The sequence below is a fragment of the Streptomyces sp. NPDC046303 genome, from assembly GCF_055588085.1.
The window spans coordinates 1-55,678 of sequence record NZ_JBVJFA010000038.1; the positions used below are offsets into that span (position 1 = coordinate 1).

Here is a 55,678-nt window from a genome sequence, read left to right on the forward strand (position 1 = left end):
CGGAACCGGATCCTTCTAGCCGAACGCGTACCACACTGGGCAGATCCCGCCCAAACCCCTCCAAGCCCGGCATAACCCGCAAGACACAGCCAAGCTGTATTGATCACGAGCGTTGTTAACGCCGACTGGGTCTTGATCATGGCGAAGACCTCCGGTGTGGTGGAGGTGTCTAGGCTCCACACCACACACGGAGGTCTTCGTGTCCCACCGTAATGCCCGGCTGACCGTTCACGGCAGGCGGATCCTGGTCGAACGCGTCCTGGCCGGACGACCTGTCGCACACGTGGCGGCCGAGATGGGCATATCCCGGCCCACCGCCCACAAGTGGGTCCGCCGCTGGCGGGCCGAGGGCGAGACCGGACTCCACGACCGCTCCAGCCGGCCACACACCACCCCGCACCGCACGCCCGCGGCGGTCGAGGCCCAGGTCTGCCGGCTGCGGACCGGCCGCAAGCTGGGACCTGCCCGGATCGGACCGATCCCGGGCCTGCCCACCTCGACCGTCCACCGCATCCTGGCCCGGCACGGCCTGAACAAGCTGGCCTTCCTCGACCGGCCTACCGGCAGGATCATCCGCCGCTACGAACGTTCCCGGCCCGGCGAGCTGGTCCACGTCGACATCAAGAAGCTCGGCAACATCCCCGACGGCGGCGGCTGGCGGGTGCTGGGCCGGACCGCCGGCGACCGCAACCACCAGGCCACCACCGACCAGCGCAAAAGCAGCACACCGGTGATCGGCTACTCCTACATCCACTCCGCCGTCGACGACCACTCCCGCCTGGCCTACAGCGAGGTCCTCACCGACGAACGCCAGCAGACCGCGATCGCGTTCTGGCACCGGGCGCAAGCCTTCTTCACCGCGCACGACGTCACCGTCGAGCGGGTCCTGACCGACAACGGCTCCTGCTACAAACCCAAACTGTTCACCCGCACCCTGGCCGCGGCCGGAATCGCCCACAAGAAGATCCGGCCCTACCGGCCGCAAACCAACGGCACGGTCGAACGCTTCAACCGCACCCTGCTCGAGGAATGGGCCTACCAGCGGCCGTACACCGCAAACGACGAGCGAACAGCAGCCCTGGCAGACTTCCTCCACACCTACAACCACCACCGCTGCCACACCGCACTCGACGGACACCCACCCATCAGCCGAATCAACAACACTGCGGGTCAATACACCTAGTCTTGGACGGCACATCGTTTAGACGGTTTCGGGGAGCGGGCACTGTGACCGCTCCCCGACCGCGTCCTGAGGCCACCGTCTACGACCAGTCCGGCTCCGAAGTGGACTGTGGACACCAGCGTCCCTCCGGACCTGGACCGAGTCGGCCGCAGCCGCCGCCTGTGAACGTTCTCGTTATTCCCCAGGGGTAAGTTCACGTAATTCCCCAGGCCCTGACCTCGGGCGGGCGTCAGGTTGGCCTGCGTGAACTTGCTGGGGTGGAGCTATCGGTATGTGGGACCGCCTGATCTGCGGGCCCTTGTCCGGCCGGAGGCTGAGGGCCGACGCATCCACTCGGCGGCGGACTTCGCCGACTGGGCTTCGTCTCTGGCGGCGGTGGAGCTGGCCGAGCCTTTCACGTTCGTCATCGACTTGGCGGGTGTGCTGCGGCTCGCGCCGCGCCGGAGCGAGCACGTGGTGTGCGCTGGCGGTGGCCCTGTTCTGGGCGCCGGGGAGATGAGCTTCCGCGAGGAGTCCGGGCAGTGGGTGGTCGCCGAGGTGAGTAACCAGTCGACCGGATTCTGCCCGGATATCAGCTCATGGCCGGCCGTCGCGAAGGCTCTGGACGCAGCCGGGATCGAGCACACTTCCGGCTTCACCCATGAGGTGATGTTCCGGCGCTGTCCCTCCTGCAGTCAGCTGAACATAGTTCGGGAGGAGGACTTCGTCTGCGTCTTCTGTGACGAGGACCTGCCGCGGGAATGGAACGTGGACTGGGCTGGGCGTTAACGGACCGGGGGCTTGTCGGGCTTGTCGGTGGGGTTCTTGGGGCGCTTGTTGGGCCGGTAGCTGGGACCGTTCATGATCACCTGGTGGCTGGTGTTGATCAGCCGGTCCAGCAGCGACTCGGCGACGACCGGGTTCGGGAAGAGGGGATACCAGTCGCTGGGCGCCCGGTTGCTGGTGATGATCAGAGACCGTCCCTGCCGTTCGCTGACCAGTTCATAGAGGTCATCGGCCTGGGACGCTTCGAGCTGGCGCATGGCGAAGTCGTCGAGGATGAGCACGTCGGGCCGTACCAGTTCACGGATCCGCTTGTCCCAGGTGCGGTCCGCGTGGCCGCCGGCGAGGTCCGCAAGGATCCGGCTGGTCTTGGCGAACCGGACGTGGGCGCCCTGGCGGACTGCGAGGTGGCCGAGGGCCTGGACGACGTGTGTCTTTCCGACCCCGACCGGGCCGAAGAGGATGACCGACTCGCCCGAATGAAGCCAGCGCAGGGCTCCGAGGTCGCGGATCTGGGCGGCGGGAAGTTTCGAGGAGGCGGTGAAGTCGAACTCCTCCAGGGTGACCTGCTGCTCGAACTTCGCCCGGGTCAGGCGCCGTTGGAAAGCGACGGTCTCGCGGCGGGTGATCTCGGCCTGGCAGAGGACCTGCAGGAAGTCCAGATGCCCGAGCTCGCCGCCGTGGGCCTGGGCCAGGCGGGCATCGAGGGTTTCCAGCATCCCCGAGAGACGCAGCGACTTCAGCGACTCACGCAGAGCAGAATCCATCACGCTCATCAGATGCTTCCCTCAACTTCGCCGTGGACCTGGTCGTCAAGGAGCTCATCCGCCGTCTCGGACGGGGCGACGGAGGCGAAACGCCGCTGGGGCCCGTGAAGGAATGCCGCGGCGCCCGCGTCCCCGCTGGATTCGGGCTCCGGGTCGGTCTCGGTGCCGGCGATCAGGATGCCCTTGATGGTGCGGTAGGACGGATCTCCGACCGTGATAGCCCTGGCGCAGGCGGCCTCCAGCCTCGCGTCGCCGTACTTCTTCTTCAGGCCGAGGATTCCCTGGGCGGCGCGGAGCCGGCAGAGCGCGTTGACCTCCAGCAGCTGGTCGACGACGGTCCGGCAGGCGTCCCCGACCTCGATGCCTGGGTCCGGCACCAGATCGGCGTGCGCATCTGGAAGGCGATCTTCTCCGGCGGGTAGTCGCTCCTGTCGGTGCGTTTGCCCTGCTCGAGTGCCACGTGGGTCTTGACCAGGACGCCGTCGAGGAAGACCTGCACCATCGTGGCGGTCGAGCGGACATCGACCCGGCGGCCGATCAGTTTCCAGGAAACCGAGTAGAGGGTGCGGCCGACCTTGATGTGGATGTCCGGCCCGACCACCGCCGTCGACCAACGGGCCAACACGAACGGAGTGGGCGGCAGCGGCAGCAGGGTCTCGGCTTCGACGGCCTCGAACACCGTCATCGGGGCGGCTCCATGCAACGGCCGGCACTGCCGGCGGCCGGCCACCTTCTGGCTCCAGGTCACAGCCTCGGCCTGCATGTGCTCGATCGAGGTGAACTCCCGACCCCGCCAGAACGAGTCACGGATGTAGGGCATCGGCCGCTCGACCCGCGGCTTGTCCTTGGGCCGGGCCACGCGGGCCGGATCGACCAGTGCCCCGTAGTGGGAGGCGAGCTCGGTATACGCCTTGTTGATCTTCGGGTCGTAGAGATCGGGATTGTCGACGCCGGTCCGCAGGTTGTCCGGCACCAGCCGGCGCGGGACACCCCCGAAGTAGCGGAAGGCGGCGACGTTTGCTTCGGTCCAGGCGGGCTGGTGCAGGTAGAGGACCGGGCGGACGAACATGAGCCGGGAGCACAGCAGCACCATCACGAAGGCCCAGATCCGGTGCCGCTTGCCGGTCTTCGGATTGGTCCACTGGCCCAGGTGCCCGTAGTCGATCTGAGCCTCCGAGCCCGGCTCGACGTCATCACGCAGGACGGTGACCTGGGACCTTGTCGTCTCGTCGGGCAGCGTGGCATGCACCCAGCGGCGGAACGAGGAGATCGACACGTCCAGCTTGTGCTCGTCCCGGAGCCGCTGGTGGATCGTGGAGACGGTCACCGTCCCCAGCAGGTTCTTGATGTAGTCGCGGTGCTGGTCGATGTCGGGCCAGGTGATCTGCCGCAGCCGCCGGTCGGCGAGTTCGGGAAACCAGCTCTTGATCAGCTTGGCCCAGTCGGCTTCCCGCATCGGCGGCCCGCCGGGCGTGATCCCGGACGCCTCCGCCGGCTCCAGGTACTTCCTGATCGTCTTGCGGTCCACCCCCAGTGACGCTGCCAGCTGGCTCTTCGAGCGGCCCGCGTACCAGTGGACGTAGATCTCGGTGATGTCGACCACGACGAACGTTCTCCTTGCCATCCGGGCTGACCATCGGCCTTCCGAACCACAGGCCCAGGGCCGCCCACGCGCCTCCGCGATGACCCAGGTCCCTCGATCCCGAACTCCGTCGTACCCATGGCCAATTAGGAGAAGTCGGGATGGGGAATTACATGACGCTCAAACCACCCGAGATGGGAAAACGTGAAGCTCACAACTGCTGCTCCCCGCGCACGCGGGGATGGTCCCGCTTGGGGGACGTGGACGGAGATGGTCTGCGTCTGCTCCCCGCGCACGCGGCGTGGCGCTCAGCAGGCATTCCTCGCCGAGTCCATGGCCTCACTAACCTGATCGAGAATCTGGCGGCGGCCGTGCGGGCACCAGCTTGTTTGAAGCTGAAGCCCACGACCGAGCACGCCCTTCCACCAAAGCACACTCGGAACAGACCTCGCGCCCGGGCCCGGCCTGAGCAGACACCGCCCGCCGTTCCGGCCAAACAGTGACCTGTCGCAGTGAAGGTTGAGCGTTTCTCGCCGAAGATTGAGCGGATGGCCATTCGAGGCAGCCCTGCCATGCAGGTCAGCCTTCGGCGGGGATCCCACTTCCCATGCAGTTACGCCCCTCCCCCCCCCGCTACGAGGGGAATGCCGATCCGCCGCGGGGCGGTCGTCTGCGTCCGGGATCGCGCAAACGGGACGGGTGGGCATGCCAGCGCCATAGGTCAAGTCGAACGTTAGGTCTCGGCCATCGATCAGCACTGAAGGCGATGGATGGCTGAAGTATCGAACTGGGTAACCTTTTGAGACCAATCATCTTAGAGTAGGCGATAAGGAATCCAGAAATATCCGGGCGATAGTACGCGAATCGGTCAGGGGGTTTTGAGTCAACGGGTTCAATTTTCCTTTGCTGGCAGGTTCGGACCGGTGAAGGATCTCTCCCGTTCCCAACAGGGGGAATCAGGGGAGGGAATTTCATGAAGATTGCCGGTAGATCCGTCGCTTTCGCCATCGCGGGCGCAGCCGTTGCGGCTGTAGGCCTCGCGACGCCGGCCACCGCGGACGCGTCTGCAACCGCCAGCGCCTCCGGAGCCGCCGTCACCGTCCACCACCGTGGGGACGGTACCCAGCCGCCTGCAGGGCTGGGCAACCCCTCTGAATGGGGTGTGGTGACGTTCAAGATGGACGCTTCGGCGGGCTCTTTTAGCCCGCTGTCGACTACATGCGTCAGCCCGTCCAGCGGTGGCACCTGGTGTTACGGCTGGTACGCAACAGAGGTCAGCCCCGGGGTAATCAATAAGTACTGCTACTCGAATTACTATCACCAGACGAAGGGGCACTCGTCCACGGTGAAGCTCGCGGGCAGTACGCGTCGCGTTTGGGCCGCAGCCGGCAACACCTCTAACGCGAACCTCACTGCGGGTCTCGCCTACACCTGCTCCACCTACTACAGCGTCGATTAGGTTCTGATCGCCCGCACCAAACGGTAACTCCGCGGAAAGTGCGGTAGGTTGGTGAGCCACTCTGGGCCTGCTCGGCCGCCCGCGCAGCCCCAGAGTGGCGCCACCTCTAACTCGGCTCACCCACTGAACGGGGGAAGTACAATCACACGCTTTACACGTGCTCGCGTTGTGCCGATCACTGTGTCTCTCGGAACGGGTTTGCTACTTGGCCTGGTGGGCCCCGTTGCCGGCAAATGGGATAACCCCATTTGCGTCGCCGCGAGTATTGTTTTTTCTAGTGGCTGGCCGTGGGCCTGCTATGCATTGCTGGTGGGCTATTTCCGCCGATCCAAAATCGAGTCGGCATTGCTGGCATCTTTCGGATTGACCATCGGCGTCGTCGCATATTACCTTTTCAAGGACATGAATCCCACCGTTCCGGTCGGAATGGAACCCGCCACCTCTATTCCGGCTGAAATGCAGTTGGAATCTAGCGCCTCCAGCGAGGGGCAAATTCTTGTGTGGGGAATAGCGGCTTTGGTGTTTGGTGCGCCTGTGGGACTTATGGGGAACGTAGCACGAACGCCCGGAGTTGGTGGCCTCCTGTTCCGTCTGCTTGTTCCGTTCATCGCCTTCTTCGAGGCGACCCAGCGATTGAGCGTAGAGGCGGACTTGCAGGGTCCGGTTTTCGCTATAACCTGGACCGTAACTCGCGTAGCAGCATGCGTCGTCGCCGTGGCTCTCATGGGACACACAGTGTGGAGCTGGCGTGTTCGGCGTAGCCGAGCCCACGGACGGCCGGAAGCTGCCGCGCCTGCACGGCGTCTCTGACCCCTGGTCCGCCAGGACAGCTGAACCGCGACAACGCAAAACAGCCCCGCCCCAGTGGGCTCGGCGGGGGGCTCGGCCTTCTCCACGGTCTCGCCGGCCTTCTTGGCCTCGATGAGGGCCGCGACCTTCTCCTGGAACGTGTCGTGGAACTGCTCGGGATCCCATTGCATGCTCATGGCCCCGATGAGCTGCTCGGCCATCTTCAGCTCCTTGTCCGAGGCCTTCGTCTTTCCGGGCAGGGTGTCGATCTCCTTGTTCGGATCCCGGATCTCGTCCGCCCAGTGCAGGGTGTGCAGCGCGAGGAGGCCGTTCTCGGCCTTGAGGGCGACCAGGTACTCGTGCTGGCGCATCACGAAGGTGGCGATGCCTGCCTTTCCGGTCTTGGCCAGGGCCTGCTCCAGCAGGCTGTAGACCTTCCCGTACTCCTTGCCGCGGGGGCCTAGGTAGTAGGTCTTGTCGAAGAAGATCGGGTCCACCTCGGCGAGGTCGACGAACCCGGCGATCTCCAGCGACTGGGATCGGCTTCTGAGAGCCGTCAGCTGTCGATCGACGTCGTTGGCCACCCCCACTGGAAGAGCGTTCCCACCGACATCATGGTGGCGAGCCGCATGCAGCTGAAGCAGCAGGCCCGCCGCACGGAAGCCCCCGAAGCAGCAGAGGCGGCGTAGCCGCCATGCGGGAACCTCTTCTGCCTTTGCCCCCGGGACTGGACCAGCTCCTGGTCATACGCCGCTGGCTGGAGCTCACCCTCTCCCGTGTCGACGAGAAAATCACCGTCGTCCGGGCCGCGGATGCAGAGCAGGCACGCCGGCGGCCGCCGCCGGAGCCTCCCCGCTGGTGGATCGAGTACGGCATCGGTGCCACCCGCCGGCCCGAGCGTGTCCACACTGGCGCCTGCCCCATCACCAGCCGTGGCCGGGCGGCCACCCGGGAGTCGGTACTGGAGCTCCTGCGGACCGTGCCGTCGGTCATCGCTTGCCCGCTGTGCAGGCCCGACAGCGAGCTGGGGCTGCTTGACAGTTAGCTTGAGTTTTAACCTCGTACGTCAACTTGAGGTTGCTCTGCCCTTCCCACCGCTTTGGGAACACAGCCCCACGCACGGTCGCCTCTCCGGTGTTCCCTAACCTCCTCCCATAAGCATCGGCGTACACATCCCGGAGTACCTGCAGGACTGCGAGCTGGTTGCGAGTGAGGACCTCGCGCGAGATCCCGCATTCTGGCTCGCTCATGTCCTGTTGACGATGGGCGATCCCGGCGATCCATCCGAGCCGTACGGTGTGGACTCGTCGGCTTACGACGAAATGGTGGATCGCCTCGGTGACCCCGAGCAGCCCTGGCCTGCCTTGCGGGTCTGCTTCGACGGTGGGCATACGGTCTATGCCGTCTATGCCAACTGGGAGAACGAGAACAACGTCGACTTCTTCATCCGCCATCCCAGGTGGGGGCGCCTCGGCCATCTCGGCCAGTGCGGCGCCGACGAGGCCGGCCCCGGCTTGTCCTGGACGGAGCTCCTCACTCTCGCTACGAGCACACAGGAAGGCGGCGAGGGCTTGACCGATCCATCCGAGCGCCTCCTACTCCTGCTGCCCATGCTCGGCGACGCCGACATGCCCGGCGATGCGCGTGACACCGTTACCCGCGCGCCGTCCCACTGTGGGATCCGCGCGGAAGCTGCCAGCGATCTGGCCGCGATCCTGCTGGGGAAACAAGACCTGGCAACCGGACCCCGGTGGGCCCCGGCCGGCGACAACCCGATCGCCGTGTGTTCCTCCCCGTACAGCCCCCGCCAGGTACCGCTCGCCCTCGGGATCACGCCCGGCCAATCCCAGGCTCTGGCTACCGCCCTCAGCAGGCTGGCACCCGGGCAAGGGGAGGTTGCGGAACACCAGAGAGACGAGCACTCGGCGGGCAGGCTTTCCTGACCTGAGTCCTGCCCACCACCAGTCGATGGCCCAGACGCCGACCTGCACAAAGATGAGCTACCGGGTGACGTGCGGGGTTAAAACTCAAGGTTAGTACCTGTCCCTAAAGCCCATCACCGATTTAAAGGGCCAGGACGTGGGATCTTCTGCATCTGTCAGGGTGAACCAATCGGTATGCGTTGCCGGGCGGCATGTCGCGCACCAAGGCATGGCCTTATGCAGCTAGTTTCCACCTGCTTGTCATGACCGAACGCGATCGGAATCAGGGAGACTTCGTGCACCGTGCAGGACGGTTGATCACAGCTCTGACAGTGGCGGCGGGCGCGCTCGTCATCAATGTGTCACAAGCTCACAACGCCCAAGCCGACGGTCTCCTGGACGGCCTCCTCGGCGGCGGCATCCTCACGCAACAACTGTGCACACCCGTCCAGTCAGGTGTGGGCAACCAGTTCACCGCGCCGCAAAACACCCAGTGCAACCAGGGTGCGTCGTCCTCGACCACGACCCCCGCGCGTGGCGGCATCACCGGCTACGAGGTGGTCCAAGGCGATGATTTCAGTCTCCTTCCGGGCGAGACTGACAGCGATGCTATCTTCTGCCCCGCGGGTAAGCGGCCCCTTAGTGGTGGCGTGCAGGCTGGTGGCGGAGACGTCGACAACCTCCGTCTGGTCTATTCCTACCCACACCAGATTGATCCGACGGAATGGGTTGTCGGGGTGACCCACGAGGGCGGCCTAGGCGCGGCTCAGGGTAACTTCTTCGTCATCTGTGCGAACGTCGCCGAATGACGCCGCCGATGCAGCAACCCCGCGGTCCGGCGGTCGACTAACGTCCGTCAGCTTGCTGACGGACCCCTTCTGCTCGTTCCGAGCGGAGACCGCTGCCTGTTGGCAGGCTGATGGCCCGGCTGTCGCGTGGGTGGGCTCCGGAAGGCGACCAGGTCGTGGTCGCTGTGGGCGTGGGTGCCGTTCCGGCGGGCCGGTGCGCGGGTCGTACAACGCCGCCCCGGGCCCCTCAGAGATCCAGAACCTGAGGAGCGGAGCTCACGCGGACCAATTACCCGGCAATCACCCCCGGGCGGGTACACGATCGGCGCCGTGGCTGCTACCTGCCCGCCGTCTCTGCGGGCGGGCAGCCGGTCTACAGACCGGCAAGTCAGAATCCGGTCCGAGCGGACGGGCCGGCAGGCACAGCGCCGTCAGCCAGCCAGCCAAGAGCCGAGCTGCCCGATCCGATCGGGGTGAGCCCCAACGCCAGATGCCGCCGGTCTCGAGGCGAGAGTCCTTCACCTCTCCCTCGCGTGCCGTCACTTACCGTGACATACATCGCCAAACTCCCCCGAGTACCGGGTCCAGCCCCCGCCTGCCAGCCGCTGCACAGCCGCGCGGTGCGGGACCAGGTAGGGGATCTTGAGACCGCCGGCAACCCATGGCAGGCTCGTGCCGCATGATCGAGGAATTCGCGAAGGGCAACCTGCACGGGAGATTGCGGCGGGACCGCGAGGCGCTGCTCTGGAAGCTCGACGGTGTGTCCGAATACGATGCCCGGCGGCCTTTGACAGTGACCGGGACCAACCTCCTCGGCCTGGTCAAACACGTGGCCACCGTGGAGGCCAGGTACTTGGGCGAGGTCTTCGACCGCCCTTTCCCGGAACCGCTGCCCCGGTGGCAGGAGTACGACGGCAGTGATCTGTGGGCGACCGAGGACGAGACCCGCGATCAGATCATCGGGTTCTACCGGCGCACGTGGGAACACTCGGACGCGACGATCAAGGAGCTTCCCCTCGACGCCCCCGGCCACGTGCCGTGGTGGCCGGAGCCTTATCCCAACACCAATCTGTTCGCCATCATGGTCCATGTTCTCAGCGAGTCCGTCCGGCATGCCGGGCACGCCGACATCCTGCGTGAAGGCCTCGACGGCCGGACCGGGTTGCGCGCCGAACTCGAGCAGCAGCTCGACGAGGAAGCCCGTGCAGCCTATTGCGCGAGGATCGAGCAGGCCGCCAGGTCGGGCGCACCATGCCAGGGGTGACGGCGGGCGGGGGTGGCGAGGATGGCGTCGGCGAGCGCGATCGCGGGGCGCCTCAGTGGAGTACCGGCGACTGTGTTCAAGGGGAGCAGGAGCCCTGGCAGCAGCCCGTCGTCGGCTCCGGAGCGGCAGCTGCCGCCGCGACCGTCACTACGCTCCGGAGAATCTGCGCACACCGATCTTCTGTACGTCGTTACGTTTTGCCTGAGTCAGGGGATGGCGGATGACCTACCGACATGGCCCTGTCAGTCTTTCGGCGCTGCTGCAAGAAGACCCACCGCTCATAGCCGTGCTCAGCGCGGGGTGGCGATCAGGGAGGCCAAGCCGTCGAGGTGGCGGGCGAGGCCGAAGTTGAACAGGGATTCGCCGGACAGGGACAGGCCGGGGTCGGTGCGGGCGGCGGTGAAGGCCGGGAAGGTGCCGTCCGAGAGCAGCTCGGCCATCTTGGCCTCCTGGACCTGCATCCACTGGTCGCCGGTGACACCGCTGGCGTGACGGGCCTCCTGTTCTGCCGCGAGGTCGACCGCGCAGCCCCTGACGAAGGCGAAGAGGGAGACCGCCGCGTGCATGCGGAGGTCAGGGTCGAGGCCGGTGCCTTCCAGGGCTGCCAGGGCCCATTCGATGTGGCGCATGCCGTTCGGTGCGAGCAGGGGGCGGGCGAGGTTCATCGTGGCCGCCAGCCAGGGATGCTTCTGGTAGAGCTGCCATTGGGCGCGGGCGGAAAGCTCCAGGCACGACCGCCAGTCCTGTGGGGGCGGGGTGGGCAGCTGTGCCTGTGCGTAGGCCGCGTCGACCATCAGTGCCAGGAGCTGGTTCCGGTTCTGGACGTGGCGGTACAGCGACATGGCGGAGGTGCCGAGTTCGGCGGCCAGTCGGCGCATGGTGAGTCCGGTGACCCCTTCCGCGTCGGCGATGGCGATTCCTGCCCGTACGAGGCGCCGGCGTGCGGTGGTCTCTTGCGACGGCTCGTCCGCCCGTCGGCCCCCCGGGGGTGTCCGCGGCGCACGGGGGACGGCGCAGACCACGGTCCCCACCCCGGGCACCGGCCGGACCAGACCCTCCTGCCGCAGGACGGCCAGCGCCTTGGTCGCCGTGGCCATGGCGACCCCCCAGCGCTGGGTGACGGCACGTGTGGAGGGCACGTGGTCGCCCGGCCGCAGTTCACCGGCCTCGATGCGTCGCCGCAGGTCGGCGGCGATCCTCGCGTACGGCGGCAACTCGGACATGATGCACTCCTCGGTGTACTAGTGCGCCAAGGTTAGTGCACTAGGGTGGTTGGATCAACATTGCACTTCAGTTGGCGGGGGTGGCGTCGTTACGTTGTACGCATCGAGCTGAGAGAGGACCAAGATGACCGAGAACACCACCGCCGCCCGCACCGTACTGATCTCCGGCGCCAGCGTGGCCGGGCCGGCGCTCGCCTACTGGCTGCGCCGCCACGGTTTCGTCCCCACGGTGGTGGAGCGTGCCGAAGCGGTGCGCGAGGGCGGCTACGCGGTGGACTTCCGGGGTGAAGCCCTGGACGTGCTGGACCGGATGGGTCTGCTGGAGCAGATCCGTGAGCTGGACACCGAGATGGGCGACGCCGCCATGGTGGACGCCGAGGGCCACTCGTACGCGACCCTGCCGGCCGTGATCTTCGCGGGGGATCTGGAGGTCCTCAAGGGCGATCTGACGAAGATGCTGTACGAGGCCACCCGCGGTGACGTCGAGTACGTGTTCGGGGACTCCATCGCGGGCCTGGCCGAGGACGCGCACGGCGTCGAGGTGACCTTCGAACGGGGTGCTCCGCGCCGCTTCGACCTGGTCGTCGGCGCCGACGGCCTGCACTCGCGGACCCGGGCGCTCGCGTTCGGCCCCGAGGAGCAGTTCGTGCGCCACCTCGGCATCTACACCGCCATCTTCAGCCTGGACAACTACCTCGGCCTGAAGAACACCGGCCGCCTCTACACCGCCCCCGGCAGGGCGGCCAACATCTTCACGGCCCGCGGCAACACCGAGGCCCGCGCCGCCTTCCACATCGCCGCCGAGCACCTGGCCTACGACCGCCACGACCGCGCCGTACAGCAAGGCATCATCGCCGAACACTTCGCGGCCGACGGCTGGGAGATCCCGCGCCTGCTCCGGGAAATGGCGGGGGCAGACGACTTCTTCTTCGACGCCAACGCCCAGGTCCGGATGGATACGTGGGCCAAGGGGCGGGTCGTCCTGCTCGGCGACGCCGGCTACTGCGCCGGTCCGACCTCGGGCCGCGGCACCTCGCAGGCCCTGATCGGCGCCTACATCCTGGCCGGTGAACTCGCCGCGGCCGGCGGCGACCACACCACGGCATTCGCGGCGTACGAGCAAGGGATGCGGGGCTACGTGACGGAGCACCAGGCTCTGGGCCGGGAGGGGGCAGAGCGGTTCTTCATGCCCGCCCCCACCCAGGAGGTCTTGGACATGCTGGCTGCCCAGGCGCCCGAGAACACCCGCGCCACCCCCGTCCGGCTGCGCGACTACACCAGCGCATCGCCGTCACCCGAACCGGCCGGGACGGCTGTGGCCGTGGGCACCGTCTGAGGGCAGGGCTCCACGGGGCCTCAGCTCATGTGTGGGGACGGGCTCCGTCGCGTCGCTGTTCGGGGCGGAGGTTGCGCAGGCGGTCGCGGGTGGCGGCGGGCAGGCCGGTCACCACGCAGTCCCAGGCGTGGTGGAGCATGTCGGTGAGGTCTTCGTCGGGCACCGTGCCGTCGTCCAGGCCGACGGTGATCCAGTGCCATCGGCGGCCCTGGTACCACGGGCGTACCGCCGCGTGCTGCTCGCACAGGTGCAGGGCGAGGTGGGGTTCGCACTTGACGGTCACCTGGTTGGGGCGGGTCGGGGTCGCTGCCGCGAGCATGGCGAAGATGCTGCCGCCGACCTTGTAGACGGGGCGGTGGGGGCCGTACGGCTCCTCGTACGTCACCTCGGGCAAGGAGAGGGCGAGCTCCTCGATGTCCTCGGGAGTCATGGCGTCACCCGCGCTTGCGGGCGGCGCTGATGCAGAAGGGCTGGCCGGAGGGGTCGAGCAGTACGGTCCAGTGCTTGCCGCCTGGCTGGTGGGCGGGCTTGGTGGCGCCGCGGCCGAGCAGGCGCCGCTCGGCGGCCTCCATGTCGGTGAAGGTGAGGTCGAGGTGGAAGACGAGCTCGTCCGCGGGCCAGTTCGGCGCTTTGAAGGACTCGGCGGTGTAGAAGACGTAGCTGGTGGTGCCATCGCTGATCATGGCGGCGGTGTCGCCGTACGTCTGGGTGACCTTCCAGCCCAGGGCGGCGGCGTAGAAGTCGGCGAGCGCCTTGCCGTCGTGTCCCCAGAAGGCCGCGCATTTCACGACGGCGCCTGCGGCGGTGGTGTCGGTGGTGTCGGGGTTCTGCGTCACTGTGGTCACCAAGTCTGCTTCTGGGTGACGGCGATGACGTAGCCGTGGGGATCGGTGAAGTAGAAGAGCTTCTGGCCCTGGTGCTCCATGACGTCCTTCTGGACGGTGACCAGGGGGCGGATGCGCTCGACGTACGTGTCGAAGTCGTCCACGGCCAGGTAGAACATGCCGAACGCGCCGACCGGGGTGTCCTTCAGCACGGGCAGCCAGCCACGCAGGTGCTCGTCCCGGTAGACCATCAGCGCGAACTCGCCGCCGAAGAGCAGGATGCGCAGGTCGTCGTCCGGGTCGTTGCCGGCGGGCAGGGCGGTGAAGCCGAGCTTCTCGTAGAAGTCGACGGCCGCCTGGGTGTCGGGCACGCCGAGGCACGGGGAGATGGCGGGAGGCTTCATACGGGGCTCCTGGAAGGAGAGGGCGAACGGAAGGGCGGAGCTCCTCAGGGGCGCGCAGCCTCCCTGGAGAAGTCCTATCGGAAGCATGTCCTCCATGTAGGACAGCCGCCGTCCTACATGGCCGGACCCCGGGGTTTTCACACGGGGGATGGGGTGCTTCCGACGCCGGGGCGAGTGGGGCGACGATGCGCCCCGACTGCCCGCCCGGGCCGGGGCCGCTGGCGCGCCTTGACGAGGCGGCGGACTGGTATCGGGAGCTCATGGCGCTCCGGTGAGGCGGAACGCCATCGGGGCGCCGTCGGGGAGGGACTGAGGGTCGTCGGGCGCTTGCGGGGGCGGAATCGGGGTTCGGTCCCTGTCGTGTTCAGTCCCTGGGGGTGGAGAGGGGCCGGAGGCCCTCCCTCGGTGCTCCCTCCCCCGACAGGGGCTGAAGGACGGCTCGGACCCTTCGGTCCCTGTCGCTTCAGTCACTGCATAAACCTGCAGGTCAGGCGGGTGCGGTCAGGGACTGAGGGACTGAAGGGACTCAACTTCGCAGTTATGAGCCACATATGCACTACCAGGCTTCTTATATGCGCGCGCATACATGCACACGCATGAGGACTGGAAGTAGTGATTCTGAGTCCCTTCAGTCCCTGCTATGAGACTCACACCACCTTTGACCTGCATGTTTGCGGAGGGACTGAACGAGGAGGGACTGAACGAGGGTCTGGGGCTTCAATACCTGGGGGCATATCGGTATATATGGGGCAAGAGGGGTGGGCGGTGACTACCTCTCTCCAGGGGCGGGGGAGAAGGGAGGGCGCGACACGCCCGGCCGTGCACGGGGACGGAAGAGAGACGCTTTGGGGACGGGACCGGGTAGAACCTCAAGGACTGAGGGACTGAAGGGACTCAAGTCTCGATACAGCGGATATCGAGCGCGGGTGGCCGGGGGCTCTGGGGTAGTCTCCGAGATAGTGAATCTTCAGTCCCTCTGGTCCCTGAGATGCAGGGCCAGGGATCGGACGAACCGTCCCTAACCGTGCGTCAAGGAAGAGCCAGTGCCCGTCTATTCCGAGGATCCGCCACGATGTGTCGGCGGCGGGACGGCGCTGGACGTGGCGACCTGGATGGCCTCGCGCGGCTACCCGGTGCACCCTCTGGCCCCGGGGACCAAGACGCCGGCCCCGAACTGCCCCGACTGCCGGGGGCACCGGCACTCCCCGCAGGAGTGCCCGTGCCCCGCGCAAGGCCGTTGGTGCCACGGTTTCCACGCGGCCACCACGGACCTTCGTACGGTGCGCCAGTGGTGGCGGACGGAGCCCGGGTTCGGCATCGGGGTGTCCTGCGGTCCTGCGGGACTGGTGGTGATCGACGTCGACGCCCACCCGGCGGCCCTGCCCGACCGGCAGCGGCTGCTGCCGGGCATCCCCATCGACGACCGCGTCGACCTGACCGGACTGCAGAGCGGATTCGACACCTTGGCGCTCCTGGCCGCGTACCGTTCCCGGCCCAACCCCTGCGAGGACACGTCGACGCTGCGCGTCCGCACGCCGTCCGGAGGCATGCACGTCTGGTACCGGGCGCCCCGCGGCGGCCCGGCGTTCCGGTGTTCCAGCGGCTCGAGTTCCAAGGTGGCGCTCGCCTGGCAGGTCGATGTCCGGGCCGTCGGGGGCTACATCGTGGCGCCGGCGACGCGCACGGACGCGGGCGTGTACGAGGCGCTGCCCGGGGCCCGGGTGCCCGCGGCCCTGCCGTTGTGGCTGACCGCCGAGCTCACCCGTACCGGGCACAGTGTCGGAGCGGGCCCTGTGGCGGCCGTGGGGGCTTCTGTGGGGGCTTCTGTGGCGCGTCCGCGGGGTCACAGGCCCCGCGGGGCCGGGCAGCGCGTGCTCGGGCCCCTGCTGGACGAAGTGCGGGCCTGCGGGGCCAGTCCTGAGGGGACCGCCTTCAGCGAGAAGCTCAATCGGGCTGCCTTCACGGCCGGGGGGCTCGTCGCCGCCGGGCACCTCGCGGCCTCGGAGGGCAGGCAGTTGCTCCTGGAAGCAGCGGACCGCGCACGGCCCCACCAGCCGCGCCGCAACGTCCTCATCGTCGAAGCAGGACTCCGAGCCGGAAGCGATCGACCGATCCACCCCAAGGAACGCCCATGAGCAACGCCGGAAGCACGGGGTTCAACGCCCAGGCCGCGGCCGAACAGCTCGCCGCGTTCACCACCGAGACCGCCGCGCCGCCCGGTCGGCGGCTGCCCGCCCAGCAGAGCGGAGCTCCGGCGGCGGCCGCCACCGGAGCCGGCGACTTCATCGGGTCCGGTCTGCTGCAGAACCTCACCGACCGGGGCAACGCCAAGCTGTTCGCCCACCTCCACCACGACCGGTTCCGGCACGTGGAGGGACTGGGCTGGTACGTGTGGGACGAGTACCGGTGGAAGCGCACCGGCGGGGAGAAGGCCGCGATCTGGGCGGCCGGTGACATGGCGGAGGACCTGCCCACCCACGACCCGCGCGGCCACTTCACCGACCGGGAGCTGGCCAACCACCGCAAACGCGCCATGTCCACCTCGGGCGTGAAGGCCATGCTCACCCAGGCGAAGGCCTCGCCCGAGCTCGCCCTGGACCCGGACACCCTGGACGGCGACAAGTACGCCCTGTGCACCCCGGCCGGAGTCGTGGACCTGCGTACGGGCGACCTGCACAAGCCCGACCCCACGCGGGACCTCCACTCGCGCGCCACGCACCTGGCGCCCGAGGCCATGCCGACGCCCCGGTTCCACCTGTTCCTGAACCAGACGTTCGGCGACGACGACAAGGGCAAGGAGATGATCAACTTTCTTCATCTCCTGCTCGGCTACTCCATCACCGGTGACGTCGGCGGGCAGGTCCTGCCCTTCCTCTACGGCGTCGGCGCCAACGGCAAGTCGGCCCTCCTGGACGTCGTCATCAAGATCCTCGGCGATTACGCGGACGTGGCCCCGCCGGGCTTCCTGATGGAACGCGGCAAGTTCAACGAGCACTCCACCGAGCTCACGGAGCTGCACGGCCGGCGCCTGTTCGTGTGCAGCGAGCTCAAGCCGCACGACAAGTTCGACGAAGCCCGCGTCAAACTCCTGACGGGCGGCGACCGGCTGAAGGCCCGCCGCATGCGGCAGGACTTCTTCAGCTTCGAGCCGACGCACAAGCTGTGGCTGCTGGGCAACCACCGTCCGGAGGTCGGCACCGGCGGCCATGCCTTCTGGCGCCGGATCAGGCTGATCCCCTTCGAGAAGGTCGTCCCCGACCACCGCAAGATCGACAACCTGGCGGAGGCCCTCGTCCAGGAGGAGGGCCCGGGCATCCTCCACTGGATGATCCAGGGAGCGAAGGCCTATCTCGCCACCAAGCCGGCGCTGACCGGGCCGAGCGTGGTGCGGACGGCCACCCAGGCGTACGCCACCACCGAGGACCACATCGGGCGGTTTCTCGCCGAATGCTGCACCACGGGGGTGGATCTGCCCGACCCTCGTGACCTCAAGGTCGAGCAGGGAGCCCTCTACCGCGCTTACAGTGCCTGGTGTCTCGACGGTGAGGGCCTGCGTCCCGCGACCACCCGCGCGTTCGCCACGCGCATCCGGGCCGAGGTCGGCGTCGCCTCGCCCAATGAGATGCTCCGTTCGAACGGGCAGAAGTTCTACCCCGGCCTGGCCCTCCTGGCCGACGAAGAGCAGCCGCCGCGCGAGGCGAACAGGGCAAGCGCGACCTGACTGGCCGACGTGTGCCACCGCCCCGGGGCGGGCACGCCTACGATGGACAAGGACGATGAACAGACCCACCAGCCGGCTGTGGCCCGAAGGGCCCCGCCGCATACCGGATTCGGCGCCGTTCGCGGCGTGGAGGAACCAGGGGCCCGGAAGGGCCGACGTGAACGAGGAAGGACCCAGGCCATGAGCTCGCTACTGACAGCAAGCGATCTCGCCCACGAGGACAAAGTGGTGTGGCTGGAGGATCCCGAAGAGCTCGACTACGTGCGCCAGGCCCTGGACAAGACTCCTCGCCGCCGGGGAAAGCCGCGCTACCACCGTGACGGGCGCATGATCGGCTTCACCGAGCTCGGCGACACGGCGGAGGCCGACCCGGACAGCGGTCTGCAGAAGCGGCGCGTCTTCTACCTCCTGCCGCACGACCGGGACGCCGAGCCGCACGGTCTGTACCGGGAGGGCGCGCCCGGCGAGGCCGTGGACCCGCGCACGATCGGGCCGCGGCAGGTGGGGCGGAAGACCGAGCGGTCGCAGCGGGGGCTGTCCACGCCGACCGTTGCGTGATTCGGTCCCTTTGGTCCCTTCCGTCCCTGCTTCCGTCCCTGCTTCCGTCCCTGTTTCGGTTCCTCTGGCCGTGTGAGGACCTGCGGGTGGGTGCAGGTGTGTGTGGCTTGAAGTGTTCGAAGGTAATGGCGAAATTCGGTCCCTTGAGTCCCTTGGGTCTCTGTTGGGTCTCTGTCAGAAGGCGAAGTCGACGTAGTCGATGTCCGTGAACTCGACCAGGAGGTTCGTCGCGCGGGCGCCGTTGTCCTTGAAGTAGATCTCCTGGAGGCCTTCGGCCGCGATGGCGCGGAGCTGGGACTCGGGGGCGCCCGATTCCTGGGCCGCGAAGAGGCGGCTCGCATACTCCGGGGGCAGGTGCTGGGTGATGCGGCGCATGCGGCCGTCGTCGGTGGTGCCGGGGGCGGCGGTGAAGCCGAAGCGGGCGCGGGTTTCGATGACCAGGCCCGTGGTGGTCGCGGCCCTGGCGCGGGCGCGCTTGCGGACCACGGGCTGCCAGCGCCGCCGTACCTCGGTCTCCAGACGGGCGGCCAGTTCGGGCTTGGGCTGCCTGATCTGGTTCTTGACGTACCGCTCGACCGTGCGCTGGGAGATGCCGAGGGTGGTGGCGACCGCTCGGGTGGTCTTCAGCTGCTTCAGCAGGAAGCGCATCTGGGCGCCCGCCGACTTCGGGATCGGGCGGGTGAAGTGCAGGGTGTCGGCTTTCGTGAGGCTGTCTGAGATGTCGTCTGGCATGGGTTACTCGCCGTCTGCCGCTGCGTCGTGGCCCTTGATGTGGCGGGCGGGGTTGAGGTGTTCGTCGAGCATCCCGACGGCCCAGAGCAGGCTCTGGGTGCCCTCGTGCTTGACCATGCCGGGGCTGACGCCGAGGCGGAAACCGCCGGGGAGGGGCTTCCCCTCGGGGGTGCGCGGGAGGAAGTCGAGGGGGCTGGGGCCGTCGGAGAGGTAGACGGCGCAGTCCGAGAGGACCGCGATGGGGTGCAGGCCCGCCACGGTGGCGAGTTTGTTCATCTTGCGGTGCATGTTGACGCGGGCCGTGGCGATGACCGCGGCGCGGATGTCGGGACGCCAGGTGGGGCGTTCGAGGGCGGGCCAGCGCTCGCCGGGGCGGTAGCCGGCGCCCTGGGGGCGTTCGCGCAGCTTGCCGATGCCGCCCTTGACGGTGGACTTGATCGCCGAGAGGACCGCCGCGGGGACGGGGCTGTGATGCTCCGAGCGCGCTTCCATCGCTTGGAGGAACTCCTCCTCCGTGAGGGCCGGGGTGATGCCGAGGTCCGCCATCGTGGCCATGTACGCGTCACGCAGGCGGGTGTACCAGGCGTCGAGGTAGGGGCCGTGGTCGAGGCGGAGCCAGGCCTCGGCGGGGCGGACCTCGTGGCCGAGCTCCTGCGCGTAGGCGAGGGTCGGGGTGGCGTACCAGGCGGGGCCGGTCGGGGCCTTGCCGTGGGGGGTGAAGGGGCTCGGCAGCCGGGGGTCGAGGGGGAGGGAGGAGAGGTCGGCCAGCCAGCAGCCGGGGGTCTTCGGGTCGAAGCGGGGGTTCGTACGGTGCGTCGCGGGGCCCAGGCCGACGGTGAGGCGGTTCGCGGCCGCGGCGAAGGCCATGTTCACGTCGATGCCGACGGCGTGGGTGCGGGCGCACTCGGCGTCGGTGAGGAGCTCCGGATCGCGGATCCAGTCGTACGCCTCCTCGTCGAGGACCTGGTCCGGGGTGCGCTGGTGGGAGCGGGGGTAGAGGGCGGCGACCACCGGGTGCTCGTCGGGGGCTTCCGGGGGAGCGGGGTCGACGGGGTGGGTGAGGGAACCTGCGACGGGAGCGGATTCCCAGGCGTGGGTCACGGGGTTGCGGGCCGCGCGGGTGGGCGGACGCAGGGCCGTCATGAGTTCGAGGCCGGTGACGGCGGTGGAACCGCGGGGGGTGAGGACGCGGGTGGCGTAGGTGGTGAGGAGCGCGGCGAGCTCGGGGGCCGGGAGTCCGGCGGTGTCCTCGCCCCAGGCGCGGGGGTCGAGGGCGCCCCAGGGGAGGACCGCGAGCTGCACGCACTGGCGGCCGGTGGTGGGGGTGGCGGGGCGGTAGATACGGGCCCAGGGGCCGAAGCCGCGGCGGGTGAGCTGCCACTTGTTCTTGGTGAGCTGCTTGATGACGGGGTGGTTGTCGGGGAGGCGGAGCCCGCGGCGGTCTTCGAGGGTGAGGGGCAGACCGAGTCGTTCCACGGCGGGGGCGGTGAGGACGAGGAGGGGGTCGCCGTCCCTGCCGTTGCGGTGGAGGCGGGGGGAGCGGAGGTTCGCGCCGCTGCCGCTCGGGTCGAGCGCCCAGGTGATGAGGGCGGGGAGGTCCCCGGTGGGGTGGTCGAGGATGAGGCCGCCGGCGGTGTGTGCCTGGCCGGTGCCGTCCAGGACGGCCAGGGGGCCGTGACCTGCCGGGGGTGGGGGAGTGGGAGTGGTCGGGGTGCTGGTGGTCGGGGTGGGCTTTCGGCGGGGGCCCTGGGGGGTGGTGCGGGCCTGGGGGGCCTGGGGGGCCGGCGGGGCCGGGGACTCCGGCGCGGCCGGCGTGGTGGGGGTGGGGGGTTCGGGAGCCGGGTCGTTAACGGCGTTAATGGGGGTGGGGGGTTGGGGGGCGGCGGTATTGGCGGCGTTAACGGCGTTAACACTGTCGACCGGGGTGGGGGCGTGAGGGGGTGCGGCGTTAACGGCGTTAACGCCGTTAACGGGGTGGAGGGTGGAGAGGCCCTCCAGGAGGCGGGCGTATGCCGCGCGCTTCGGGGGGCGGGGGGAGGTGCGGCCCGTTTCCCACGAGGTGACCGTTTCGCGGCGGACGAGCAGGGCCTTGGCGATCTGGTCCTGGCTCAGGCCTGCGGCCTCGCGGAGGCGTTTGCGCTCGTCCGGGTGCGGAAGCGGGTCCTGGGAGGCTTCCTCGAGCAGCGCGTCGACCGCTGCGAAGAGGCTCTCTTGTTCGTTCGGCATGCGTACCTCCAGCGACAGCCTATGCGAATCGCACCACTGAACGCACCCGAAACACACGTGGGGGCGTTAACGGCGTTAATGCCGTCAGCGCCCCCGGCGTGGGTGGTGCCCTCCTCAGATGCGCTGCATGAGGAGCTCCGTGACGGCCTTGAGGTCGTCCGGGGTGAGGTGTGCCGTGAGGGCGTCCGCGATGGTTTCCGGGGAGATCGTGGAGATCGTGATGCGAGGGGAGGGGGAGGGGGAGGGGGAGGTCGGGCTGGGGGGTTGGGGGGAGCTCCCGGCGTTAACGGCGTTAACGGCGTTAACGCCGTTAACGGGCTTGGCGGGGTGAGGAGTGCGTTGGCGGGGCGGGTTGACGGTGTTGATCGTCTCTTCCGCTGCGGCCTCCTGGACCTCCTGGGGGAGGCGGCCGATCCGGCGGGCGGGCTCGACCTTGAGCTCTCCCGTCTCGACCTTCTCCTGGAGGGTGGGGGTCAGGTTCAGGAGGCTCAGGCGCTGGGAGACCCAGGCCGCCGTCTTGCCGAGGCGCTTGGCGACCTGGGCCTGGGAGCCGTGGACGTCGACGAGTTCCTGGAGGGCGCGGGCCTGGTCCATCGGGGCCACGTCCACGCGGTGGACGTTGGCGATCAGCGCCGACTCGAGGATGTCGGCCGCTGATGCGGACAGGGCGTCGTTCACGTGGATGTGCAGCGTCTTGAGGCCGGCCCTCTGGGCCGCCGCCAGGCGGCGGTTGCCGTCGATGACGACGTACGGGGCGCGGCCCAGGCCGTCGGTGGCGCCCGGGTGGGCCTCCATGAAGGCCATGCGGGTGGCGACGGCGAGGGGCTGGAGCTGGCCGCGAGCGATGAGGGACTGGGCCAGCTCGTCGATCTCCGTGAGGTCTTCGCGGAGGTTGAAGGGGTTGTGGGCGAGGGCCTCGATGGGGACCTCGGACGGCGGGACCACACCGGAGGTGGGCGCGCCGGTGGCCTCCGCGATCGCCGCGCGGCGGGAGCTGACACCGACCGGCTGGGCCCGGGCGAAGGACGCCGAGACGCCGAGTTTGTCGGCCTTGCTGCTCATGAGATCTCCCGGGCGAGGGCGCGCAGGGCGACCGCTTGGTCGCCCTTGGGCGCGTAGACGAAGAGGGGTTGCTTCACGCGGACGGCTTCGCGCTGTTCCTTGAGGTCCGGGACGATGGCGACGACCCGCGGATCCTTTATGTCCATCCAGGCCTGGAGCGAGGAGGTCGCGATGTAGCCGCGGCGGCCGTCGTAGAGGTTGACGACGAGGCCGAGGTAGTCGATGTCGAGGCTGAGGTCGTCGCGCAGATCGTTGATCTGGGAGGTGAGGAGGTCGTAGGCGTCCGCCGAGGAGTCCTCCGCCTGGACGACGATCAGCGCGCCGGAGGCGCCCGGCTGTTCGGTGTCGCGGCGGCGCCCGTAGTAGATGGCGGCGTCCATGCTCAGGCCCAGGCTCGGGGGGCAGTCGACGAGGATGACGTCGTAGTCGGACTCGACGGGGGCCAGGGCCCGTTCGAGGGCGGCCTCGCGGGCGCGGACGGTGGAGAGGCGGACGTCGAGGAGGAAGGCGTCCGTGCAGGCGGGCAGGATGTGCAGCCGGTCTCCGAAGCGCTCGTCCGCGATGGGGACGATCAGGTCGGAGAGCGGGCCCTTGGCCTCGCCGGCCATGTGGCAGGTGAGGCTGTCGCCGCCGATGGGGAGCGGCTGCTGGCCGAGCTGCTTGGTGAGGTGTCCCTGCGGGTCGAAGTCGATGAGCAGTACGCGCATGCCCAGGCCCGGGAGGTCCTCCAGGTCCAGGGTGGCGGACGCCGGGTCCGGCTGGTGTTCCTCGTCCGAGGTGAGGCGGGCCAGCTGGCGCGCGATGCGGACCGGGTGGAGGGTCGAGGGGTCCTCGGCGAGGGCCTCGGCCGTCCCGGCCGTGATGGCGGTCTTGCCGACTCCGCCCTTCTGGTTGCACACGATGATGCGGCGTACGACGGAGGGCCGCTTGACCGTGGGGGCCGGGTTCATCTCCAGCCAGAGGCTGACGGCCTGGGCGAGTCCCTGGATGAGGGAGACACCGCGGTGCTTGGAGTCGGTGCGGAAGGACTCCCACTGGCCGGCGGGCAGCCACGTGGAGAACGATTCGGCGCCGGAGGTGTCGACGGGGGAGGGGGCGGAGGCGAGCGCGCTCCAGTGGCTGATCCCCTGATGGACGGCATCCTGGATGTCCACCCGCAGTTGGGCGGTGCGGATTTTCAACTCCTGGCGCAGCCACGGGGGAAGCTTGGAGACAACCTTCTCTCGGTCGCTCTGAGACGAGGGCGAAGTCATGAGAGGGACTTTACTAACGTTCAGGGGTGCGCGTGGGCGCCACGCTTGGGTTTTGCTAACGAAATGGCGTGGTTCTGGTTCCGGACGCGCGACAGGGCGGCCTCGCACACGCCGTAGCGAGCACCCCCGTGGTTCACCACGGCGTGTGCGAGGCCGCCCTGGAAACGCCGTCAGGCGGGCAGAGCGAGTTCGGCCCGGCACGAGGGCGAGCCCGCCGGGTCGAACAGGGGGAGCCGGTCCGCCGGCACGATGCCGGGGAGCAGCAGGTTCCACAGGTCGACGACCCGGGCGTGGAGGTCCTCGCGGCCGGTGCGGACGTGCGAGGTGATCTGGACGCCGGTGAACGCGCCGACCAGGAAGGTGGAGACGTCGTACGGGTTGAGCGACGGCAGGAGGTCACCGCGTTCCTGGGCCGGCGTCAGGCAGCTGTGGCAGGTGTCGATCCAGGTGTTGTACGGGGCGGGGTCGGGGCGGGTGAAGGAACCGAACTCCACGACCAGGCGGATGCCGGCCCGGATGCGGACGTTGGTGCGCAGTCCGAACGCCATCTGGTGGCTGAGGTCGATGACCGTCTGGAGCCCGGGATTCTCGATGGCGGGGACGTCCGCGGAGACCTGGAACTGCTCCTCGATCAGGGTGCGGGCCAGGGCTTCCTTGGACTGGAAGTGGAAGTACAGGGCGCCCTTGGTGACCCCGGCGTGCCGGACGACGTCGCTGAGGCTGGTGCCGTCGAAGCCGGAGCGGTCGAAGGCGGAGGCCGCGCCGTCCAAGATGGCCTGCCGGGTGATCTCGGCCCGTTCCTGCCTGGCCCTCGCCACGTGGGTTCTCCCGATTGCTTGGTGCGGGAGTGGGTCCCCCGAAGCCAATGTAGTGGGATCAAGGCAAAAAAAACCAGTCGACAGGTACTTTTTTGGCGGGGGGAGAGAGGGGGAGGGGGAGGGCAGGCGCCGAGGTGTTAACGGCGTTAACGCCGTTAACGGCGTTCATGGTCAGGCGGTTGTGCCGGCGGTCTTGAGGGGCGTCGGGTAGTCGGGGAGGGCAAGCGTCGTCGCGTCGGCTCCGGCCTTCAGCATCCAGTCGAGGATGCGGCGCCTGCCGAGCAGGCCGTTGCGCAGGCGCAGGCCGAGCCTGGTCGCCGGGGCGAGGAAGGGGCCCGTACGGTCGCCGCTCTTCTGGCAGCCCTGGGCGTACTCGCGGAGCAGGGACTCGTAGCGGGTGAAGGCGGCCCGGTGGTCCTCGGGCGAACGGGCGAGCTCGCCCGCCAGGACGTACGCGGCCACGGTGCCGGTGCCGGTACCCATGCCGCCGATGGTCGCACCGCAGGCGGCGTCGCCGACGAGGGCGATCCGGCCGCTGGACCAGGCGGGGACGTCTGCGCGGCTGATCGAGTCGAAGTAGAGGTCGTCGGCGGTGGTGAGGGAGCCGAGGAGCCGGTCCACCTGCCAGGGCAGGCCGGTGAACGCCCGGCGGAGGAGGGCCTTATGGGCCTCGGGGTCGTTGCGGTCGTACGTGAGCTCCGGCGAGGCGAAGACGAAGAAGGCGCGGGCCCGGGTGGGGTCGGTGTGGTCGGCGCCGACGCTCGCCAGGCGGCCGGGGGCGTTGTAGGCGACGGAGCCGGGGCTGTGGGCCGGGCTTTCGCCGGGGTCTTCGCCGGGGTCTTCGCCGGGGTCTTCGCCGGGGCCGACGCCGGGGTGGAGGCCCGGGTGGTGGTCGTGGGGGAGGCTCCAGGTGGCGGCGTAGTAGCCGAGGTGGGTGACGTGGTCGGCCTCCGGGCCGAAGGCGAGGCGGCGGACGTTGGAGTGCAGGCCGTCGGCGCCGATGACGAGGTCGAAGGTGCGGGGCGGGGACGCGCGGAAGGTGACGTCCACGCCGGTGGGGGTTTCCGTGAGGGAGGTGATGGAGTCCCCGAAGACGTACTCGGTGTAGGGGAGGGAGGCCTCGTAGAGGACGCGGGAGAGGTCGCCGCGCAGGACCTCGATGTCACCGCCCGCGAACTCGGCGGGCAGGTGGAGGAGCTGCTTGCCCTCGGCATCGACGAAGGTCATGGGGCTGCCGCCGGTCTGGACGCGACGGAGCTCTTCGAGGATGCCCATGCCGCGGAGGACCGAGAGGTGGGTTTCGCCGCGGAAGTCGACGGCTTGGCCGCCGGGGCGCAGCGCGGGGGCGAGTTCGACGACGGTGGGGCGGAAGCCGTGGCGGCCGAGCCAGTGGGCGAGGGCGGGGCCGGCGACGCTCGCGCCGGAGATGAGGACGGTGCGGGGTGTCGGCCGCGGGTGGGATTGCGGGGTGTGATGCCGGGTCATGGGTACTCCTTGCATTAACTGTGTCCAGCGGACACTGAATCGATACCGTGTACGGTAGACGCAGTTTTGGCGCGAGCGCAAGGGGATCCGATGACGGACGAGCAGTGGGGCGCGGCGGTGCGGCTGTTGTGGGGGCCGCCGGCCACGCCGGCGCGGGGGCCGAAGCGGGGGCTCACGTTGGAGGGGATCGCCGGGGCGGGGGTCGCCATCGCCGACGCGGAGGGGCTGGGCGGCGTATCGATGCAGCGGGTGGCCGGAGAACTGGCGGTCACGAAGATGGCGCTGTACCGGTATGTACCGGGGAAGGCCGAACTGGTGTCGCTGATGGTGGAGGCTGCCCTCCCGGATCCGCGGGTGGTCGATGCTGCCTGGGCGGAGCCGGCGGAGTCGACGGAGCCGGGTCAGGCGGAGGGGTGGCGGGAGCGGCTCCGGGTGTGGGCGCGGGAGTTGCTCGCCGGGTTCCGCGGGCATCCGTGGCTGCTGGAGGCGACGGTCGGAGCGCGGGTGATGGGGCCGCGGGAGTTGGGGTGGATGGAGCGGGCGCTCACCGCCTTGGACGGATGCGGGTTGACCGGGGCCGAGGCGATGGATGCGGTGGTGTTGCTGGCCGGGCATGTACGGGGGATCGCCGAGCAGGAGCGGGCGGCGGCGGCCGGGGCGGGTGCGGGGGCGTCGGGGGAGGGGCCTGATGCGCAGCTCGTGGCGGTGATGGCGGAGCTGATGCGGACGCACGGGGAGCAGTTCCCGGCGCTGGGGGCCGCGTTGGCCTCGGTGGCGGAGCACGGGGGGCAGGACCAGGCGCTGGAGTTCGGACTGGATCGGATCCTGGACGGGCTGGGGTTGTTGGTGGCGTCGCGGCGGGTGGAGGGCGGGGGCGAGCGTTAACGGCGTTAACGCCGTCGAGGGGCTGGGGGTGAGGGGAGCCGGATGGGCTCGGCGTTAACGGCGTTAACGCCGTTAACGGTTCGGGCATCCGGTCGGGGGTGTCCGTCCGTCCGGCGGGGAGCGTTAACGGCGTTAATGGTCCGGTCCCGGTCCGGGTCCCGGTCCGGGTCCGGGCCGGGCGAGCGGGCGGGCGCCATTAACGGCGTTAACGGCGTTAATGGCGACGGCCGATGCCGGGCCGTCTGGGGCAGGCGTTAACGGCGTTAACGCCGTTAACGGTGTGCGGAGGCGCCGCCTACCATCGGGCCATGGGCGATCTTGGGGAAGGGCTGCGGGAGTTTCGGCTCGATGTGGCGCAGGGCGAGCTGGACGATCTCGGTGAGCGGCTGGGGCGGGTGCGGTGGCCCGATGAGTTGCCCGGGGTGGGGTGGGCGTACGGGATTCCGCTGGGGGAGATGCGCGAGCTCGTCGCGTACTGGCGGGACGGGTACGACTGGCGGGCGGCCGAGGCGCGGCTGAACGAGTGGCCGCAGTTCACCACCCTCATCGACGGGGCCCGGGTGCACTTCGCGCATCTGCGGTCGCCCGAGCCGGATGCCAGGCCCCTGCTGATGACGCACGGCTGGCCGGGGTCCTTCGTGGAATTCCAGCGGGTCGCCGGTCCGCTGACCGATCCGCGGGCCCACGGCGGGGACCCCGCCGACGCCTTCCACCTCGTGCTGCCGAGCATCCCCGGCTTCGGGCTCTCCGGGCCGACGACCGAGACCGGCTGGGAGTTCAAGCGGGTCGCGCGGGCCTTCGGAGTGCTGATGGAGCGGCTCGGGTACGAGGAGTACGGGGTCCAGGGCGGCGACTGGGGGGCCGCGATCTCGCGGGAGCTGGGGCGGATCCGGCCGCGGAACGTGGTCGGGGTGCATCTGAACCTGTTGCCGGGGGGCGGGGCGACCCAGGAGCCGGGCGCGGAGGAGCTCGCCGCGCTGAGCCCGGCCGAGCGGGAGCGGACCCTCGCGTCCTGGGAGCGGTACCGGGTCTGGGCGCGCGAGCGGCAGGGGTACGCCGACATCCAGGCGACCCGGCCGCAGACCCTCGCGTACGGGCTGAACGATTCGCCGGTGGGGCTGCTCGCCTGGATCGGGGAGAAGTTCGCCGAGTGGAGCGACCCCGCCTGCCCGATCGACCGGGACCAGATGCTGACCAACGTGATGCTGTACTGGCTGACCGGGACCGCCGGCTCCGCCGCCCGGATCTACTACGAGCGGGCGCACGCCGACTACTTCGGGCAGCCGCCCGAGGTGTCACGGACGCCGACGGCCCTGGCCGACTTCCCCCGGGACAACTTCGTACCGCTGCGGCACATCGCCGCGCGGACCGACACCATCGTGCGCTGGACCTCGTACGACCGGGGCGGCCACTTCCCCGCCATGGAAGTGCCGGAGCTGTTGGTGGGAGACGTGCGTGCCTTCTTCCGGCAGGTGTGATGATCACCCGATGATCGACGAACAGAGAACGAAGCCGGTCCTGAACGGTGACGAGCGGGCCACCCTGACCAGCCTCCTGCAGCGCCAGCGGGACACCCTGATGATGAAGTGCACGGGCCTGACCGACGAGCAGCTGCGGCGGAAGGCGGTGGCCCCGTCCGGGTTGAGCCTGCTCGGGCTGGTGCGGCACCTGGCGGAGGTGGAGCGCGGATGGTTCCGCAACGTCGTGGGCAGTGAGGACGTGCGCGGCTACTTCCCGAAGAACGAGGCGGGGGAGTGGACGGAGTTCGACGTCGAGGACGCGGATCCGGCGGAGTCGTTCCGGATCTGGGAGGAGACCTGTGAGCGGTCGAGGAGGATCGTGGAGGCCGCCGAATCCCTGGATGTGACGGGGTACTTCGGCGACCAGCCGTACTCGCTGCACTACGTCCTGACCCACATGATCGAGGAGTACGCCCGGCACAACGGGCATGCGGACCTGTTGCGCGAGGCGATCGACGGGGTGACGGGGGAGTAGGGCGCCTTCGGTCCCCGCGGGTCAGGCCTGCGGGGCGGTGGCGGTGCGGGTCACGGCGTCGAGGGCGAGCTGCCACGGGAAGTGGGGCGGGGAGTCCGGGCCGGCCGGGCCGGGGGTGAAGCCGGGCTCGCCGTAGAGGAGTTCGACTCCGGCGGTGCGCAGGACGGCCAGGGACTGGTCGAACTGGGGGTGTGCGGCGAGGGCGGCGTTCGTGCAGGGCATGGCGACGACGGGCGTGCCCTTGCCTATGGCCTCGGCGGCGACCCCGACGGCGAAGCGGTCGGTGAGGCCGAGGGCCCAGGAGTTGAGGGAGTTGAAGGTGACCGGGGCGAAGAGCAGGGCGTCGGCCGGGGGCCATACGTCGTCCTCGCCGGGCAGCTTGTACTGCCAGCGCACCGGGTGGCCGGTCAGGGCGGCCAGCCCGTCGAGGCTCCCGGCCACCCAGTGCGCCGCGGTGGGGGTGAGCCCCAGGCAGACGTCCCAGCCGCGGGCCTGGGCGTCCTCGATCACATGGGCTACGTCGAAGACGGGCGGGGCCGCGGAGCAGAGCAGGTAGAGAGTCTTCGTGGTCATGTCGCCATATGATCATATTATGAAACCTCAACCATGCTTGAGGGTATGGAGTGAAGTCCGAGACCGGGGTGGCCGGCCGGGCCGGCCGGGTGTGAGACGTTCGCGTATGGAGTTGAGTTCTTCGGCTATGTTCCGTCTCGGCCGGCTCGACTTGACTTGCCTCATGACGCAGACGACGAACAACCCCGCGCAGAGCGCCGCCCAGCACACCACCACCCTCGTCGTCGGGGGCACCGGCAAGACCGGGCGGCGCGTCGCCGAGAAGCTCACCGCCCAGGGCCGTCCGGTCCGGATCGGATCCCGTGCCGGAGCCCCGGCCTTCGACTGGAACGAGCCCGCGGGCTGGCCCGCCGCGCTGGAGGGCGCGGACCGGGTGTACGTGACCTACTACCCCGACCTCGGGTTCCCCGGCGCCGCCGAGCAGGTCGGCGCGTTCGCCGAGGCGGCCGTGGCCGCCGGGGCGCGCCGTCTGGTGCTGCTGTCCGGGCGCGGGGAGGAGGCGGCGCAGCGGGCCGAGGAGGCGCTGAAGGCCTCCGGCGCCGACTGGACGGTCGTGCGGGCCAGCTGGTTCAACCAGAACTTCGACGAGAGCTTCTTCCTGGAGCCCGTACTCGCCGGCGAGCTCGCCCTGCCGACCGCGGAGGCCGTCGAGGCCTTCGTCGACGCCGACGACATCGCCGACGTGGTCGTGGCCGCCCTGACCGACGACCGGCACATCGGCAGGACGTACGAGCTGTCGGGCCCGCGCCTGCTCAGCTTCGTCGACGTCGCCGCCGAGCTGTCGAAGGTGACCGGCCGCGAGATCTCCTACGTCCCGGTCTCCGACGGGGCCTACCGCGCCGTGCTGCGCGAGAACGGGCTGCCCGAGGAGTTCGCCGACCTGTTCACCCTGATCCTCGACGGGCGCAACGCCCACCTCGTCCACGGCGTGCGGGAGGTGCTGGGGCGCGCGCCCAAGGACTTCGCCGACTTCGCCCGGGAAGCGGCCGCCACCGGGGTCTGGGACGTACGGTCCTGATATGGACACGCTGACCGGTCTCCTCGAAGGTCCCGGCGCCCGGGGCGCCTTCCTCCAGAAGTCCCTCCTCAACCCGCCGTGGGCCATGCGCATCGAGGACCGCGCCCCCCTGTCGGTGCTGACGATGGTGCGCGGTTCGGCGTGGCTGCTGCCCGACGAGGGGGAGCGGGTGCGGATCAGCCCCGGAGACGTGGCCGTCGTACGGGGACCCGCACCGTACACGGTCGCCGACTCCCCGGACTCCCCGGTGCAGATCAGGGTGGGGCCGGACCAGCGGTGCAGCACGGAGGCGGGCGAGGACGTCAGCGACTCCATGCTGCTGGGGGTACGGACCTGGGGCGAAGGGCACCAGGACGAGGGGTCGGCGGTGATGCTGAGCGGCACCTACCAGGCGCCGAACGAGACCGGCCGCCGGCTGCTGGGCGCGCTGCCCACGATCGTGGTCCGCCCGGCGGGGACCGCGGACGCCACCCTGATCACCCTGCTCGCCTCGGAGATCTCCCGGGACGAACCGGGCCAGGAGATCGTCCTGGACCGGCTGCTCGACCTGCTGCTGATCGGGGTGCTGCGGGCCTGGCTCGCGGCCCCGGGCTCGGGAGCCCCGGCCTGGTACCGGGCGCAGAGCGATCCGGTGGTCGGCCCGGCGCTGCGGCTGCTGCACGAGAACCCGGCGTACGGGTGGACGGTGGAGGAGCTCGCCTTCAAGACCGGTGTCTCCCGGGCCTCTCTGGCCCGGCGGTTCACGGACGTGGTGGGAGAGCCGCCGGTGGCCTATCTGACGGGCTGGCGCCTCGCGCTGGCGGCGGACCTGCTGCGCGAACCGGATGCCACCGTCGCGACGGTGGCCCGCCGGGTCGGGTACGGCAGCGCGTTCGCGTTGTCGGCGGCCTTCAAGCGGGTGCGGGGCGTCAGCCCGCGGGAGTTCCGTTCGGGGGCGGCGGCGGCCGCGGCGGCCGCGGCAGCCGCGGCGGTGGCGGCGGAGGTGGCGGAGGTGTGCGGGCCGCCGCGCACCGTGGTCCTGCCGGACACGGCTTAGGGCAGGTTCCGGGGGAGGCTTTCGGGGAGGAGCAGTTCGCCGACGGGCTGGTCGCCGCTGAGTTCGCCGGTGCGGCGGAATCCCAGGCCCAGGTAGAAGGGTTCGGGGCTGCCGTCGCCCGTGGCCCAGGTGACGTACGCGCGGCCGGCGCCCCGGCGGCGGAGCTCCTCGGTCACCGCGCCGACCGCGAAGCTGCCGTACCCCTTGCCCTGGTGGGCGGCGGAGATGTTCATGCGCCAGATGCCGGAGCGCCGGTCGGCGGGGTCGCCGGCCGGGTCCCACTGGATGTCGAGGAAGGCCATGACGAAGCCGACGACCTCATCGCCGTCGACGACGGCCCGCGGCCAGGCCACGTCCCCGTGGACGTACGCCTCGGCCAGAGACTTCACCACCGGAGAGACGAGGTGCGCCTGATCGGGGCGCACCTGTATCGCACAGACCGCGTCGAAGTTCTCGGCGGTCACGGGCTCCAGGCGGAGGGCTGCGGTAGCGATCACGGCCCCAGCGTAGAACGTCCTCCGCGCGTACGTCGTTCCGATATACGGACGCCCCTAGGTGTTCTGGCCATGCACGGCCAGCGCCCAGGCGAGGAAGGCCAGCGCCGCCGTGGACAGCACCGTCCGCCACACGTTGGCCCGTACCCACGGCTGCTCGAAGGCCCGGCGGACGGCGGCCGGGTCGGCGATCCGGTCGACCGGGCCGGCCTGCTCCAGGGCGTTGTTCAGCGGGATGTTCACCCGGGCCGTGATGCCCATCGCCAGGACGCAGCAGACGAACGCGCCGGTCACCGGGGGCAGTACGTCGCGGGCGCCGGCCGGGAGGGACAGGCCGAGCGCCAGCCCCGTGAACACGAGGGAGCCGACGTAGCCGAGCAGGAACCAGCCGTTGAGGATGGCCGCGTTGATGCGCTGCATCACCTCGATGACCGCCCGGTCGCCGGTACGCCGCAGGCCCGGCATCACGGCCACCGAGAACCCGTAGAACAGGCCGCTGACGAGGCCCGTCGTGAGCGTTGCGACGATCAGGGACGCGAACCGTGCCGTTTCCACTCCGGTCTCCCCGCAGTCGTCGAAAACGCTCGTGGAAGCACTTGTCGAGCAGTCGTCGAACGGTCAAGTCCCGCCGATCATAAGGGCATCGGCGGCCGTAGGCTGGGCACGGCGTGCAGGCCGTGCAGGCCAGGTGCGAAGGGAAGTAGCCGACCATGCCCACCATGCTGACCGCGCTCGACGGGGTGTACGGGGACCGGCCGGACGCCGTGACCGTCGCCGGCCGCTCCGCCTCCTACGAGGACCTGCTCGGCGCCGCCCGCGCGGTCGCGGCCGACGTCGCCGGAGCCCCCGCGTTCGCGGTCACCGCGACGGCCTCCCTGGAGACCGTCGCGGCCGCGGTCGGCGCACTGCTCGCCGGGGTGCCGCTCGTCCCGCTGCCGCCCGACGCCGGGCCCGCCGAACGCGAGCACATCCTGCGCGACTCCGGGGCGGCCCTCGTCGACGTGGACTTCGCCCGGCGCTCCTCCGGCTGGTCGGGCAAAGAGCCGGCGCCCGAGGACCCCGCGCTGATCCTCTACACCTCCGGGACCACCGGCGCGCCCAAGGGCGTCGTGCTCAGCGGGGCGGCCCTCGCCGCCGACCTGGACGCGCTGGCCGGGGCCTGGCAGTGGACCGCCGAGGACACCCTGGTGCACGGGCTGCCGCTGTTCCACGTGCACGGGCTGGTGCTCGGCGTGCTCGGCGCCCTGCGCACCGGCAGCCGCCTCGTCCACACCGGGCGGCCCACGCCCGAGGCCTACGCGGAGGCGGGCGGCAGCCTGTACTTCGGGGTGCCGACCGTGTGGTCCCGTATCGCCGGGGCGCCGCAGGCCGCCGCCGCGCTGTCCGGGGCCCGGCTGCTGGTCTCGGGCAGCGCGGCCCTGCCCGCTCCCGTCTTCCGGGACCTGGAGCGGCTGACCGGGCTGCGGCCCGTGGAGCGCTACGGGATGACCGAGACGCTGATCACCCTCAGCGGCCGGGCGGGCGGGGAGGTGCGCCCCGGCACGGTCGGCACCCCGCTGCCCGGGATCCGGACCCGGATCGCGGCCGAGCCGGGCGCCGAGATCGGGGAACTCCAGCTCACGGGGCCGACGTTGTTCGCCGGCTACCTGGGGCGCCCGGAGGCCACGGCCGCCGCGTACACCGAGGACGGCTGGTTCCGTACGGGCGACATCGCGGCCGTCGACGAGGCCGACGGCGTGCACCGGATCGTGGGCCGGGCCTCCATCGACCTGATCAAGTCGGGCGGGTACCGGATCGGCGCGGGCGAGATCGAGAACGCGCTGCTGGACCACCCCAAGGTGACCGAGGCGGCGGTGGTCGGCGTCCCGGACCCGGACCTCGGCCAGCGCATCGTCGCGTTCGTCGTCGCCGAGGGGGTGACCGGCGAGGAGCTCATCGAGTTCGTGGCCGCGCACCTGTCCGTGCACAAGCGCCCGCGGGAGGTGCGGTTCGTCGCGGCGCTGCCGCGCAATGCCATGGGCAAGCCGCAGAAGAAGCTGCTGCTGGCGGGGGAGTCGGGCCCGCAGGCGGGGTGAGGCCGGTCCGCGGACGGGGTGAGGCGGTCCGCGGGCGGGCTGGAAAGGGCTGGGCAGGGGCTGAGGAGGGGCGGGTCGGCTGGTGCGGCTCGCTCTTCGCTCGAGGCCCGGCCCAGGAGGGGTCGGGGGCGCCCGGAAGGGCGCTACGGGCCGGCAGCTACTGGAAGCGAGCTACTCAAGGCCCTCTGAGTCGCTCCGGGAAGATTGAAGAAACCGCAGGTCAGAGGGGTTTGATGGGGTATTCAGCGACTGAAGCGACCCAAGGTCCGGGTATATGAAGACATTCCTGCGCGTGCGCGTGTGCGCGTGTGTGCGTCATATATACGGACCTTGAGTCGCTTCAGTCGCTGTTCTTGCTTGCGTACGCCTGTGACCTGGTGTTCTGTGAGGAGCCCGACGAGCGACCGAAGGAGAAACGGTCGCTGGGAGGTGGGTCGGCCGGTCGCTGCCCCACCCGGGGGAGGCGTACATCTGTTCTGGCTCATATGCCCCGCGCCTCCCAGGGGTTTCGCTAAACTGATTTTGGGCGTTGAGTCGCTTCAGTCGCTGATGGGGGATGTGAATGGCAGCTGAGCTGCGGGATTCGCGCAGCGACCCGGCGCAGTGCACGAGAACTGCGCCCGTCGCCGCGCTCCCTGTGACGACTGCCATGTGGTGTGCCCGGCAGGGGTGGCCGGTTCACCCCCTCGCCGCGGGCCGCAAGACGCCCGTGGGCAACTGCGATGCCTGCCGCGCGCCGGGACACGACCGCACGGGATGCGCATGCCTCCGGGCGGGCCGCTGGTGCCACGGCTTCCACGCGGCCACGCTCGACGCGGCCCGGATCGGGCAGTGGTGGGGTTCCCGGCCGGATCTGGGCGTCGGCGTGGCCACCGGTCCAGCGGACCTGGTGGTCGTCGACGTCGACGCGCACGAGCGGGAACTGCCCGGCCGAGACCGGCTGCTGCCCGGCATCGGGATCGCCGACGGGATCGACCTGACCGGACTGGCCAACGGCTTTCACACCCTGGGCGTGCTGGCCGCTCTGCGCGGGGCCACCAGCCCGGCGGACGACGCCTCGACGCTGCGCGTGCGCACGCCGTCGGGCGGGCTGCACGTCTGGTACCGGGGCGGCGGGCGGCGGTGGCAGTGCTCCACCGGTTCGGGCACCGGCCGGGCGCTGGCCTGGCAGGTGGACGTACGCGCCCACGGCGGCTACATCGTGGCTCCGGGGACCGTGACCCGCGCGGGCGTCTACCGCGCCGTGGGACCCGTACGCGAACCCGCGCCGCTGCCGGACTGGCTGGCCTGGGAACTGGAGCGCACCGGGCACCTGGCGCCGGAGACCTCGGCCTCCGGGACGGCGGCTGGCGGGACCGCGGCTGGCGGGACGGCGGCTGGCGGGACGGCGGCTGCGGCCGCGCCCGCGGTCGCCGGGCCCCGGCCCGTGCCGCCGCGCGCCCGGCAGGCGGTCCTCGCGGCCGGTGGGGGCGGGGGCGTCGCGCAGCGGGTCCTGGCGGGAGTGCTCGCCGAGGTCGCCGCGTGCGCGGCCGTACCCGAAGGGGCGGCGTTCTCCGAGAAGTTGAACCGCGCCGCCTACACGGCCGGCGGGCTGGTCGCCTCCGGGCACCTCACCGAGGCCGCCGCCACGCGGGCCCTGCGGGAAGCGGCCGAGGGCGCCCGGCCCGGGCAGGAGGGCCGCTGCGGGGCCATCATCCGCGGGGGCCTGCGCGCGGGGCTGGCGCGCCCGCTGGCCCCCGGAGGCCGGGTATGAGCCCGGACCAGGAGAGCGTGCTCTCCGGCTTCGACGTCCAGGCGGTCGCGGCGCAGATCCTCGCGCAGCCCGTCCCGGCTCCCCGGGAGCCGGGTGGTGTGTCGGGTGTGTCGGGTGGGCCGGGTGTGCCGCCTGCGTCAGGTGCGTCGGATGAGGCTGGCCAGTCGGGTCAGTTGGGTCAGTTGGGTACGCCCGGTGCGTCCGCTGTGGTGTCCGGCGCGGAGTCCGGTGTTCCGGTTTCCGGCGGCGAGGCGACGGCGGACGGACTGCTGCCCGACACGCTCACCGACCGCGGCAACGCCAAGCTGTTCGTCAAGCTCTACTCCAACGACTACCGGCACGTCCCCGGGATCGGCTGGTTCCGCTGGGACTGCACCCGCTGGCAGATCGACGAGGACGACACCGCGGTGTGGGCCGCGGGCGACCTGGCGGAGTCCATCGCCACCACCGATCCCCGCGGCGTGTACACCCCGGCCGCGCTCCAGCAGCACCGCCGCCGCGCGCTCAGCACCAGCGGGATGAACGCCATGCTCGCGCAGGCGAAGTCCGCCCCGGGCATGGTGCTCAACGCGGCGCGGCTGGACGCCGACCCGTACGCGCTGTGCACACCGGCCGGTGTCGTGGACCTGCGCACCGGTCACATCCGCCCCTCCGACCCCGCGCTCGATTTCCACTCCCGCTCCACGTCGGCGGCCCCGCAGCCGATGCCCACGCCGCGCTGGAACCGCTTCCTGACCGACACCTTCGGTGAGGGGCCGGAGGGCGCGCAGATGATCGACTTCCTGCAGCTGCTGCTCGGCTACTCCGTCACCGGGGACGTCGGCGCGCAGGTGATGCCGTTCCTGTTCGGGTCCGGGAAGAACGGCAAGTCCGTCCTGCTGGACGTGCTGATGAAGCTGCTCGGCGACTACGCGGACGCGGCGCCGCCCGGGTTCCTGATGGCCCGCCCGTACGAGGGGCACCCGACCGACCTCGCCGAACTGCACGGCCGGCGGGTGATCGTGTGCAGCGAGGTCAAGCCGGGCGACCGCTTCGACGAGGCCCGGGTCAAGCTGCTCACCGGCGGCGACCGGATCAAGGCCCGCCGGATGCGGCAGGACTTCTTCAGCTTCGAGCCGACGCACAAGCTGTGGCTGCTGGGCAACCACCGCCCCGAAGTGGGCACGGGCGGCTTCGCGTTCTGGCGGCGCATGCGGCTGATCCCGTTCGAGCGGGTCGTCTCCGACGACCGCAAGATCGACAACCTGGCGGACGTCCTCGTCACCCAGGAGGGCCCCGGCATCCTCAACTGGCTCATCGAGGGCGCCCGCCGCTACCTCGGCGGCGACAAGGACCTCACGGGTCCCGAGCGGGTGCGCATCGCGACGACGGCGTACGCCGAGACCGAGGACCACACCGGGCGTTTCATCGGGGAGGCCTGCCGGCTCGATCCCGATCTGCGGGCGGAACAGGCCACGCTCTACGCGGCCTACAGGGCCTGGTGTCACAATGAGGGCGCCCCGGCGATCTCGTCCCGGGCCTTCGCGGCACGGGTCCGCGAGGTGGTGGGACTGGCCTCGCCCAAGGAAATGATCCTGTCCAACCAGCGCAAGTACTACCCGGGCATCGGCCTGCTCGCGGACGAGGAGACAGCATGAGCGCCCTCATCGCCGAGGACGAGATCGTCCACGAAGTGGACCTCGTCTGGCTCGAGGACATCAGCAGGCTCGACTACGTCCGGCAGAGCCTGGACCGGCTGCCGACCCGGCGCGGCAGGCCCGCGTACCACCGCGACGGGCGGATGGTCGGGTACGCGCTGCTGGGACCCGGCGCCAAGCCGTCCCGCTCCTCCGGCACGTTCCGGCGGCGGGTGTTCTGGCTCCTGCCGCACGACCGGGACACCGACCCGGACGGCCTGTACGCGACGGGGGCGCCGGCGGAGGCCGTGGACGCGCGGACCCTGGCCCCGGGCAGCAAGGGGCGCAAGACGGAACGCTCGGAGGGCGGCCCGATGTCGTCGGCGATGCGGGGGCTGCTGCCGTAGACCGGTGAACGGGGAAGGCGTGCGGTACGCACTCGTTCGCGTTCGTCCCGAGGGGGAGGGCATGGACGCGCTCACCCCAGGAGGTGGGAAACCAGGGCGCCTTCCGGCTCCGGGCTGCTGACCGGGCCGGAGATCAGAGCGGTGAAGACGGTCTCGTCGTTCTGCCAGCCGGTGATCTGCGCGCTCAGTACATCGGCGGCGCACGTACGGACGGGCCTCGCCTCGATCCAGACAGGGGTGTCGAACTCCGCGTACCGCTGGAAGTCGGTGTAGATGGAGGTCGGAGTCAGGGACGCCGGGTAACACAGAGCCGCGGCAGCCTGGCGGGCAGCTTCGAGCAGCACCATGCCCGGGAAGTGGTCCCCGTCGTGTTCGAACAGGATGGGATGCCGCGGATCCGGGTCGAGCAGCCAGCGGTCCGTCTCATCGGTGGGGGAGAGCACCACATCTCCGGGCAGTGCCCTGCCCACCGTGGCCGGCAGGACTTTGACGTGCGGTTGGAGGCGCGAGCGCCGGGTGGTGCTCCCCAACGCACCCCGCAGCCGCCGGTAGGTCGTGTCGGAGATGCAGGCGAACCGCCCGCCGCCTACGGCACACAGCCGGCCGTCGCGCTCGATGCTGATCTCCATGCGGAACTCGGAGAGCCGCTTGCCTTTGCGAACCACGTCGGTGCACCTCGCCCGCAGGCGCAGGTCACTGGGACCGTGCCCGATGCCCATGTTCTCCGGGTGGGTGGTGACGTTCATGTCCCAGATCAGAAAGTGGTGTCCCAGCGGGACCCCCAGCTCGGCGTGGGCGAGAAACAGTCCCACCTGGCGAAGCGTTTCCGCGGCCTGCATCGAGTCGTGGTGGAAACCATCCATGCTGATGAAGAAGGTATGGGCGCGGGGCCACTGGCCGGTGAGGGCGAAGGTGTGTTCGTCGAGCCTCTCGCAGCCGGTCAGGAAGACCTCGGCGTGGCTCGCGCGGTGGACGTACTCGCGCGGGACCGTCGTGGTCAGGCGCGGCATGGCATGAGCGCTGGTACGGATCGCGGGTCTGCGCGCCTGCCAAGGTATCCCGAAGTCCGCCTCTTGGATCGAGAGGAGGCTCATGATCGCACCGCCTATCTCCACCGTCGTGTGATGGGTTGTCGGATGGCTCAGGAGTTCCGCGCCATAAGATACAGACGCACCGGTTTTTTTTCCATCCTCCACGGCTGGAAAGTGCGGTAGCTTCCCGGTCGTGGGCAGGGGCAAGTGGTAGAAGCCCTTCCGCTTATGGGTTTTCCGGGCCTCCCGACTCCCGGCAGGGGTCGGTGCGGAACCTTGAAAAACCGGCGAGCCGGTTTTATTCTTACACGGTCCTCAAGCCCAGGCCCAGCCTTTCTGGAGACTCCGATGCCTCGTCAGCAGCAGTGCCCCTACGCGATCGACCCCATGGGCACGGACCTCCACGGGGAGGCCGCACGCTTGCGTGCGCAGGGCCCCGTGGCCCGGGTGACCCTGCCCGGGGATGTCGAGGCGTGGGCGGTGACGGACCGCGCAGTGATCAAGGAACTGCTGACCGACCCGCGTGTCTCGAGGGACGCCCACCAGCACTGGCCCGCCTGGATCGACGGCGAGATCGAGAAGACCTGGCCCCTGGCCATCTGGGTCTCGGTCCAGAACATGGTCACGGCCTACGGACCGGACCACGCCCGGCTGCGCAAGCTCGTGGCCGCGGCTTTCACGGCCCGGCGCACCGCTCTGTTGCGTCCGCGAATCGAGCGGATCGCACAGGATCTGCTCGACGCGCTCGCGCAGCTTCCGTCCGACAGCCCGGTCGATCTGCGGAAGGAGTACGCCCAGCAGCTGCCCGCCCAGGTGCTCAACGAACTGTTCGGCATTCCCGAGGAGTTCCGCGCCTCGCTGCGCAAGATCATCAACTGCTTCTTCGACACGGCCATATCGCTGGAGGAGGCGCAGCAGAACGGGATGGACCTCTACATGACGATGAGCGGCCTCATCGCCCTCAAGCGCAGCCAGCCGGGCGACGACCTGACCAGTGCCCTGATCGCGGTGCGGGACGAGGACGGCACCCAGCTGACGGAGAAGGAGCTGGCGGACAACCTGATCCTGCTCTACACCGCGGGTTACGAGCCCATGGTGAACCTGCTCGACAACGCGGTCGCCCTGCTGCTGGCCAACCCGGGGGAGCTCGCCCTGGTCCGGTCCGGCGATGCTGCCTGGGAGGACGTGGTGGAGGAGACCGCGCGGGTGGAGACGCCGGGGGCGAACGTACTCCTGCGCTACGCCGTCGAGGACCTGGAGATCGGCGATACCGTGATCCGCAAGGGGGAGCCGATCGTCATCTCCTTCATCGCCGCCGGCCGCGACGCCGCCGTGCACGGGGACGGCGCGGACCGCTTCGAGGTGACCCGGTCCACCCGCCGCGACCACCTCGCGTTCGGCCACGGAACGCACTACTGCCTCGGTGCCCCTCTCGCCAGGCTGGAAGCGCAGATCGCCCTGAGTGCGCTGTTCGCGCGCTTCCCGGACCTCTCCCTCGCCGTCCCGGCACAGCAGCTGCGCCCGCTCGAGTCGTTCCTCGTCAACGGACACCGTGAACTGCCCGTGCTGCTCGGGCCGGACGCAGGGGCTGCGTTCACCGGCGCGGAGCAGGATCAGGCCGCAGCAGTGCCCGGTACCAGGGAAGATGTGCCGGCAGGCCTTCTGTAGGCGCGGGGCCCGGGTCGCAGTCCAGCAGGCGCCAGATGTCGGTGCTCGCGAACCAGTGGTCCACCAGCAGCATGTCGAGGTGGTGGAGGGCCTGGGGTGCCTGGGCCGCACGGGCCCTGGCCTGGTCGGCGTTCAGTGTCCCGGCCGAAGGCAGGTCCAGGTGTTCACGCACCAGGTCCATCAGCGTCGCGGCCGGGATGGGCACCGGGTGGTTCGCATGGTGCACACCGGCGATGTCCCGGTCGGTGAGCGCGGCCGCGACCGCTGCCGACGCCAGGACGCCGGCGTCCACCGCGGAATGCACCGACGTGCAGTCCACTCCCGCGCGCAGGTACCGCAGCAGGCCGGCGAGGCCGGGGATCACCCAGTGGTCGCCGGTGCCGTAGACGAGGTGGGGGCGCAGCACCGTGCCGCCTGCCCGCAGGACGTGCTGTTCGGCGGCTGCGCGGGTGTGGCTGGTCGGTGAGCCGGGTCGGACCGGCAGGGCGTGGGGCTGGGCCTCCCGGAACGGGCCCCGCCCGTAAACGGAGGCAGTGCTCACATAGACTACGCGGCGCACGCCCTGCTGGAGCGCAGCGCCGACGAGGGCACGCGTGCCCTCGTCGTTCACCGTGTGCAGGGTCTGCGGGTCCCCGCTCACGGCCGAGGCGCAGTGGATGACCACGTCGATGCCCTGGCACAGCGCTCTGAGGGAGGCGGGTTCCCGCAGGTCTCCGGACACGGAGTGGATCCGGTCGTCTGAGGGCGCATCAACGCCGGCTCGGTGCCGCATCACGCGAATCCGGGCATCCGTTTGTGAATGTGCTGCTCGCAGCACATGGCCTCCGATGAACCCGCTGGCACCGGAAATAAGGATGTTCTGGGGCATTTTTCAGGACTCTCGTGGTGGGTAGGTGCAGTTCGAGATGACCGAAAACGGCACGCGTGTGCCGCTCAGCTTGTGAAAATACGGACTACCTGGTTTTGTTTCTATTGGGGGAGGTCGACATCTTGTAAAAATCAGCCCTGCTAAACCAACTGGAGGCCTCGTGGCGCGACAGGAGCGCGCGATCCGCACCAAACTCGCGATCTTGAATGCGGCGGCAGCCGTGTTCGACGAGCGCGGCTACGAAGCTGCCACCATTGGCGAGGTTCTGACCAGGGCGGGCGTCACGAAGGGCGCCTTGTACTTCCACTTCCCCTCCAAGCAGGCGCTTGCGGAGGGGGTGCTCCAGCAGCAGTTCGCGGGTGTCACCATCCCTCCGAGCTCGTGCAAGCTGCAGTCGCTCGTGGATACCGGCTTGGTGCTCGCTTACCAGATGCGGCGCGACCCGATGGTCAGTGCCGTGGCCCGGCTGTCCCTGGAACAGGACATGCGCGCGGAGTTCGGGACGAAAGCGCTCACCGAGTGGATCCAGGCGACCGAGTGGATGTTCACCGAGGCCGCCAATCAGGGCGAGTTGCTGCCGCACGTGGTGCCGGCCGAGACCGCCTGGCTCTTTTCCGGGGCCTGGACCGGGGTGCAGATCTACTCCTCGATGCTCTCGGGACGAGATGACCTGGAAGCCCGGGTGGTCTCGCTCTTCGAGCACCTGCTGCCCAGCGTCGCCGTGCCCGCTGTGCTGAACAGCCTGGTCATCTCCGTCGAACGGGCCTTGGAGCTCGGAGCCGAGAGTGAGCGCCTCGCCGCTGAAGCCGCCCAGGAAGAGGTCTGACCGCAGCCGTTTCCCCGACATTCCAGAGCACCGTGACCCCTGGGTCGCGGTGCTCTCGTGCGTTTGGCCACCTCCAGCACCGCTCGAGTGAAACCCGAGCGGTGCTCCCTTAGCTGGGGGTGGTGCGCGCACAGGCCTGCGGGGGCCGCCAGGCATTCCTCCGGGGCTGAACCTCATGGTTGCTCCGCCCAAACTTGCAAAAACCGCACAAGCGGTTTGTTACAGTGAAGGTATGGAGTCGGCCGCGTCGTGGGGGGAGCGGCCTGGTGTGACTGTGAGGGTGGTGCCGGGGTGCCATCGCGATCAGCTCCCCCGCCCCGCTCCGTGAACCACCCTCCCCGGCCTGCCTGCCTTCGCAGGTGTGGCAACCCTCGCACTACGGAGCAGTTGATGGTCAAACAGGAACGCGCGGTGCGTACGCGGGACACCCTGATCCGATCCGCGGCCGAGATCTTCGACCGGGAGGGGTTCGCGGTGGCGTCACTCACGTCGATCAGTTCGCTGGCCGGGGTGAGCAACGGGGCGCTGCACCACCACTTCATCAGCAAGGCCGCGCTGACCGACGCGGTCGAGGAGGCGGCGCTGGCCCGGCTGCTGGCCGTCACCGAGGCCGTGCTCCCGCTCGGGGCCAGCCGGATGCAGCTCCTGGTCGACGTGACCCACCAGCTGGCCGAGGCGCTGCGCGGGGACGTGGTGCTGCGGGCCGGGTTCGAGCTGAGCGGTGAGGCGTCCCGCCCGCCCCACGCCGATCTGCGCGAGTGGTGGCGGCGATGGGTCGAGGAGACGCTCAAACAGGCCGACGCCGAGGGCGAGTTGCGTCCGGACGTGACGGCCTCCGATGTGGGGAGCGCCGTGGTGGCCGCCACTGTGGGGTTCGAGGTGCTCGGGAGCCGGGAGGCGGAGTGGCTCTCGGCCGCCACCGTCAGCCGGTTCTGGCGGCTGCTGCTGCCGACGGTCGTGCCGACGGCCCTGCTCGCGGACCTCGACGTCGAGGGGACCCGCCTGCTGTAGGTGCCGCTGAGCCCCGGTTTTCCGTGATGCGAACGGAGGCCGGGGCTTTCGCATGCGCCTAAGACCGGGTGGTCTGTTTTGATCCGTATCGGTCCGCTCTGGAGGGGATGAAGAGCGGGCCTAGAGGATCCGACCTTCTCTGGTGACAGTACGTTCATGCAGGTCAGAGGCCGGTTCGTAGGTTCGTTAGCTGCGGTAACAAATAAAAACAGCGCGGTCGGTTTTGTATTGACAAACCGCCAGTCCTGTTTTTTACTGAGGGAGCCTTAGCCACGGACAGGGGAGTACGGCGTGGACATCGAAGTACTGGGCACACTGGCGGTGCGGGAGCAGGGAGTCTCCGTAACGCCCACCGCCCCCAAGCCGCGACAGGTGCTGGCACTGCTGGCCCTGCACGCAGACCAGGTCGTCCCGGTGTCGGCCCTGATCGAGGAGTTGTGGGCGGGGACGCCGCCGCGCAGCGCCCGCACCACGCTGCAGACCTACGTGCTGCAGCTGCGGACCCTCATCGCGACGGCCCTGGAGCAGGGTCAGGGCGGCGAAGGCGGCGAGGGTGGGGAAGGGCGGCGTACGGCCAAGGACGTGCTCGTCACGCTGCCCGGCGGCTACCTGCTCAACAGCGGCGGCGGTACCAGCGACGTCCGCGAGTTCGACCGGCTCGCCGGCATGGGCTACCGGGCCATGGACGCGGGCGACTTCCCGGGCGCGGCCCGGCTGCTGCGCGAGGCGCTGGCCCTGTGGTCGGGGCCGGCCTTCGCCGACGTGCAGGGCGGCATCCAGCTCGACATGGAGACCCGTCGGCTGGAGGAGACCCGGCTGTGCGCGCTCGATCAGCGCATCGAGGCCGACCTGCGGATCGGACGCCACCGCGAGCTGCTCGCCGAGCTGACCGTACTGGCCAGCCGGTACCGCACGCACGAGAACCTGCACGGCCAGTTCATGCTGGCCCTGCACCGGTCCGGCCGCCGGGGCGAGGCGCTCGACGTCTACCAGCGGCTGCGCGGAGTCCTCGTGCGCGAGCTCGGGCTCGAGCCGTCGGCCGCCCTGCGCAGGCTGCAGCGCTCCATCCTCATGGCGGGCCCCGAAAGCCCCGCGGGGGTGGCGGAGAGCGGCAACGAACGACTCGTACGCGTGGGCTGAGATGCCCGCACACCCCATCCGGCACGCCGCGGACGGCCCGGAGGTGCGGCCGCGCGACCGGACAGACACAGGTCGCCGAGGAGGAACCGCGGTGCAGGAGAGGTCGGAGCGGACCCGCAGGAAGCTGGTGCACGCGGGGGCCGAGATGTTCCACCGCAACGGTTACGCGAACGCCACCCTCGGAGGGATCGCCGCGTTCGCCGGAGTGACCAAGGGGGCGCTGTACTTCCACTTCGCCTCCAAGGACGAACTGGCCGAGGCGGTCCAGCAGCGCGGATGCGCCCTGCTGGACGAGTCGGTGCGCGAACGGCTCGACGCAGGGCTCTCCCCGCTCCGGACACTGGTCGACACCACGCACTGGATGGCCCGCACCCTGCGGGAGGAGCCGGCGATCCCGGCGAGCTTCCGCCTCACCAGGGAGTGCGCGGGGCTTCCCCAGGCGGTCGCCGACTTCCACCAGGTCTGGCTCGCGGCGGTCTGCGGGCTGCTGAGGCAGGCCCGCGACGCGGGCGAACTGCGCGCCGAGGGCTCCTGGGAGAGCGTCGAATCGCTGGTCGCCGCGGCGGCCTGCGGGATCGAGGCGATGGCCTGCACCGCGATGCCCTACGCCGAGCTGCAGCGCAGGGTCTCCGGGCTGTGGTCGCTGCTGCTGCCGCTGCTGCTCCCCGAGGGCGCGGTGCAGGAGTTCCGCCCCGACGCGGCGGCGCCCGAACTCCCGGCCTGCCCCGTGGGCGGCGCGCCGGACCACCGATACCGGACCGTGTGCCACTGAAGGCTTGGAGGAGCAATCGATGACGAACGACCATCCTGCTGACGTGCTGAGCGACCTCGTCGGAGTGCTCGGCGACGTCCTGCGGATCAAAGCGGAGAAGATCGACCCCGAGCAGACCTTCCGGACCCTGGGGCTCGACTCCCTGCTGGTCGTGGAGTTCGTGGCCGTCGTCAACAGCCGGTACGGACTGCGGGTGCGGGCGACCGACCTGTACGACTACCCCACTCCGGCGTCCTTCGCACGGGAGGTCAAGCGGGCGATGAACAGCGGAGAGGCCCGGCCGGCCGCAACCCCCGCGTTCCCCGTGGGCGTTGGCGGCGCCGAGAGCGATGCTCCCGCCGCTCCGATGGCGCCCGTCGCTGCGATCGCTCCCGCCGTTCCCGCGGCTCCGGTCGCTCCCGCCGCGGAACCCGCCGCGGAACCCGTGGCGGCGGCCACCGCCGGGTCCGCCGCGCAGCAGATCGCGGAGGTGCTGCGCGAGCAGCTCGCGGCGATCCTGTGCTGCGACGCCTGGGACATCGACACCACGGCCCCGTTCAACGTGCTGGGCGTCGACTCCGTCGTGGGCGCCGAGTTCATCGCCACCGTCAACCGCACCTTCGGCATGAAGGAGCGGTCCGTCCTGCTCTACGAACACCCCAATCTCGCAGCCATGGCCGCCTACGTCGCCGTGCGCACCGGAGCCTCCGGCCACGAGGCGCCCCCGGCCCGGGCGCCCGAACTCGCGTTCCGCCCGGCGGGCCGGGGCGACCTCGACGTCCTGCTGGACGCCGTCCGCGAGGACCGGCTCAGCGTGGACGAGGCGCTCGTGCTGCTCGCCCGACGCGGCTGAAGCCGTCTCTCTCCCCAGAAGGAGCGCGTCCAGATGGACGAGAAGGAAGTCCTGACCCGGTTCAAGAACGGTCATCTGGACCGGGCCCAGGCGGCCGCGCTGCTGACCGGCGCCGGCGCGCCCGGCCCGCGTACCCGAGGCGGTACGGGCAATGGGATCGGGACCGGGATCGGGACCGGCACCGGGGCCGGCGTGGGGACCGGAACGGGCCTCGGCGCCGGCGGCACGGTTCCGCTGCCCGTGGCCTTCCCGCGGCCGGACACCGCGCGGGAGCGGGCGCCGCGAGGGCCGTCCCCCACCGAGCGGATCGCCGTGGTCGGGATGGCCGGACGCTACCCGGGCGCGCCCGACCTCGCCTCGTTCTGGCGGCAGGCGCGCGAGGGGCACGGCAGCGCCGGAGCGCCGCCGTCCGGCCGGCCCGGCGACGAGCGGGGCCACTACCTCGAGCGCGTCCAGGACTTCGACGCCGAGTTCTTCGGGATCGAGCCGTCCGAGGCGGCCCTGATGGACCCTCAGGAACGGCTGTTCCTGGAGACGGCATGGGAAGCCCTCGAGGACGCCGGATGCACCGGCGGCCGCCTGGACGCGCTCACGGCCGCGGACGGGACCCCGCGCAGCGTCGGCGTGTTCACCTGCGCCGGGACCGCGGACTACGCACTGCTCGCGGCCCGGACCTGGACGCGCGAGCGGCCCGTGCGACTGCCCCGCGGCGGTCACTGGAGCCTGCCCAACCGGTTCTCGGCCCTGGCCGGCCTCACCGGCCCCAGCCAGTCGGTCGACTCCGCGGAGTCCTCCGTGCTCGTCGCCCTCCACCTGGCGGCGGCCGCCCTGCGCGCCGGAGAGTGCGCCGCGGCGCTCGTGGGCGGCGTCCAACTGCTGCTGCACCCCTCCAGCCGCCGTCCCGGCGCGGGCGAAGGCGTCGGCGCGCTGCTGCTCAAGCCCCTGGAGCGGGCCCTGGCCGACGGGGACACCGTCCACTGCGTGATCCGCGGGAGCGCCGTCGGCCACACCGCGCCGGGCCCGTCGGCCGCCGGACCCGGCCGCGGGTCCCGGACCGCCGCCGACGGCGACGGCCGTGATAGCGGTGACGGGAGTGACGACCGGGCTGACGGCCGGCGGGTGGTCCGTGCCGCGCTGCGGGCGGCCGGGGTCGACGCCTCCACCGTCGCCGTCCACGAGGACACCGACTCCGTACGGGCGTTCGTGGGCGCGGCCGGGGCCGTGACCGGGGCGGCCGCGCTGACCCGGGCCGTGCTCCAGCTCAGCCACCGGGTGCTGGTGCCCGGTCCGGGCAGGGCCGAGGCGCAGACCTGGGAGGGCGGGGAGCCGGCGCCGCGCAGGGCCTCCGTCGGGGCGCACGGGGCCGGCGGCTCCGCCGCGCACGTGATCCTGGAGGAGTACCTCCCCACGGCCGGTGCCGACGCGCCCGCCGGTGGCGAGGCGTCCGCCGACACCGCGGCGGCCGCCGGGGGAGCCGAGCTGTTCGTGCTCTCCGCGCCCACCCCGGCCCATCTCGCCGCCACCGTACGCCGGTTCGCGGAGCTGCTGGGCGGCGCGGGCCCGGTGCCGGCGCTGGGCGTGCTCGCCCGCGCCCTGCGCACCGGCCGCGCCGCGATGGACTGCCGGTTCGCGGCCGTCGTCGGCGACCGCGCGGAGCTCGCGGCGGCCCTGGAGCGGTTCGGGGCCGAAGGCGGTCCGTACGCCGACCTGCGGGACGGCGGCGCCGACATGCTGGACATGGGCGCCGTGCCCGAGACGGCCGACTACCTCGCCGCGCTGTGGCGGGCCGGGCGCCTGCACCAGGTCAGGAGCCTGTGGCTGGCCGGTCTGGACGTCGACTGGGCCGGGCTGGAGCGGGCCCACGGGGCGGGCGCCGTGGCCGTGCCGCTGCCCGCGTCCGCGTTCCTGCGCACCCCGGCGTGGCTGGGCGGCGAGGAGGAACGGGCATGACCACGCTGACTTCGGGGCCTGCCGGGTCCGCCGGGCCGTCCGCCGGGCCCCCCGCGCCGGACGAGAGCAGACCGGGCCCGGTCAACCTGTGGTTCTGTCCCAACGAGGACCTCGCCCCCGGGATCGCGGCCACCCTGGCCTCGTACTGGCTGGACGAGCACGAACAGGAGATCGCCGGGCGCTTCCTCTTCGAACGCGACCGCCGCCAGTACCTCGTCGCCCACGCCCTGGTGCGCCGGGTGCTGGCGCTGGAGACCGGCATCCCCGAGGCCGAGGCGATCATCTGGCGCTCCTCGCGCGGGCGGCCGTTCCTCCAGCTGCCCGCCGGAGGACTGCCGCGCGGCGCCGACACGCTGGACTTCAACCTCTCGCACGCCCACGCGTACAACCTGATGGGCGTGTCCCGGGAGCACCGCATCGGCGTGGACGTCGAGCGGCTGGACCGGGGCGAGCGCGGCCTGGAGAACATCATCGCGACGTTCTCCCCCCAGGAGCAGGAGTGGATCGCCCGCGCCGCCCCGGGGCGGCCCCGCGACCGGCGCGCCCTGCGCCTGTGGACGCTGAAGGAGGCCTACTCCAAGGCCCGCGGCCTGGGACTCGCCCTGCCCTTCGACTCCTTCGCCTTCACCCTGGCCGAGGACCAGGGCGTGCTCGCCTTCCGGCCGCCCGCCGACGACTCGGCGAGGCGCTGGCGTTTCCTCGAGGTCGAGCCGGTGCCCGAGGTGCTGGCGGCGGTGGCGGTGGAGGTCGACGCCGCCCGGCCACCGGCGGTCCACCTGCACCACGGATTTCCGTGGGGGCGCGCCGCACCGCGCCGCCTGGTGCTGCCGGAACTCGCCGGAGTGTGATGCGTGCGCGAATTCGTCCGTCCCGTTCACGAAATATCTCCGGCCCCGCGGATATCCGCTGCCGCTGGAATGGTGCTGGAGAATGTCTCGAGCCGGATCCCCGGTTATGCGGCTGCCGCTCCGATGCGGTCAGGTGACGGGCGACGCCTCCCGGACGCCTTCGGACAGGAGGGTGAAACGGCGTACGAGTTCTTCCTGTTCGCGGCCGATGGCGTCGATGCGGGCCCGGAGGCGGGCGATTTCCCCGCCCAGGTCCAGTACCGCCGAATCCGGGAGCGCCGAATCCGGGAGCGCCGAATCCGGGAGCGCCGCGGCCGGGAGCGCCGCGGCCGGGAGCGGGCCGGCCGGGGGCGGTCCGGTGCGGTCCAGGCCCGGCTCCCGCAGCAGGATCGACTCCATCCGGTCCCGCAGGGCCGGCCCGGGCCCGACGCCGATCTCGCCGAGCAGCCGCTGCCGGGCCCGCTCGTACACGCCCAGGGCCTCGGACCGGCGGCCGCACCGGTACAGGGCGAGCATCAGCAGGTCGTAGAAGCGCTCCCGGGTGGGGTGGGCCGCCGTGAGCCGCTCCAGCTCCCCGGTGACCTCCTCGTGCCGTCCGCCGCGCAGCTTCGCCTCGTGGTACGTCTCCAGGGCGGTCAGCCGGCTCTCCTCGAGCCGCTCCGCCTCCCGTGCGCAGATCTGGCCCCGTCCGCTGCCCTCCAGGGCGGGTCCGCGCCACAGCTCCAGGGCCCGGTGCAGCAGTTCGGCGGCGTGCGCGGGATCGGCCACGACCGCCGCCCGGCCCTGGGCGGAGAGCCGGTGGAAGCGCTGGGCGTCCGTACGGGCCGAGCCGAGCCGCAGCAGGTAGCCGAGCGGGTGCGTGGTGATCAGGGCCCGGTCGGGATCACCAGGGCCGGGACCGGGCGGGGCGGCGGGCGCCAGCAGCCGGCGCAGCCGGGCCACATGGGCCTGGAGCGCGTTGGCCGCGCCCGCGGGCGGGCGGTCCCCCCACAGCTCGTCGATGAGCCGGTCGGTGGAGAGCACCTCCCCGGCCCGGACGACCAGGGCGGAGAGGAGGGCGCGCTGCTTGGCGCCGGACGGCGCGATCGAGGTGCCCGACCGGGGGTCGTGCACCTCCACGGGACCCAGGACGCGGAAGTCCAGGCCGTCGCTCTGATGTACGTCCCATTCCATCGGTCACTCCTCCCGGCGATCCGTGGGAATCGCGGAAAAGACCTGTACGGACGGTCGTTGAATTACGTTCCGGCAGTCATCCCGCAAGGGAATCTAACAGTTTGACTGAAGTGCGCAAACGCCGAAGTTGGAGGTGTGGTCGACAGACGCTCAAGAAATTGGGGGGTGTTGCCCTGGGTCCCGCTACTGTGCCTCAGTCGAAGGCTTGAAATCGATGGGAACTCGACGACGTGCGGAGGAAACCGTGAAGATTCAGGTTCTGGGTCCGTTGAGTGCCGAAGTCAACGGGGGCTCGATTGTTCCGACGGCCGGCAAGCCGCGCCAGATTCTGGCGCTGCTCGCGCTCTACCCGGGGCGGGTGATGCCCGTACCGACCCTGATGGAGGAGGTGTGGGGCACCGACCTGCCGCAGAGCGCGCTCACCACCCTGCAGACCTACATACTCCAGCTGCGCAGGCGGCTCGGTACGGCCATGGGACCGGGCGACCCGGGCGGCGCCAAGGAGGTGCTGGCCACGCGGCACGGCGGATACCTGCTCCAGATCGCCCCGGAGAGCGTGGACGTCCACGAGTACGAGCGGCTGGTGGCCGACGGGCAGAGCGCCTTCGAGGAGGGCGACGACGAGCGCACCGCCGCCAAGCTGCGGCAGGCGCTGGCCCTGTGGCAGGGACCGGCGCTGGTCGACGTACGCGTCGGGCCGATCCTCGAGATCGAGGTCATGCGCCTGGAGGAGAGCCGGCTGGTGACCGTCGAGCGGCGCATCGACGTGGACCTGCGGCTCGGCCGGCACACCGAACTCATCGCCGAACTCTCCGAGCTGATCGCCCGCCACCCGCAGCACGAGGGCCTGCACTCGCAGGCGATGGTGGCGCTCTACCGCTCGGGCCGGCAGGCCACCGCGCTCGACGTCTACCGCAAGCTGCGGATGCGCCTCATCGAGGACCTCGGCGTGGAACCCTCGCCGCAGCTGCAGCGCCTGCACCAGGCGATGCTGACGGTGGATCCGGCGCTCGACGTGCCGGCCGGACCGCGCCGCGGTTCCACGTTCGACCTGTACGCGGCCTGACAGGCGGCACGGGGACGGCTGGTGCGGTGCCGGGGCCGCGCCCCGGCAGGACCTTCCGGTCACGGCAGTGGACCGCGGACGGTGGCCGAAGGCCGCGGTCCGCGGGGGCGTGACCCGGATCCGGGAGGTGCTCGAGCCTCCCTCGAGCGGGGCTGGTCAGGGTGGGGTGGATACGGTGGGCGAGGAAGGACGGGGCATGGCACGGGAACAGGACGTGCGGCTGGTGTGCTTCGCGCACGCGGGAGCCGGGACCTCGGCCTTCCACCGCTGGAGCGAACTGCTCGGCCCCGGAGTGACCCCCGAGCCCCAGCTGCTTCCGGGCCGCGACGGGCGCCGCCGCGAGGCGCGGGTGACCACCCGCGAGGCGCTCCTGGAGGACCTGCGCGAACTGTTCAAGGAGCAGCCGCCCGGCCCGTACGTCCTGTACGGGCACAGCCTCGGCGGGCTGATCGCCTACACGCTCACGCGCGCGCTGGACGACGCGGGACTGCCGCTGCCCGAACTGCTGGTGATAGGCGCCGTCCCGCCGCCCGACGTGTTCGCGGGGGCGGCCTTCGCCGCCGACGCCCCCGACGACGAACTGATGCGCATCCTGGAGAGCTTCGACGGCGTGCCCGCCGGCATCGAACCCGGCGTGTGGCACCGCTTCGTCTTCCCCGTGCTCCGCGACGACCTGCGGCTGGCCGCCTCGCTGCGCGCCGCCGCCCTGGACCCCGTCGCCGGCGGCCCGGTGCCCGTCCCGCTGCTGGCCGTCGCCGGCAGCGAGGACCCGGTGGGCCCGCCCGAAGTGCTCCAGGGCTGGAGCACGTGGACGACCGCGGGCTTCGAGGCGCGCACCGTGCCCGGCGGACACTTCTTCGTACGCGACGGTGAACTGCCGAGACTGCTCGGGCAGGTCTGCCGGACGGTGGGGCGGTCCGGGCGTTGAAACGCGTGGTCATCACCGGTATCGGGGTGGTCGCCCCGGGCGGTGGCGGCACCAAGGGCTTCTGGTCGATGCTGACCGCCGGGCGCTCCGCCACCCGCGCGGTCACCTCCTTCGACGCGCGGCCGTTGCGCTCGCGCGTCGCCGCAGAGATCGACTTCGACCCCCGGGAGCACGGGCTGAGCGCGGCGCAGGCCGCCGACCTCGCCCGCGTGACGCAGTTCGCGCTGGCCGGCGCCCGCGAGGCGCTCGCCGACAGCGGGGCGGCTGCGACCCTCGACCCGCTGCGCACCGGGGTCGCGCTGGGCAGCGCCCTGGGCTGCGCCTCCGAGCTGAGCCTGGAGTACGCCGTGGCCAGCCACGTCGGCGCCCGCTGGCTGGTCGACCACACCCGGGCGGTGCCCCAGCTGTACGACTACTTCGTACCCGGTTCGCTGGCCGCCGAAGTGGCAAGGGACGCGGGGGCGCAGGGACCCGTCTCGTTCGTCGCCGGAGGCTGCACGGCAGGCCTGGACTCGCTGGGCCACGCGGCCGAGCTGATCCGCGAGGGCAGCGCCGACGTGGTGCTCGCCGGAGCGGCCGAGGCTCCGGTCTCGCCCGTCGTCATGGCCTGCTGCGACACCGTCCGCATCACCTCGCGGCGCAACGCCGAGCCCTCGAGCGCAGCCCGGCCCTTCGACCGGACCCGGGACGGGTTCGTGCTCGGCGAGGGCGCCGCCGTCCTGGTCCTGGAGGAGCGGGAGCGGGCCCGCCGGCGCGGCGCCCGGGTGTACGCGGAGCTCTCCGGCTACGCGAGCCGGGCCGCCGCCCAGCACATGACGGGGCTCAGCCCCGACGGTGCGGAGCTGGCCGCGGCCATCGGCGCCGCGCTCGACGAGGCCCGCCTGGACCCGTCCGCCGTGGAGTACGTCAGCGCGCACGGCTCGGGCACCCGGCAGAGCGACCGGCACGAGACCGCGGCCGTCAAGCGCGCGCTCGGCCGGCACGCCCGCCACGTGCCCGTCAGCGCGATCGCCTCGATGACCGGATATCCCCTCGGCGCGATCGGTGCCTTCCAGGCCGCCGCCGGGGCCCTCGCGATCGAGTACGGAACGGTGCCGCCCACCGCACACCTGCGGGTGCCCGACCCGGAATGCGACCTCGACTACGTGCCCGGGACCGCCCGTCACCAGCACACGAGCGCGGTGCTGGCCCTCGGCAGCGGATTCGGCGGGTTCCAGAGCGCGCTCGTGCTGACCCGGCCGGAGACCGCCTGACCGGACCGCCCGGAGCGACCGGACCGACCCACGACGGAGGGACACCCCATGGACCACCCCGATCCGTGCCCCGCGGCCACCGCCGCCGAGACCGGGACCGACGTGTGCGTCGTCGGCGCCGGGCCCGCCGGGCTGGCACTGACCCTCATGCTGCTGCGCTCCGGCGTCCGCGTGACGCTGATCGAGCGTTCCACGGCCCTGCGCCGGGAGTTCCACGGAGAGGTCCTTCAGCCGGGCGGCCAGCGGATCCTCGACGCGCTGGGCGTCCTGGGGGCGGCGCGGGCCCGCGGCTCGCTCGCCCTGACCGGCTTCCAGGTACTGGACCAGGGCCGGGTGCTGCTCGACATCGACTACGGGCGGCTGCCCGCCCCGTACGACCACCTGCTGGCCCTTCCCCAGCCGCACCTGCTGGCCGAACTCCTGGACGCCTGCCGGGAGCTGCCCGGCTTCACGCACCTGGAGGGCCACCGGGTGTCGGCCCTGCTGGAGACGCGGCCCGGCAGCCCGTGCACCGGGGTCGTCGCGCGGGGCCCCGACCGGGAGCCCGTCACCGTGCGCGCCCTGGCCGTGGTCGGCGCGGACGGCCGGTTCTCCAAGACCCGGGCGCTGGCCGGGATCGGGGCCGGCCGGTCCGACTCCTTCGCCCACGACGTGGTGTGGTTCTCGCTGCACGCGCCCGGCCGGGCCACCGGGAAGGTCCGCGTGCACCGGGCCGCCGGAAGCGCCGTCCTGGTCCAGGACAGCCACCCCGACCGGCTGCGGATCGGCTGGACCCTGCCGCACGGCGGATGGAGCCGGCCGGGCCGCGGCATCGAGGAGATCCGCGGCGAACTGGCGCGGGCGCTCCCGCAGTTCGCGGACCTGCTGCACGAGCAGCTGACCTCGCTGAACCAGCTCACCCTGCTCGACGTCTTCGCCTCGCACGCCGAGGAGTGGACCCGCGACGGCCTCGTCCTGATCGGGGACAGCGCGCACACGCACGGCCCGATCGGCGCCCAGGGCATCAACCTCGCCCTTCAGGACGCCGCCGCCCTGCACCCGGTGCTCGTGGAGGCGCTGGGCCGGGGCGCGGTCACGGCGGCGGACCTGCAGCCGTACGCCCGCCGCCGGGCGGCGGCGGCCGCGGCCGTCCACCGGATGCAGCGGATGCAGGCGCGCGCGATGTTCGGGGCGGACGGGGCGTTCGCCCGGTTCGCGCTGGCCCGCGCCGCCGGGCTGGTCACGCGCACCCCCATCGGGGGGAAGATCACGCGCAAGGTCGCGTTCGGGACCGATCCGGTGGCGGTGCGCACCGATCTGTTCACCGCGTCGGCGGCGCACCGGCCGGGCTGACGGCACAGCGGCCCCGGCCGCCCGGGCTCAGCGGAAGCGGGCCTTGGGGTGGTCGGCGACATCGCCGAGCAGCCCGAAGTAGTCGGCGCGCAGCTGGCGGATGCGGGCCTCGGAGAACACGGACGGGTCGTACGTGAACACGCAGTGCGCGGCGCGCTCGTCGTGCCGCAGCAGCAGGGTCAGGGGACGGGCCGCCGGGGCGGGAGCGGACGTGAACGGCTCGGCGCGCAGCCGGCCGCCCCAGGAGGCGGAGCCCCACCGGGGCCCGCCGGCGGCCGGTCCGGCGCCGAACTGCACCTCGCCCAGCTGCTCCACCAGCCGCGGCCGGCGCAACTGCGCGGCGACCGGCTCCAGCGGCACCTCGTGGTGCGCGAAGTCCCATGCGCTGGCGAGCCGTACCTGGTCGACGACCTCGCCGAAGGAGGGCGCGCCCGTCAGATCGGCCCGCAGCGCCACCGCGTGGGACAGTGGGCCCAGCATGCGCTGCTCCCCGCCCCGCCCGCGTTCGGGGACCGGCCCGCGGACGGTGATGTCCCGCTGGCCCGACCAGCAGGCCAGCAGCAGCTGGAACGCGGCCAGGCCCACCACCTGCACGCCGGTCCGGTGCCGGCGCGCGGCCTCCGAGATCTTCGCGGACAGCTCCTGCGGCAGCGGGAAGGACAGGGCCCGCCCGGGGCCCGGGGTGCGCCCGGGCGCACCGGGCGCGCTCAGGTCCCAGGGCAGGACGGCCGGTTCCGCGCCGTTGAGCCGGCGCAGCCAGTACTCGGTGCTCTCGTCGACGCGTCCTTGCGCCGCGCGCTGCTGCTGCCAGGCGGCGAGGTCGGCGTACTGGGCGGCCGGGCGGTCCGCCGGCACACCGCGGTAGGCGGCCGCGAGGTCCGCGACGAGCACGCCGAGCGCGGGGGAGTCGGCGATCAGCTCGTGCAGGACGAAGACGGCCACGTGGTCGCCCGGGCCCTGGCGCAGCAGC

51 protein-coding genes and 1 pseudogene (1 of these 52 cut by a window edge) are annotated in these 55,678 nt (G+C 70.9%); 32 read left to right on the plus strand and 20 right to left on the minus strand.

Translation table 11 applies throughout. The features are described from left to right. Positions 1-199: 199 nt before the first annotated feature. Together ACZ6I1_RS29645 and ACZ6I1_RS29650 are read left to right on the plus strand one after the other, a co-directional pair. Positions 200-1,183 carry an IS481 family transposase gene (locus ACZ6I1_RS29645; protein WP_469291971.1) on the plus strand — a complete coding sequence of 328 codons (984 nt, stop codon included), beginning with the start codon at positions 200-202 and terminating at the stop codon, positions 1,181-1,183. A 243-nt stretch (positions 1,184-1,426) separates the two neighbouring features. Next, the gene (locus ACZ6I1_RS29650) at positions 1,427-1,951 is read left to right on the plus strand and encodes a hypothetical protein (RefSeq protein WP_469291972.1); all 525 of its coding nucleotides are present in this window, start codon (positions 1,427-1,429) and stop codon (positions 1,949-1,951) included. On the opposite strand, the gene istB is transcribed toward ACZ6I1_RS29650, so the two are convergent. Together istB and istA are read right to left on the minus strand one after the other, a co-directional pair. Continuing rightward, positions 1,948-2,721, minus strand: a complete 774-nt coding sequence (gene istB / locus ACZ6I1_RS29655; RefSeq protein WP_469291973.1) for an IS21-like element helper ATPase IstB — start codon at positions 2,719-2,721, stop codon at positions 1,948-1,950. The genes ACZ6I1_RS29650 and istB overlap by 4 nt on opposite strands. Beyond that, positions 2,721-4,315 (minus strand): annotated as a pseudogene (gene istA, locus ACZ6I1_RS29660) (IS21 family transposase). The gene istB and the pseudogene istA overlap by 1 nt, the downstream one beginning before the upstream one ends. Positions 4,316-5,267: 952 nt before the next feature. Here istA and ACZ6I1_RS29665 point away from each other — a divergent pair. Beyond that, positions 5,268-5,753, plus strand: a complete 486-nt coding sequence (locus ACZ6I1_RS29665; protein ID WP_469291974.1) for a lactococcin 972 family bacteriocin — start codon at positions 5,268-5,270, stop codon at positions 5,751-5,753. Between the two features lie 386 nt (positions 5,754-6,139). Here the strand turns inward: ACZ6I1_RS29665 and ku are convergent, their stop codons facing one another. After that, positions 6,140-7,126 (minus strand): non-homologous end joining protein Ku, encoded by a 987-nt coding sequence (ku, locus tag ACZ6I1_RS29670; protein WP_469291975.1) that lies wholly within the window; start codon positions 7,124-7,126, stop codon positions 6,140-6,142. Positions 7,127-7,236: 110 nt separating this feature from the next. Here ku and ACZ6I1_RS29675 point away from each other — a divergent pair, with 110 nt between their 5' ends. The 4 genes from ACZ6I1_RS29675 to ACZ6I1_RS29690 all read left to right on the plus strand — a co-directional run bounded on the left by ACZ6I1_RS29675 (position 7,237) and on the right by ACZ6I1_RS29690 (position 10,516). Then, complete coding sequence (locus ACZ6I1_RS29675) at positions 7,237-7,587, plus strand: DUF6233 domain-containing protein (RefSeq protein ID WP_469291976.1); 351 nt, start codon at positions 7,237-7,239, stop codon at positions 7,585-7,587. A 217-nt stretch (positions 7,588-7,804) separates the two neighbouring features. Then, a complete protein-coding gene (locus ACZ6I1_RS29680) occupies positions 7,805-8,485 on the plus strand; it encodes a hypothetical protein (protein WP_469291977.1) in 681 nt (226 codons plus the stop codon). 242 nt (positions 8,486-8,727) lie between these two features. Then, a complete protein-coding gene (locus tag ACZ6I1_RS29685) occupies positions 8,728-9,273 on the plus strand; it encodes a hypothetical protein (protein ID WP_469291978.1) in 546 nt (181 codons plus the stop codon). A 658-nt stretch (positions 9,274-9,931) separates the two neighbouring features. Next, on the plus strand, positions 9,932-10,516 hold the full coding sequence (locus ACZ6I1_RS29690; RefSeq protein ID WP_469291979.1) for a DinB family protein: 585 nt from the start codon (positions 9,932-9,934) through the stop codon (positions 10,514-10,516). 290 nt (positions 10,517-10,806) lie between these two features. On the opposite strand, the gene ACZ6I1_RS29695 is transcribed toward ACZ6I1_RS29690, so the two are convergent. Then, positions 10,807-11,739: a TetR/AcrR family transcriptional regulator C-terminal domain-containing protein gene (locus ACZ6I1_RS29695; protein ID WP_469291980.1), complete on the minus strand. Its 933-nt coding sequence runs from the start codon at positions 11,737-11,739 to the stop codon at positions 10,807-10,809. Positions 11,740-11,863: 124 nt separating this feature from the next. Between ACZ6I1_RS29695 and ACZ6I1_RS29700 the strand changes: the two genes are divergently transcribed. Beyond that, positions 11,864-13,075 (plus strand): FAD-dependent monooxygenase, encoded by a 1,212-nt coding sequence (locus ACZ6I1_RS29700; protein ID WP_469291981.1) that lies wholly within the window; start codon positions 11,864-11,866, stop codon positions 13,073-13,075. 25 nt (positions 13,076-13,100) lie between these two features. Here the strand turns inward: ACZ6I1_RS29700 and ACZ6I1_RS29705 are convergent, their stop codons facing one another. Genes ACZ6I1_RS29705 through ACZ6I1_RS29715 form a run of 3 tightly spaced genes read right to left on the minus strand, consistent with a single transcriptional unit; the run spans position 13,101 to position 14,303 of the window. Beyond that, a complete protein-coding gene (locus tag ACZ6I1_RS29705; RefSeq protein WP_469291982.1) occupies positions 13,101-13,505 on the minus strand; it encodes an MmcQ/YjbR family DNA-binding protein in 405 nt (134 codons plus the stop codon). 4 nt (positions 13,506-13,509) lie between these two features. Beyond that, the gene (locus ACZ6I1_RS29710) at positions 13,510-13,920 is read right to left on the minus strand and encodes a VOC family protein (protein ID WP_469291983.1); all 411 of its coding nucleotides are present in this window, start codon (positions 13,918-13,920) and stop codon (positions 13,510-13,512) included. Beyond that, positions 13,917-14,303: a VOC family protein gene (locus ACZ6I1_RS29715; RefSeq protein WP_469291984.1), complete on the minus strand. Its 387-nt coding sequence runs from the start codon at positions 14,301-14,303 to the stop codon at positions 13,917-13,919. The genes ACZ6I1_RS29710 and ACZ6I1_RS29715 overlap by 4 nt, the downstream gene beginning before the upstream one ends. A gap of 1,043 nt (positions 14,304-15,346) precedes the next feature. Here ACZ6I1_RS29715 and ACZ6I1_RS29720 point away from each other — a divergent pair. The 3 genes from ACZ6I1_RS29720 to ACZ6I1_RS29730 all read left to right on the plus strand — a co-directional run bounded on the left by ACZ6I1_RS29720 (position 15,347) and on the right by ACZ6I1_RS29730 (position 18,582). Next, a complete protein-coding gene (locus ACZ6I1_RS29720; RefSeq protein ID WP_469291985.1) occupies positions 15,347-16,438 on the plus strand; it encodes a bifunctional DNA primase/polymerase in 1,092 nt (363 codons plus the stop codon). Continuing rightward, the gene (locus tag ACZ6I1_RS29725; RefSeq protein WP_469291986.1) at positions 16,435-18,024 is read left to right on the plus strand and encodes a DNA primase family protein; all 1,590 of its coding nucleotides are present in this window, start codon (positions 16,435-16,437) and stop codon (positions 18,022-18,024) included. Before ACZ6I1_RS29720 ends, ACZ6I1_RS29725 begins: the two co-directional genes overlap by 4 nt. 180 nt (positions 18,025-18,204) lie before the next feature. Continuing rightward, a complete protein-coding gene (locus tag ACZ6I1_RS29730) occupies positions 18,205-18,582 on the plus strand; it encodes a DUF6009 family protein (protein ID WP_469291987.1) in 378 nt (125 codons plus the stop codon). Positions 18,583-18,756: 174 nt separating this feature from the next. Here ACZ6I1_RS29730 and tpg read toward each other — a convergent pair whose 3' ends face one another. From tpg to ACZ6I1_RS29760, 6 genes are all read right to left on the minus strand, one after another. Continuing rightward, a complete protein-coding gene (gene tpg, locus ACZ6I1_RS29735; RefSeq protein WP_469291988.1) occupies positions 18,757-19,314 on the minus strand; it encodes a telomere-protecting terminal protein Tpg in 558 nt (185 codons plus the stop codon). A 3-nt stretch (positions 19,315-19,317) separates the two neighbouring features. Continuing rightward, positions 19,318-21,540: a telomere-associated protein Tap gene (gene tap, locus ACZ6I1_RS29740; protein ID WP_469291989.1), complete on the minus strand. Its 2,223-nt coding sequence runs from the start codon at positions 21,538-21,540 to the stop codon at positions 19,318-19,320. Positions 21,541-21,654: 114 nt separating this feature from the next. Next, positions 21,655-22,602, minus strand: coding sequence for a ParB/RepB/Spo0J family partition protein (locus ACZ6I1_RS29745; RefSeq protein WP_469291990.1), 948 nt, complete (start codon positions 22,600-22,602; stop codon positions 21,655-21,657). Then, entirely contained in the window at positions 22,599-23,855 is a 1,257-nt protein-coding gene (locus ACZ6I1_RS29750; RefSeq protein WP_469291991.1) for a ParA family protein, read from the minus strand. Before ACZ6I1_RS29750 ends, ACZ6I1_RS29745 begins: the two co-directional genes overlap by 4 nt. A 170-nt stretch (positions 23,856-24,025) precedes the next feature. Next, positions 24,026-24,673, minus strand: coding sequence for a ScbR family autoregulator-binding transcription factor (locus ACZ6I1_RS29755; RefSeq protein WP_469291992.1), 648 nt, complete (start codon positions 24,671-24,673; stop codon positions 24,026-24,028). A gap of 171 nt (positions 24,674-24,844) precedes the next feature. After that, the gene (locus tag ACZ6I1_RS29760) at positions 24,845-26,158 is read right to left on the minus strand and encodes an FAD-dependent monooxygenase (protein ID WP_469291993.1); all 1,314 of its coding nucleotides are present in this window, start codon (positions 26,156-26,158) and stop codon (positions 24,845-24,847) included. Between the two features lie 90 nt (positions 26,159-26,248). Between ACZ6I1_RS29760 and ACZ6I1_RS29765 the strand changes: the two genes are divergently transcribed. The 3 genes from ACZ6I1_RS29765 (at position 26,249) to ACZ6I1_RS29775 (ending at position 29,038) form a co-directional block, all read left to right on the plus strand. Then, a complete protein-coding gene (locus tag ACZ6I1_RS29765) occupies positions 26,249-27,043 on the plus strand; it encodes a TetR/AcrR family transcriptional regulator (protein WP_469291994.1) in 795 nt (264 codons plus the stop codon). Between the two features lie 308 nt (positions 27,044-27,351). After that, positions 27,352-28,521, plus strand: a complete 1,170-nt coding sequence (locus ACZ6I1_RS29770; protein WP_469291995.1) for an epoxide hydrolase family protein — start codon at positions 27,352-27,354, stop codon at positions 28,519-28,521. Between the two features lie 10 nt (positions 28,522-28,531). Next, complete coding sequence (locus tag ACZ6I1_RS29775; RefSeq protein WP_469291996.1) at positions 28,532-29,038, plus strand: DinB family protein; 507 nt, start codon at positions 28,532-28,534, stop codon at positions 29,036-29,038. Positions 29,039-29,059: 21 nt separating this feature from the next. Here ACZ6I1_RS29775 and ACZ6I1_RS29780 read toward each other — a convergent pair whose 3' ends face one another. After that, complete coding sequence (locus ACZ6I1_RS29780; protein ID WP_469291997.1) at positions 29,060-29,611, minus strand: flavoprotein; 552 nt, start codon at positions 29,609-29,611, stop codon at positions 29,060-29,062. 163 nt (positions 29,612-29,774) lie between these two features. Between ACZ6I1_RS29780 and ACZ6I1_RS29785 the strand changes: the two genes are divergently transcribed. Beyond that, positions 29,775-30,629 (plus strand): NAD(P)H-binding protein, encoded by an 855-nt coding sequence (locus ACZ6I1_RS29785; protein WP_469291998.1) that lies wholly within the window; start codon positions 29,775-29,777, stop codon positions 30,627-30,629. A gap of 1 nt (position 30,630) precedes the next feature. Next, positions 30,631-31,665 (plus strand): AraC family transcriptional regulator, encoded by a 1,035-nt coding sequence (locus ACZ6I1_RS29790; RefSeq protein ID WP_469291999.1) that lies wholly within the window; start codon positions 30,631-30,633, stop codon positions 31,663-31,665. Here ACZ6I1_RS29790 and ACZ6I1_RS29795 read toward each other — a convergent pair. Together ACZ6I1_RS29795 and ACZ6I1_RS29800 are read right to left on the minus strand one after the other, a co-directional pair. Continuing rightward, the gene (locus ACZ6I1_RS29795) at positions 31,662-32,159 is read right to left on the minus strand and encodes a GNAT family N-acetyltransferase (protein ID WP_469292029.1); all 498 of its coding nucleotides are present in this window, start codon (positions 32,157-32,159) and stop codon (positions 31,662-31,664) included. The two genes, ACZ6I1_RS29790 and ACZ6I1_RS29795, sit on opposite strands and share 4 nt — an antisense overlap. A gap of 57 nt (positions 32,160-32,216) precedes the next feature. Beyond that, positions 32,217-32,714, minus strand: coding sequence for an anthrone oxygenase family protein (locus tag ACZ6I1_RS29800; RefSeq protein WP_469292000.1), 498 nt, complete (start codon positions 32,712-32,714; stop codon positions 32,217-32,219). 164 nt (positions 32,715-32,878) lie between these two features. Here ACZ6I1_RS29800 and ACZ6I1_RS29805 point away from each other — a divergent pair, with 164 nt between their 5' ends. The 4 genes from ACZ6I1_RS29805 (at position 32,879) to ACZ6I1_RS29820 (ending at position 38,010) form a co-directional block, all read left to right on the plus strand. Beyond that, positions 32,879-34,234 (plus strand): AMP-binding protein, encoded by a 1,356-nt coding sequence (locus tag ACZ6I1_RS29805; RefSeq protein ID WP_469292030.1) that lies wholly within the window; start codon positions 32,879-32,881, stop codon positions 34,232-34,234. Positions 34,235-34,883: 649 nt separating this feature from the next. Continuing rightward, positions 34,884-35,987, plus strand: a complete 1,104-nt coding sequence (locus ACZ6I1_RS29810) for a bifunctional DNA primase/polymerase (RefSeq protein WP_469292031.1) — start codon at positions 34,884-34,886, stop codon at positions 35,985-35,987. Beyond that, a complete protein-coding gene (locus ACZ6I1_RS29815; RefSeq protein ID WP_469292001.1) occupies positions 35,984-37,624 on the plus strand; it encodes a DNA primase family protein in 1,641 nt (546 codons plus the stop codon). Before ACZ6I1_RS29810 ends, ACZ6I1_RS29815 begins: the two co-directional genes overlap by 4 nt. Then, positions 37,621-38,010: a DUF6009 family protein gene (locus ACZ6I1_RS29820; RefSeq protein WP_446594693.1), complete on the plus strand. Its 390-nt coding sequence runs from the start codon at positions 37,621-37,623 to the stop codon at positions 38,008-38,010. Before ACZ6I1_RS29815 ends, ACZ6I1_RS29820 begins: the two co-directional genes overlap by 4 nt. Before the next feature lie 71 nt (positions 38,011-38,081). Here the strand turns inward: ACZ6I1_RS29820 and ACZ6I1_RS29825 are convergent, their stop codons facing one another. Next, positions 38,082-39,206 carry a ScbA/BarX family gamma-butyrolactone biosynthesis protein gene (locus ACZ6I1_RS29825; protein WP_469292002.1) on the minus strand — a complete coding sequence of 375 codons (1,125 nt, stop codon included), beginning with the start codon at positions 39,204-39,206 and terminating at the stop codon, positions 38,082-38,084. Between the two features lie 183 nt (positions 39,207-39,389). Here ACZ6I1_RS29825 and ACZ6I1_RS29830 point away from each other — a divergent pair, with 183 nt between their 5' ends. Next, on the plus strand, positions 39,390-40,709 hold the full coding sequence (locus tag ACZ6I1_RS29830; RefSeq protein ID WP_469292003.1) for a cytochrome P450 family protein: 1,320 nt from the start codon (positions 39,390-39,392) through the stop codon (positions 40,707-40,709). Here the strand turns inward: ACZ6I1_RS29830 and ACZ6I1_RS29835 are convergent. Next, positions 40,636-41,577: an NAD-dependent epimerase/dehydratase family protein gene (locus ACZ6I1_RS29835; RefSeq protein ID WP_469292004.1), complete on the minus strand. Its 942-nt coding sequence runs from the start codon at positions 41,575-41,577 to the stop codon at positions 40,636-40,638. The two genes, ACZ6I1_RS29830 and ACZ6I1_RS29835, sit on opposite strands and share 74 nt — an antisense overlap. A 160-nt stretch (positions 41,578-41,737) precedes the next feature. On the opposite strand from ACZ6I1_RS29835, the gene ACZ6I1_RS29840 reads away from it, so the two are divergent. The 7 genes from ACZ6I1_RS29840 to ACZ6I1_RS29870 all read left to right on the plus strand — a co-directional run bounded on the left by ACZ6I1_RS29840 (position 41,738) and on the right by ACZ6I1_RS29870 (position 48,956). Beyond that, on the plus strand, positions 41,738-42,403 hold the full coding sequence (locus tag ACZ6I1_RS29840; RefSeq protein WP_469292005.1) for a ScbR family autoregulator-binding transcription factor: 666 nt from the start codon (positions 41,738-41,740) through the stop codon (positions 42,401-42,403). Between the two features lie 390 nt (positions 42,404-42,793). Then, entirely contained in the window at positions 42,794-43,414 is a 621-nt protein-coding gene (locus ACZ6I1_RS29845; RefSeq protein ID WP_469292006.1) for a ScbR family autoregulator-binding transcription factor, read from the plus strand. A 291-nt stretch (positions 43,415-43,705) separates the two neighbouring features. Then, a complete protein-coding gene (locus ACZ6I1_RS29850; protein ID WP_469292007.1) occupies positions 43,706-44,554 on the plus strand; it encodes an AfsR/SARP family transcriptional regulator in 849 nt (282 codons plus the stop codon). Positions 44,555-44,645: 91 nt separating this feature from the next. Next, on the plus strand, positions 44,646-45,326 hold the full coding sequence (locus ACZ6I1_RS29855) for a ScbR family autoregulator-binding transcription factor (protein ID WP_469292008.1): 681 nt from the start codon (positions 44,646-44,648) through the stop codon (positions 45,324-45,326). 19 nt (positions 45,327-45,345) lie between these two features. Next, the gene (locus ACZ6I1_RS29860) at positions 45,346-46,158 is read left to right on the plus strand and encodes a phosphopantetheine-binding protein (RefSeq protein ID WP_469292009.1); all 813 of its coding nucleotides are present in this window, start codon (positions 45,346-45,348) and stop codon (positions 46,156-46,158) included. A gap of 33 nt (positions 46,159-46,191) precedes the next feature. After that, positions 46,192-48,108: a beta-ketoacyl [acyl carrier protein] synthase domain-containing protein gene (locus tag ACZ6I1_RS29865; RefSeq protein WP_469292010.1), complete on the plus strand. Its 1,917-nt coding sequence runs from the start codon at positions 46,192-46,194 to the stop codon at positions 48,106-48,108. Beyond that, positions 48,105-48,956, plus strand: coding sequence for a 4'-phosphopantetheinyl transferase family protein (locus tag ACZ6I1_RS29870; protein ID WP_469292011.1), 852 nt, complete (start codon positions 48,105-48,107; stop codon positions 48,954-48,956). Before ACZ6I1_RS29865 ends, ACZ6I1_RS29870 begins: the two co-directional genes overlap by 4 nt. Before the next feature lie 129 nt (positions 48,957-49,085). Here the strand turns inward: ACZ6I1_RS29870 and ACZ6I1_RS29875 are convergent, their stop codons facing one another. Next, positions 49,086-50,129, minus strand: coding sequence for an AfsR/SARP family transcriptional regulator (locus tag ACZ6I1_RS29875; protein WP_469292012.1), 1,044 nt, complete (start codon positions 50,127-50,129; stop codon positions 49,086-49,088). A 244-nt stretch (positions 50,130-50,373) separates the two neighbouring features. Between ACZ6I1_RS29875 and ACZ6I1_RS29880 the strand changes: the two genes are divergently transcribed. The 4 genes from ACZ6I1_RS29880 to ACZ6I1_RS29895 all read left to right on the plus strand — a co-directional run bounded on the left by ACZ6I1_RS29880 (position 50,374) and on the right by ACZ6I1_RS29895 (position 54,708). Next, positions 50,374-51,195: an AfsR/SARP family transcriptional regulator gene (locus ACZ6I1_RS29880; protein ID WP_469292013.1), complete on the plus strand. Its 822-nt coding sequence runs from the start codon at positions 50,374-50,376 to the stop codon at positions 51,193-51,195. Between the two features lie 196 nt (positions 51,196-51,391). Next, positions 51,392-52,123, plus strand: a complete 732-nt coding sequence (locus ACZ6I1_RS29885; protein WP_469292014.1) for a thioesterase II family protein — start codon at positions 51,392-51,394, stop codon at positions 52,121-52,123. After that, complete coding sequence (locus ACZ6I1_RS29890) at positions 52,120-53,376, plus strand: beta-ketoacyl-[acyl-carrier-protein] synthase family protein (protein WP_469292015.1); 1,257 nt, start codon at positions 52,120-52,122, stop codon at positions 53,374-53,376. The genes ACZ6I1_RS29885 and ACZ6I1_RS29890 overlap by 4 nt, the downstream gene beginning before the upstream one ends. A gap of 48 nt (positions 53,377-53,424) precedes the next feature. Beyond that, positions 53,425-54,708 (plus strand): FAD-dependent monooxygenase, encoded by a 1,284-nt coding sequence (locus tag ACZ6I1_RS29895; RefSeq protein WP_469292016.1) that lies wholly within the window; start codon positions 53,425-53,427, stop codon positions 54,706-54,708. A gap of 27 nt (positions 54,709-54,735) precedes the next feature. Here the strand turns inward: ACZ6I1_RS29895 and ACZ6I1_RS29900 are convergent, their stop codons facing one another. Continuing rightward, positions 54,736-55,678, minus strand: the 3' portion of a protein-coding gene (locus ACZ6I1_RS29900; RefSeq protein WP_469292017.1) for a condensation domain-containing protein. It continues 473 nt past the right edge of the window; 943 of the gene's 1,416 nt are visible here — the last part of the coding sequence; the start codon falls outside the window, past its right edge — the gene reads right to left on this strand; it ends in the stop codon at positions 54,736-54,738.

Excerpts from the sequence above, each read along its gene's own strand:
- ACZ6I1_RS29875 (WP_469292012.1), bottom strand. The coding sequence starts at position 50,129 with ATGGAATGGGACGTACATCAGAGCGACGGCCTGGACTTCCGCGTCCTG.
- ACZ6I1_RS29820 (WP_446594693.1), top strand. The coding sequence starts at position 37,621 with ATGAGCGCCCTCATCGCCGAGGACGAGATCGTCCACGAAGTGGACCTC.
- ACZ6I1_RS29730 (WP_469291987.1), top strand. The coding sequence starts at position 18,205 with ATGAGCTCGCTACTGACAGCAAGCGATCTCGCCCACGAGGACAAAGTG.
- ACZ6I1_RS29715 (WP_469291984.1), bottom strand. The coding sequence starts at position 14,303 with ATGAAGCCTCCCGCCATCTCCCCGTGCCTCGGCGTGCCCGACACCCAG.
- ACZ6I1_RS29865 (WP_469292010.1), top strand. The coding sequence starts at position 46,192 with ATGGACGAGAAGGAAGTCCTGACCCGGTTCAAGAACGGTCATCTGGAC.
- ACZ6I1_RS29805 (WP_469292030.1), top strand. The coding sequence starts at position 32,879 with ATGCTGACCGCGCTCGACGGGGTGTACGGGGACCGGCCGGACGCCGTG.
- ACZ6I1_RS29830 (WP_469292003.1), top strand. The coding sequence starts at position 39,390 with ATGCCTCGTCAGCAGCAGTGCCCCTACGCGATCGACCCCATGGGCACG.
- ACZ6I1_RS29695 (WP_469291980.1), bottom strand. The coding sequence starts at position 11,739 with ATGTCCGAGTTGCCGCCGTACGCGAGGATCGCCGCCGACCTGCGGCGA.
- ACZ6I1_RS29845 (WP_469292006.1), top strand. The coding sequence starts at position 42,794 with ATGGTCAAACAGGAACGCGCGGTGCGTACGCGGGACACCCTGATCCGA.
- ACZ6I1_RS29680 (WP_469291977.1), top strand. The coding sequence starts at position 7,805 with ATGGGCGATCCCGGCGATCCATCCGAGCCGTACGGTGTGGACTCGTCG.
- ACZ6I1_RS29690 (WP_469291979.1), top strand. The coding sequence starts at position 9,932 with ATGATCGAGGAATTCGCGAAGGGCAACCTGCACGGGAGATTGCGGCGG.
- ACZ6I1_RS29860 (WP_469292009.1), top strand. The coding sequence starts at position 45,346 with ATGACGAACGACCATCCTGCTGACGTGCTGAGCGACCTCGTCGGAGTG.
- ACZ6I1_RS29675 (WP_469291976.1), top strand. The coding sequence starts at position 7,237 with ATGCGGGAACCTCTTCTGCCTTTGCCCCCGGGACTGGACCAGCTCCTG.
- tap (WP_469291989.1), bottom strand. The coding sequence starts at position 21,540 with ATGCCGAACGAACAAGAGAGCCTCTTCGCAGCGGTCGACGCGCTGCTC.
- ACZ6I1_RS29895 (WP_469292016.1), top strand. The coding sequence starts at position 53,425 with ATGGACCACCCCGATCCGTGCCCCGCGGCCACCGCCGCCGAGACCGGG.
- ACZ6I1_RS29780 (WP_469291997.1), bottom strand. The coding sequence starts at position 29,611 with ATGACCACGAAGACTCTCTACCTGCTCTGCTCCGCGGCCCCGCCCGTC.
- ACZ6I1_RS29700 (WP_469291981.1), top strand. The coding sequence starts at position 11,864 with ATGACCGAGAACACCACCGCCGCCCGCACCGTACTGATCTCCGGCGCC.
- ACZ6I1_RS29765 (WP_469291994.1), top strand. The coding sequence starts at position 26,249 with ATGACGGACGAGCAGTGGGGCGCGGCGGTGCGGCTGTTGTGGGGGCCG.
- ACZ6I1_RS29705 (WP_469291982.1), bottom strand. The coding sequence starts at position 13,505 with ATGACTCCCGAGGACATCGAGGAGCTCGCCCTCTCCTTGCCCGAGGTG.
- ACZ6I1_RS29665 (WP_469291974.1), top strand. The coding sequence starts at position 5,268 with ATGAAGATTGCCGGTAGATCCGTCGCTTTCGCCATCGCGGGCGCAGCC.
- tpg (WP_469291988.1), bottom strand. The coding sequence starts at position 19,314 with ATGCCAGACGACATCTCAGACAGCCTCACGAAAGCCGACACCCTGCAC.
- ACZ6I1_RS29810 (WP_469292031.1), top strand. The coding sequence starts at position 34,884 with ATGTGGTGTGCCCGGCAGGGGTGGCCGGTTCACCCCCTCGCCGCGGGC.
- ACZ6I1_RS29760 (WP_469291993.1), bottom strand. The coding sequence starts at position 26,158 with ATGACCCGGCATCACACCCCGCAATCCCACCCGCGGCCGACACCCCGC.
- ACZ6I1_RS29835 (WP_469292004.1), bottom strand. The coding sequence starts at position 41,577 with ATGCCCCAGAACATCCTTATTTCCGGTGCCAGCGGGTTCATCGGAGGC.
- ACZ6I1_RS29685 (WP_469291978.1), top strand. The coding sequence starts at position 8,728 with ATGACCGAACGCGATCGGAATCAGGGAGACTTCGTGCACCGTGCAGGA.
- ACZ6I1_RS29785 (WP_469291998.1), top strand. The coding sequence starts at position 29,775 with ATGACGCAGACGACGAACAACCCCGCGCAGAGCGCCGCCCAGCACACC.
- ACZ6I1_RS29790 (WP_469291999.1), top strand. The coding sequence starts at position 30,631 with ATGGACACGCTGACCGGTCTCCTCGAAGGTCCCGGCGCCCGGGGCGCC.
- ACZ6I1_RS29745 (WP_469291990.1), bottom strand. The coding sequence starts at position 22,602 with ATGAGCAGCAAGGCCGACAAACTCGGCGTCTCGGCGTCCTTCGCCCGG.
- ACZ6I1_RS29750 (WP_469291991.1), bottom strand. The coding sequence starts at position 23,855 with ATGACTTCGCCCTCGTCTCAGAGCGACCGAGAGAAGGTTGTCTCCAAG.
- ACZ6I1_RS29770 (WP_469291995.1), top strand. The coding sequence starts at position 27,352 with ATGGGCGATCTTGGGGAAGGGCTGCGGGAGTTTCGGCTCGATGTGGCG.
- ACZ6I1_RS29725 (WP_469291986.1), top strand. The coding sequence starts at position 16,435 with ATGAGCAACGCCGGAAGCACGGGGTTCAACGCCCAGGCCGCGGCCGAA.
- ACZ6I1_RS29815 (WP_469292001.1), top strand. The coding sequence starts at position 35,984 with ATGAGCCCGGACCAGGAGAGCGTGCTCTCCGGCTTCGACGTCCAGGCG.
- ACZ6I1_RS29870 (WP_469292011.1), top strand. The coding sequence starts at position 48,105 with ATGACCACGCTGACTTCGGGGCCTGCCGGGTCCGCCGGGCCGTCCGCC.
- ACZ6I1_RS29885 (WP_469292014.1), top strand. The coding sequence starts at position 51,392 with ATGGCACGGGAACAGGACGTGCGGCTGGTGTGCTTCGCGCACGCGGGA.
- istB (WP_469291973.1), bottom strand. The coding sequence starts at position 2,721 with ATGAGCGTGATGGATTCTGCTCTGCGTGAGTCGCTGAAGTCGCTGCGT.
- ACZ6I1_RS29775 (WP_469291996.1), top strand. The coding sequence starts at position 28,532 with ATGATCGACGAACAGAGAACGAAGCCGGTCCTGAACGGTGACGAGCGG.